The sequence below is a fragment of the Listeria sp. LM90SB2 genome (assembly GCF_028867355.1).
Classification (GTDB): domain Bacteria; phylum Bacillota; class Bacilli; order Lactobacillales; family Listeriaceae; genus Listeria; species Listeria monocytogenes_B.
Genome location: NZ_CP046449.1, coordinates 1,152,663 through 1,208,921, shown reverse-complemented (window position 1 = coordinate 1,208,921; position 56,259 = coordinate 1,152,663). Strand labels below are relative to the sequence as shown.

Annotated in this window: 67 protein-coding genes, 5 pseudogenes and 2 riboswitches (1 of these 74 cut by a window edge); of the genes and pseudogenes, 8 read left to right on the top strand and 64 right to left on the bottom strand. The window is 38.6% G+C overall.

The annotated features are described in order from the left end of the window. The 37 genes from GL301_RS06025 to pduA (GL301_RS05845) form a co-directional block, all read right to left on the bottom strand. Positions 1-258 carry the 5' portion of a cupin domain-containing protein gene (locus tag GL301_RS06025; protein ID WP_003724722.1) on the bottom strand. 186 nt of this gene lie to the left of the window's left edge, so only the first 258 of its 444 coding nucleotides appear in the window; its start codon is at positions 256-258; its stop codon lies beyond the left edge, outside the window. Continuing rightward, entirely contained in the window at positions 251-1,372 is a 1,122-nt protein-coding gene (gene eutH, locus GL301_RS06020; protein ID WP_003721584.1) for an ethanolamine utilization protein EutH, read from the bottom strand. Before eutH ends, GL301_RS06025 begins: the two co-directional genes overlap by 8 nt. Positions 1,373-1,387: 15 nt before the next feature. Beyond that, positions 1,388-1,933 carry an ethanolamine utilization microcompartment shell protein gene (locus GL301_RS06015; protein WP_003721583.1) on the bottom strand — a complete coding sequence of 182 codons (546 nt, stop codon included), beginning with the start codon at positions 1,931-1,933 and terminating at the stop codon, positions 1,388-1,390. Then, positions 1,926-2,195, bottom strand: coding sequence for a EutN/CcmL family microcompartment protein (locus GL301_RS06010; RefSeq protein ID WP_003721582.1), 270 nt, complete (start codon positions 2,193-2,195; stop codon positions 1,926-1,928). Before GL301_RS06010 ends, GL301_RS06015 begins: the two co-directional genes overlap by 8 nt. 14 nt (positions 2,196-2,209) lie before the next feature. Further along, positions 2,210-2,782, bottom strand: coding sequence for a TIGR02536 family ethanolamine utilization protein (locus tag GL301_RS06005; RefSeq protein WP_003740570.1), 573 nt, complete (start codon positions 2,780-2,782; stop codon positions 2,210-2,212). After that, a complete protein-coding gene (gene eutD, locus GL301_RS06000; protein WP_003721580.1) occupies positions 2,779-3,420 on the bottom strand; it encodes an ethanolamine utilization phosphate acetyltransferase EutD in 642 nt (213 codons plus the stop codon). Before eutD ends, GL301_RS06005 begins: the two co-directional genes overlap by 4 nt. A 12-nt stretch (positions 3,421-3,432) precedes the next feature. Beyond that, positions 3,433-4,188, bottom strand: coding sequence for a hypothetical protein (locus GL301_RS05995; protein WP_003724718.1), 756 nt, complete (start codon positions 4,186-4,188; stop codon positions 3,433-3,435). A 165-nt stretch (positions 4,189-4,353) separates the two neighbouring features. After that, positions 4,354-4,638: a BMC domain-containing protein gene (locus GL301_RS05990; RefSeq protein WP_003719393.1), complete on the bottom strand. Its 285-nt coding sequence runs from the start codon at positions 4,636-4,638 to the stop codon at positions 4,354-4,356. A 31-nt stretch (positions 4,639-4,669) separates the two neighbouring features. After that, on the bottom strand, positions 4,670-6,130 hold the full coding sequence (locus tag GL301_RS05985) for an acetaldehyde dehydrogenase (acetylating) (RefSeq protein WP_003721578.1): 1,461 nt from the start codon (positions 6,128-6,130) through the stop codon (positions 4,670-4,672). Further along, positions 6,130-6,651, bottom strand: coding sequence for a BMC domain-containing protein (locus GL301_RS05980; RefSeq protein WP_003724717.1), 522 nt, complete (start codon positions 6,649-6,651; stop codon positions 6,130-6,132). The genes GL301_RS05985 and GL301_RS05980 overlap by 1 nt, the downstream gene beginning before the upstream one ends. 14 nt (positions 6,652-6,665) lie before the next feature. Next, positions 6,666-7,319 (bottom strand): ethanolamine utilization microcompartment protein EutL, encoded by a 654-nt coding sequence (gene eutL / locus GL301_RS05975; protein WP_003724716.1) that lies wholly within the window; start codon positions 7,317-7,319, stop codon positions 6,666-6,668. 22 nt (positions 7,320-7,341) lie between these two features. After that, positions 7,342-8,223: an ethanolamine ammonia-lyase subunit EutC gene (eutC, locus tag GL301_RS05970; protein WP_003724715.1), complete on the bottom strand. Its 882-nt coding sequence runs from the start codon at positions 8,221-8,223 to the stop codon at positions 7,342-7,344. Positions 8,224-8,242: 19 nt separating this feature from the next. Continuing rightward, on the bottom strand, positions 8,243-9,607 hold the full coding sequence (locus GL301_RS05965; RefSeq protein ID WP_003721574.1) for an ethanolamine ammonia-lyase subunit EutB: 1,365 nt from the start codon (positions 9,605-9,607) through the stop codon (positions 8,243-8,245). A gap of 41 nt (positions 9,608-9,648) precedes the next feature. Next, on the bottom strand, positions 9,649-11,070 hold the full coding sequence (eutA, locus tag GL301_RS05960; protein ID WP_010958862.1) for an ethanolamine ammonia-lyase reactivating factor EutA: 1,422 nt from the start codon (positions 11,068-11,070) through the stop codon (positions 9,649-9,651). A gap of 89 nt (positions 11,071-11,159) precedes the next feature. Then, complete coding sequence (locus tag GL301_RS05955) at positions 11,160-12,617, bottom strand: sensor histidine kinase (protein WP_003724713.1); 1,458 nt, start codon at positions 12,615-12,617, stop codon at positions 11,160-11,162. Beyond that, the gene (locus tag GL301_RS05950) at positions 12,610-13,191 is read right to left on the bottom strand and encodes an ANTAR domain-containing response regulator (protein WP_003724712.1); all 582 of its coding nucleotides are present in this window, start codon (positions 13,189-13,191) and stop codon (positions 12,610-12,612) included. Before GL301_RS05950 ends, GL301_RS05955 begins: the two co-directional genes overlap by 8 nt. A 274-nt stretch (positions 13,192-13,465) precedes the next feature. Continuing rightward, entirely contained in the window at positions 13,466-14,605 is a 1,140-nt protein-coding gene (locus GL301_RS05945; protein WP_003724711.1) for a 1-propanol dehydrogenase PduQ, read from the bottom strand. Between the two features lie 384 nt (positions 14,606-14,989). Next, positions 14,990-15,139: riboswitch (adenosylcobalamin (AdoCbl) riboswitch) on the bottom strand. 55 nt (positions 15,140-15,194) lie between these two features. Next, entirely contained in the window at positions 15,195-16,070 is an 876-nt protein-coding gene (locus GL301_RS05940; RefSeq protein WP_003730966.1) for a GHMP family kinase ATP-binding protein, read from the bottom strand. Further along, entirely contained in the window at positions 16,060-17,145 is a 1,086-nt protein-coding gene (gene cobD, locus GL301_RS05935; RefSeq protein ID WP_003724708.1) for a threonine-phosphate decarboxylase CobD, read from the bottom strand. The genes GL301_RS05940 and cobD overlap by 11 nt, the downstream gene beginning before the upstream one ends. Positions 17,146-17,158: 13 nt before the next feature. Then, positions 17,159-18,352: an acetate/propionate family kinase gene (locus tag GL301_RS05930; protein ID WP_003724707.1), complete on the bottom strand. Its 1,194-nt coding sequence runs from the start codon at positions 18,350-18,352 to the stop codon at positions 17,159-17,161. 65 nt (positions 18,353-18,417) lie between these two features. Continuing rightward, a complete protein-coding gene (locus tag GL301_RS05925) occupies positions 18,418-19,122 on the bottom strand; it encodes an MIP/aquaporin family protein (protein WP_003721565.1) in 705 nt (234 codons plus the stop codon). A gap of 27 nt (positions 19,123-19,149) precedes the next feature. After that, complete coding sequence (locus GL301_RS05920; protein ID WP_003724706.1) at positions 19,150-20,268, bottom strand: 1-propanol dehydrogenase PduQ; 1,119 nt, start codon at positions 20,266-20,268, stop codon at positions 19,150-19,152. Positions 20,269-20,283: 15 nt separating this feature from the next. Next, positions 20,284-21,693 (bottom strand): aldehyde dehydrogenase family protein, encoded by a 1,410-nt coding sequence (locus GL301_RS05915; protein WP_070212534.1) that lies wholly within the window; start codon positions 21,691-21,693, stop codon positions 20,284-20,286. Between the two features lie 6 nt (positions 21,694-21,699). Then, complete coding sequence (locus tag GL301_RS05910) at positions 21,700-22,695, bottom strand: cob(I)yrinic acid a,c-diamide adenosyltransferase (RefSeq protein ID WP_070298286.1); 996 nt, start codon at positions 22,693-22,695, stop codon at positions 21,700-21,702. A 14-nt stretch (positions 22,696-22,709) separates the two neighbouring features. Beyond that, complete coding sequence (locus GL301_RS05905) at positions 22,710-22,973, bottom strand: EutN/CcmL family microcompartment protein (RefSeq protein WP_003736331.1); 264 nt, start codon at positions 22,971-22,973, stop codon at positions 22,710-22,712. A 4-nt stretch (positions 22,974-22,977) separates the two neighbouring features. Then, entirely contained in the window at positions 22,978-23,457 is a 480-nt protein-coding gene (gene pduM / locus GL301_RS05900; protein WP_070298287.1) for a PduM family microcompartment protein, read from the bottom strand. Further along, complete coding sequence (eutJ, locus tag GL301_RS05895) at positions 23,454-24,293, bottom strand: ethanolamine utilization protein EutJ (RefSeq protein WP_003726964.1); 840 nt, start codon at positions 24,291-24,293, stop codon at positions 23,454-23,456. The genes pduM and eutJ overlap by 4 nt, the downstream gene beginning before the upstream one ends. A 20-nt stretch (positions 24,294-24,313) precedes the next feature. Next, positions 24,314-24,949: a phosphate propanoyltransferase gene (locus tag GL301_RS05890; protein ID WP_003724700.1), complete on the bottom strand. Its 636-nt coding sequence runs from the start codon at positions 24,947-24,949 to the stop codon at positions 24,314-24,316. A 3-nt stretch (positions 24,950-24,952) separates the two neighbouring features. Beyond that, positions 24,953-25,228 (bottom strand): propanediol utilization microcompartment protein PduA, encoded by a 276-nt coding sequence (gene pduA, locus GL301_RS05885; protein WP_003719364.1) that lies wholly within the window; start codon positions 25,226-25,228, stop codon positions 24,953-24,955. A gap of 24 nt (positions 25,229-25,252) precedes the next feature. After that, complete coding sequence (locus GL301_RS05880; RefSeq protein WP_003724699.1) at positions 25,253-25,690, bottom strand: BMC domain-containing protein; 438 nt, start codon at positions 25,688-25,690, stop codon at positions 25,253-25,255. Positions 25,691-25,702: 12 nt separating this feature from the next. Beyond that, positions 25,703-26,050 (bottom strand): glycerol dehydratase reactivase beta/small subunit family protein, encoded by a 348-nt coding sequence (locus tag GL301_RS05875; protein WP_003724698.1) that lies wholly within the window; start codon positions 26,048-26,050, stop codon positions 25,703-25,705. Continuing rightward, a complete protein-coding gene (locus GL301_RS05870) occupies positions 26,047-27,867 on the bottom strand; it encodes a diol dehydratase reactivase subunit alpha (protein ID WP_003734694.1) in 1,821 nt (606 codons plus the stop codon). Before GL301_RS05870 ends, GL301_RS05875 begins: the two co-directional genes overlap by 4 nt. 45 nt (positions 27,868-27,912) lie before the next feature. Then, positions 27,913-28,425 (bottom strand): diol dehydratase small subunit, encoded by a 513-nt coding sequence (locus GL301_RS05865; protein WP_003724696.1) that lies wholly within the window; start codon positions 28,423-28,425, stop codon positions 27,913-27,915. Positions 28,426-28,441: 16 nt separating this feature from the next. Next, a complete protein-coding gene (locus GL301_RS05860) occupies positions 28,442-29,101 on the bottom strand; it encodes a propanediol/glycerol family dehydratase medium subunit (RefSeq protein ID WP_003724695.1) in 660 nt (219 codons plus the stop codon). Positions 29,102-29,138: 37 nt separating this feature from the next. Then, on the bottom strand, positions 29,139-30,803 hold the full coding sequence (locus tag GL301_RS05855) for a propanediol/glycerol family dehydratase large subunit (protein WP_070298288.1): 1,665 nt from the start codon (positions 30,801-30,803) through the stop codon (positions 29,139-29,141). Between the two features lie 18 nt (positions 30,804-30,821). After that, complete coding sequence (gene pduB, locus GL301_RS05850; RefSeq protein ID WP_003726968.1) at positions 30,822-31,625, bottom strand: propanediol utilization microcompartment protein PduB; 804 nt, start codon at positions 31,623-31,625, stop codon at positions 30,822-30,824. Continuing rightward, entirely contained in the window at positions 31,618-31,905 is a 288-nt protein-coding gene (gene pduA, locus GL301_RS05845; RefSeq protein WP_003719356.1) for a propanediol utilization microcompartment protein PduA, read from the bottom strand. Before pduA (GL301_RS05845) ends, pduB begins: the two co-directional genes overlap by 8 nt. 302 nt (positions 31,906-32,207) lie before the next feature. On the opposite strand from pduA (GL301_RS05845), the gene GL301_RS05840 reads away from it, so the two are divergent. Further along, positions 32,208-33,092, top strand: a complete 885-nt coding sequence (locus GL301_RS05840; RefSeq protein ID WP_003724692.1) for a PocR ligand-binding domain-containing protein — start codon at positions 32,208-32,210, stop codon at positions 33,090-33,092. Positions 33,093-33,246: 154 nt separating this feature from the next. Continuing rightward, a riboswitch (cobalamin riboswitch) is annotated at positions 33,247-33,437 on the bottom strand. A gap of 64 nt (positions 33,438-33,501) precedes the next feature. Here the strand turns inward: GL301_RS05840 and cobC are convergent. The 9 genes from cobC to GL301_RS05795 all read right to left on the bottom strand — a co-directional run bounded on the left by cobC (position 33,502) and on the right by GL301_RS05795 (position 39,592). Next, positions 33,502-34,077 carry an alpha-ribazole phosphatase gene (gene cobC / locus GL301_RS05835; protein WP_003724691.1) on the bottom strand — a complete coding sequence of 192 codons (576 nt, stop codon included), beginning with the start codon at positions 34,075-34,077 and terminating at the stop codon, positions 33,502-33,504. Then, positions 34,078-34,824 (bottom strand): adenosylcobinamide-GDP ribazoletransferase, encoded by a 747-nt coding sequence (cobS, locus tag GL301_RS05830; RefSeq protein WP_003724690.1) that lies wholly within the window; start codon positions 34,822-34,824, stop codon positions 34,078-34,080. A gap of 1 nt (position 34,825) precedes the next feature. Next, positions 34,826-35,383 carry a bifunctional adenosylcobinamide kinase/adenosylcobinamide-phosphate guanylyltransferase gene (gene cobU, locus GL301_RS05825; protein ID WP_003740563.1) on the bottom strand — a complete coding sequence of 186 codons (558 nt, stop codon included), beginning with the start codon at positions 35,381-35,383 and terminating at the stop codon, positions 34,826-34,828. Further along, complete coding sequence (locus GL301_RS05820) at positions 35,376-36,119, bottom strand: alpha-ribazole kinase (protein ID WP_003724688.1); 744 nt, start codon at positions 36,117-36,119, stop codon at positions 35,376-35,378. Before GL301_RS05820 ends, cobU begins: the two co-directional genes overlap by 8 nt. Positions 36,120-36,143: 24 nt before the next feature. Then, on the bottom strand, positions 36,144-36,575 hold the full coding sequence (locus tag GL301_RS05815) for a EutP/PduV family microcompartment system protein (RefSeq protein WP_003734696.1): 432 nt from the start codon (positions 36,573-36,575) through the stop codon (positions 36,144-36,146). Positions 36,576-36,580: 5 nt separating this feature from the next. After that, positions 36,581-36,931, bottom strand: a complete 351-nt coding sequence (eutS, locus tag GL301_RS05810) for an ethanolamine utilization microcompartment protein EutS (RefSeq protein WP_003724686.1) — start codon at positions 36,929-36,931, stop codon at positions 36,581-36,583. A 147-nt stretch (positions 36,932-37,078) separates the two neighbouring features. After that, positions 37,079-37,633 (bottom strand): BMC domain-containing protein, encoded by a 555-nt coding sequence (locus GL301_RS05805; RefSeq protein WP_003719346.1) that lies wholly within the window; start codon positions 37,631-37,633, stop codon positions 37,079-37,081. Then, positions 37,630-38,994, bottom strand: coding sequence for a 4Fe-4S dicluster domain-containing protein (locus GL301_RS05800; RefSeq protein ID WP_072217669.1), 1,365 nt, complete (start codon positions 38,992-38,994; stop codon positions 37,630-37,632). Before GL301_RS05800 ends, GL301_RS05805 begins: the two co-directional genes overlap by 4 nt. Before the next feature lie 118 nt (positions 38,995-39,112). Then, on the bottom strand, positions 39,113-39,592 hold the full coding sequence (locus GL301_RS05795; protein ID WP_003724684.1) for a precorrin-2 dehydrogenase/sirohydrochlorin ferrochelatase family protein: 480 nt from the start codon (positions 39,590-39,592) through the stop codon (positions 39,113-39,115). A gap of 91 nt (positions 39,593-39,683) precedes the next feature. On the opposite strand from GL301_RS05795, the gene GL301_RS05790 reads away from it, so the two are divergent. The 3 genes from GL301_RS05790 (at position 39,684) to GL301_RS05780 (ending at position 41,206) form a co-directional block, all read left to right on the top strand. Then, the gene (locus GL301_RS05790) at positions 39,684-40,091 is read left to right on the top strand and encodes a VOC family protein (RefSeq protein WP_003721540.1); all 408 of its coding nucleotides are present in this window, start codon (positions 39,684-39,686) and stop codon (positions 40,089-40,091) included. A gap of 130 nt (positions 40,092-40,221) precedes the next feature. After that, complete coding sequence (locus tag GL301_RS05785; RefSeq protein WP_003724683.1) at positions 40,222-40,794, top strand: ATP-dependent Clp protease proteolytic subunit; 573 nt, start codon at positions 40,222-40,224, stop codon at positions 40,792-40,794. 64 nt (positions 40,795-40,858) lie between these two features. Then, positions 40,859-41,206, top strand: a complete 348-nt coding sequence (locus GL301_RS05780; RefSeq protein ID WP_003724682.1) for a nuclear transport factor 2 family protein — start codon at positions 40,859-40,861, stop codon at positions 41,204-41,206. 34 nt (positions 41,207-41,240) lie between these two features. On the opposite strand, the gene GL301_RS05775 is transcribed toward GL301_RS05780, so the two are convergent. From GL301_RS05775 to GL301_RS05755, 5 genes are all read right to left on the bottom strand, one after another. Next, positions 41,241-42,866, bottom strand: a complete 1,626-nt coding sequence (locus GL301_RS05775; protein WP_274758849.1) for a leucine-rich repeat domain-containing protein — start codon at positions 42,864-42,866, stop codon at positions 41,241-41,243. A 279-nt stretch (positions 42,867-43,145) separates the two neighbouring features. Beyond that, entirely contained in the window at positions 43,146-43,436 is a 291-nt protein-coding gene (locus tag GL301_RS05770) for a CPCC family cysteine-rich protein (protein WP_003734769.1), read from the bottom strand. Continuing rightward, positions 43,433-43,903 carry a GNAT family N-acetyltransferase gene (locus GL301_RS05765; protein WP_003724679.1) on the bottom strand — a complete coding sequence of 157 codons (471 nt, stop codon included), beginning with the start codon at positions 43,901-43,903 and terminating at the stop codon, positions 43,433-43,435. Before GL301_RS05765 ends, GL301_RS05770 begins: the two co-directional genes overlap by 4 nt. Positions 43,904-44,021: 118 nt before the next feature. Continuing rightward, positions 44,022-45,161: an immunity 26/phosphotriesterase HocA family protein gene (locus tag GL301_RS05760; protein ID WP_010958857.1), complete on the bottom strand. Its 1,140-nt coding sequence runs from the start codon at positions 45,159-45,161 to the stop codon at positions 44,022-44,024. Positions 45,162-45,185: 24 nt separating this feature from the next. Then, a complete protein-coding gene (locus GL301_RS05755; protein WP_003734767.1) occupies positions 45,186-45,533 on the bottom strand; it encodes a MerR family transcriptional regulator in 348 nt (115 codons plus the stop codon). A 67-nt stretch (positions 45,534-45,600) separates the two neighbouring features. On the opposite strand from GL301_RS05755, the gene GL301_RS05750 reads away from it, so the two are divergent. After that, complete coding sequence (locus GL301_RS05750; protein ID WP_010958856.1) at positions 45,601-45,909, top strand: putative quinol monooxygenase; 309 nt, start codon at positions 45,601-45,603, stop codon at positions 45,907-45,909. Positions 45,910-45,947: 38 nt separating this feature from the next. Here GL301_RS05750 and GL301_RS05745 read toward each other — a convergent pair whose 3' ends face one another. Both GL301_RS05745 and GL301_RS05740 read right to left on the bottom strand, forming a co-directional pair. Then, entirely contained in the window at positions 45,948-47,594 is a 1,647-nt protein-coding gene (locus GL301_RS05745; RefSeq protein WP_070298290.1) for an amino acid ABC transporter ATP-binding/permease protein, read from the bottom strand. Position 47,595: 1 nt separating this feature from the next. After that, positions 47,596-49,311, bottom strand: coding sequence for an ABC transporter ATP-binding protein/permease (locus GL301_RS05740; protein ID WP_010958854.1), 1,716 nt, complete (start codon positions 49,309-49,311; stop codon positions 47,596-47,598). Between the two features lie 250 nt (positions 49,312-49,561). Here GL301_RS05740 and GL301_RS05735 point away from each other — a divergent pair, with 250 nt between their 5' ends. The 3 genes from GL301_RS05735 to GL301_RS05725 are packed head-to-tail and all read left to right on the top strand — an operon-like array spanning position 49,562 to position 51,869. Further along, on the top strand, positions 49,562-50,281 hold the full coding sequence (locus tag GL301_RS05735) for a MerR family transcriptional regulator (protein ID WP_010958853.1): 720 nt from the start codon (positions 49,562-49,564) through the stop codon (positions 50,279-50,281). Continuing rightward, complete coding sequence (locus tag GL301_RS05730) at positions 50,278-50,874, top strand: GNAT family N-acetyltransferase (protein ID WP_003734762.1); 597 nt, start codon at positions 50,278-50,280, stop codon at positions 50,872-50,874. Before GL301_RS05735 ends, GL301_RS05730 begins: the two co-directional genes overlap by 4 nt. After that, entirely contained in the window at positions 50,847-51,869 is a 1,023-nt protein-coding gene (locus GL301_RS05725; RefSeq protein ID WP_038329514.1) for an alpha/beta hydrolase family protein, read from the top strand. Before GL301_RS05730 ends, GL301_RS05725 begins: the two co-directional genes overlap by 28 nt. A gap of 13 nt (positions 51,870-51,882) precedes the next feature. Here GL301_RS05725 and GL301_RS05720 read toward each other — a convergent pair whose 3' ends face one another. From GL301_RS05720 to GL301_RS05675, 11 genes and pseudogenes are all read right to left on the bottom strand, one after another. Further along, a complete protein-coding gene (locus GL301_RS05720) occupies positions 51,883-52,338 on the bottom strand; it encodes a MepB family protein (RefSeq protein WP_003724669.1) in 456 nt (151 codons plus the stop codon). Continuing rightward, positions 52,328-52,781, bottom strand: a pseudogene (locus tag GL301_RS05715) (GNAT family N-acetyltransferase). The gene GL301_RS05720 and the pseudogene GL301_RS05715 overlap by 11 nt, the downstream one beginning before the upstream one ends. A gap of 17 nt (positions 52,782-52,798) precedes the next feature. Further along, entirely contained in the window at positions 52,799-53,137 is a 339-nt protein-coding gene (locus GL301_RS05710) for a hypothetical protein (RefSeq protein WP_003726988.1), read from the bottom strand. Positions 53,138-53,397: 260 nt separating this feature from the next. Further along, positions 53,398-53,498 (bottom strand): annotated as a pseudogene (locus GL301_RS14465) (hypothetical protein); the annotation flags it as partial. A 42-nt stretch (positions 53,499-53,540) separates the two neighbouring features. Then, on the bottom strand, positions 53,541-53,978 hold the full coding sequence (locus GL301_RS05705; RefSeq protein ID WP_003730951.1) for a hypothetical protein: 438 nt from the start codon (positions 53,976-53,978) through the stop codon (positions 53,541-53,543). After that, the gene (locus tag GL301_RS05700) at positions 53,968-54,441 is read right to left on the bottom strand and encodes a hypothetical protein (protein ID WP_010958851.1); all 474 of its coding nucleotides are present in this window, start codon (positions 54,439-54,441) and stop codon (positions 53,968-53,970) included. Before GL301_RS05700 ends, GL301_RS05705 begins: the two co-directional genes overlap by 11 nt. Before the next feature lie 85 nt (positions 54,442-54,526). After that, positions 54,527-54,946, bottom strand: a complete 420-nt coding sequence (locus GL301_RS05695; RefSeq protein ID WP_003730950.1) for a hypothetical protein — start codon at positions 54,944-54,946, stop codon at positions 54,527-54,529. Positions 54,947-54,982: 36 nt separating this feature from the next. Continuing rightward, entirely contained in the window at positions 54,983-55,351 is a 369-nt protein-coding gene (locus tag GL301_RS05690) for a hypothetical protein (protein WP_003726992.1), read from the bottom strand. Between the two features lie 11 nt (positions 55,352-55,362). Further along, positions 55,363-55,521: pseudogene (locus tag GL301_RS05685) on the bottom strand (T7SS effector LXG polymorphic toxin); the annotation flags it as partial. Beyond that, positions 55,506-55,857 (bottom strand): annotated as a pseudogene (locus GL301_RS05680) (hypothetical protein). The pseudogenes GL301_RS05685 and GL301_RS05680, both read right to left, overlap by 16 nt. Then, positions 55,858-56,141 (bottom strand): annotated as a pseudogene (locus GL301_RS05675) (DUF3130 family protein). Positions 56,142-56,259 lie beyond the last annotated feature (118 nt).

The window sequence follows — 56,259 nt, the reverse complement described above, 5'->3', positions numbered from 1 at the left end:
CCAATCGAAAGTTGTATCTTTCATTTCCATTAAACCAAAACCTAGACGTTTACTTTCTTCTAGTGTTACTAAGTCTTTTGTATAAACAACATCGCTAGGATTTCCTGTGTCTAATCGATCTTCCTCTGAAACTTTTACTACAGGAAGTTTCACCGATAGAATACCACTTGGATCAACGTGTTTGGAACTTTGGCCCATTTTTTCTAGGACAACTTGTTTTACTAGTTGCTCAATTAATTCTTTACTAATATCAGCCATTATCTTTCACCGCCGTTTGTTCTTTTGCTTTATTTTTCTTCATCATTCGGTTAGCCATATAGATACCGACAGCTACGGCAGTTACTCCTCCGACAAGTTTTCCAACAATCATCGGGAAAATCATATCTTGGGCAACCCCAGCTGTGAAACCTAGATGATCCCCTAAAACAAAGGCCGCAGATACGGCAAAAGCAACGTTAATAATTTTACCGCGCTCATCCATATCTTTTAGCATTTGGAACATTGGGATACTATTTGCAAGTGTCGCAACCATACCAGCCGCTGCAACTTCATTCATACCTAGCAATTTACCCATTTTCATAAGTGGTTTATTGAACACTTTTGTAATAACAAAAACTAAACAGAAAGCTCCTGCTAGAACTAGTGCGATACCACCAACGATTTCGATACCTTCGCCAATTGGTGCAATTCCTGGAATAATAGTTAATCCAGTAAGTTGTTGAATAGCTCCAGCAACTAGCCCAATAGTAGCAACGATTACTACCCCTTTTCCAAAAATCGTGAAGCCTTTAATCATGCCTTCTGGTTTGAACCAAAGGCCTAACATAATAAGGGCAGCTACAAGAATAATTGGTACTAAGTTTTTGAAAATCATGATTGGAGAGAATCCAGCTACAAGTCCACCGATTAAACAACCAATTGGAATCGTAATAATACCAGATAATACGCCAGTTGCTAAATATTTATGATCTTCTTTTTTAATAATTCCTAGTGCTACTGGAATCGTGAAAACAATAGTAGGTCCCATCATGGATCCTAGAATAGCTCCCGCAAATAGACCAGCGTCGGGAGTTAGCGCAAGTTCTTGAGCTAGCGCAAAACCACCCATGTCATTCGCAAGTAACGTTGTTGCAAACATTGCCGGGTCAGCCCCAAGCGCCGTATAAATTGGTACAACAATCGGGCTTAAAATTTTTGCTAAAACTGGCGCTAATGTAATGATACCGACCATTGCTAGCGTTAGCGATCCCATTGCCATAATACCTTCTTCAAATTGTGCACCTAAGCCAAATTTGTTGCCGATAATTTTGTCAATAGCTCCTAGAATCATAAAGATTACCATTAAATAAATAATAATTTCATTAATGCTCAAAAGTGTTCCTCCATTCTATAGATAGCGTTTTAAAAGTTCATCAGGAGAAGGAATGACCGTATGATGTATCACCTTTTTTGGTTCGGCGGTTTCGATTAGAATCCGCATCCCTTCTTGAATAGCACTAACTTCCCCTGTAAAAACAGCCACAAATTTCCCACCAATCGAAGCACCGAGCGTCATGCGTTTCAAATGAATAGCCGATTTTTTCAGCGCTTCATTTACTGCATTTAGTCCAGCGCCCAACTGACTGATTTCGATAATTCCTACTGCGTCAACTTCCACTTTAGGGTGTTTATTGTTTAGAAAAGCAAGTAATTCTTCGTGCGCCATATGCAAAATATAAGAAGAAACATGAAATTTGCCAGCTTCTTCTTTTGCATCTTGCATCGCACTAGTAAGTTCACCGGAAGCACCTTGCAAAATAATCAAAAATTTACCAGGACATGTCGGACGAAAAGTAAATAAAGTTACATTGCCTGCTTTCAAGAAAACATCGGCCATTTCGTACCCTTTACTTATACTCCTGAGTTCAAGAATACCTAAGGACTGTTCAGCCATAACGTTCTACCGAGTCGATAATGCCGACGATACATGCGTCCACTGGGATCGTGTTGTCCCCAGTGGATGCTCGTGCTGCGCTACCAGTTGTAACGAGCACAAGATCGCCGTTTCCTGCTCCGGCATTATCAGCTGCCACTATGGAATGTCTTACATCTTCCGTTTCATCGGTACAAATCTCTACTAGTAGTAGTTTTAAACCATTCAGTTTTTCGTCTTTTCTTGTTGCCCATAAACTCCCGGTAACTTTTCCAATTTGCATGCCGCTCTTCCTTCCTAACTTTCTTTAATGCTAATTCGTTTTTCCTGTAAGTAATCTTTTGCAAGTGGTGTTAAGAAACTTCCTTTAGGCAAAATGAATTCGCTTTTGTTCTTAGTAAGTTTTTCAACATCCTGTTCGGTGATGACTTTACTTTCTTTGGTCTCTTTTACCGGACTTTCGATAAATTCGACACCAAATCGGCTCAGTTTCTCCTCATATTCTTGAAAAAGTTGTCTGATACCATATTTAGCGGAACGTTTATAAGCATGCGCTTTGATACCACTCTTCATTATCCAAGTTGGCCGCCCTGCTAAAAGATGATCTGTAATAAATTGTTCTTTTTTATTCATCGGAGCAAACAAACTGATTCGAGCTAATTCAGCGATATCCAATTCTTCCAGTAGTAAAATGTCACAAGCGCGTTCCGAACGATCATAAAGCGAAACTTGATATTCTTTTAGATAACACTGTCTGAGAGTGTGTTCTGAATCTTGTCCCATGATAATCATTTTTTTCTCTGGAAGTTGTAATCGTCTCATGACTTCCTCAGTGACAGCTTTTATGAGTGCGTCTAGTTCCATACTCATTTAGCCTTTGTTTTCTTGATTATTTGACCTCGAATTCCCTTTTTAAAACCACATGCGTTGGCTTCGTCATAATCAATGTGCATATATGTAGCAAAATCAGGGCTAATCCGAACAACAACATCATCAAAAATTAGTGGTCTGTCACCGTTAATTTTCACTTGAACAATTTCACTTTGGGATACTTGTTGTTTTTCTGCATCAGCAGGCGTCATATGAATATGGCGTTTTGCAACAATAAGTCCTTCTGATAATTGAACACTGTTTTTTGCGGATAATAGTAAAATTCCTGGTGTCCCTGCTATGTCTCCACTTTCACGAACCGGTGCTTTAATTCCAAGCGCCGTACCATCTGTGGAGCTTATTTCTACTTGTGTTTTTTTACGGATTGGGCCTAAAATTACAACGTTATGAATAACGCTTTTTGGTCCAACGATGCTAATTCTTTCTTTACAAACATATTGACCTGGTTGAGATAGGTCACGGAAATGAGTAAGTTCATACCCAGGTCCAAATAGTGCATCGACTGTTTCACGATCTAAATGAACGTGGCGGCCGGATGCTTCTACTTCTACGCCAGTTTCAAGTAACGCACGGCGAGTGACTTCTTCAATAAGGCTTGTTATTAACTCATTATTCATGAATAAGCCTCCTTACTTTTTATATTCACCTGTTCTCACGCGGAACATCAGTATCCAGAATAAACTAGACAATCGGTTAAGCGCTTGAATGATGTCTGGTCGTTTAATGGAATAATCGGCTTCCTTAAATGCTAAAAAGGCAGCTAATTCCGTTTCGCGGACCATCGTTCTTATTTTGTTTAATCGAATGACCGCATTCCCCATCGTGTAATCAGGCATAAAATGTGTCATTTGATAGTATTTTTTCGGATTATGACTACGTTCCCGCAGTTCTTTTTCATCCATTCCAAGCAAATGAACTGATTCGATTTGCTCGTTTAAAACTTCCGATCGTACAATATTTCTTACAAAGGTGAGGATTTCTTGTAAATCTTCCGCAAGATCTTTAAACTCAGCTGCAACGGAACATTGGGTTTCCAGAATTTCAGCTTCCAGTGTATCTAATTTTCCGCGGAAAGCGATTTGTGGATGGTCTTTAAACACAAGCAGGTTACCACGTAAATGCGTCATATGTTCAGGCTTCTCATCTAATGCTCCACCATAAATCGTTTGGAATTTTGCTCTAGTAGTTTCTTTTTTCACTGGCTCCACTACTACTTTTGTTTCTGCAATTTCATCAATATAATGAAGGTCAATTTTCTTTTCAGACAAGAAACTCTTAGCTGAAGGTGTGATAATTGTGCCTTTTTTTATATCAAGTTTTTTGGTTGTTTTTAAATCGGTGTGTAAATAGGCTTTTCGTAACTCATCTTCTGTCAAAATAGCCAAAGAACCACATCCTTTTGTCCCATTTACAATTGGTGTTAGTAATGTTGGGAAGCTTTGTATTGCTTAAATCTGGTAAAAAGCGAAAGTTTCGGGCAATTTCCGAGTCTGATGGAACCCTTTTGCCTTACGCTCACGCTTTTTCCTGATTTATGTTAAAAGTTAGTCTTATTCAGCGCTTTTTGGTAGAATTGCGTCTACTTCGCTGTGTGGACGTGGGATTACGTGTACAGATAGTAATTCACCAACGCGTTCTGCTGCTGCTGCGCCTGCATCTGTTGCTGCTTTAACTGCGCCAACATCGCCGCGAACCATAACTGTTACTAGACCGCCACCAACTTGTTCTTTACCCATAAGTGTTACGTTAGCTGCTTTCACCATTGCGTCTGCTGCTTCTACTGCTCCTACTAAACCTTTAGTTTCGATCATACCTAATGCGTTTGCGTTTGCCATTTTAAAATTCCTCCAATTAGTGTTTTATTTTTTATTTTAATTCTGCTAAAACTTTTTCGACTAAACTTTGGATGAGTGCGTCTGCATCAACCGGAAGTTCAGATGTTGCTTGGTTTTCTTCTTTACGAATATCTTCTAACTCTAAAACGCCAGTAGCGATGCGACGAATGTTGAAAAGATTTTCAGGTCCGATATTATCAGATGATGAACTTCCTCCAACTGCCCCACAACCAAGTGTTAAAGCAGGTACAAGATTTGTTGTTGCGCCAATTCCACCAAGTGCTCCTGGTGTATTAACTAAGAGACGGGAAACTGGTTTTTTCAGTGCGAATTCGCGAATGATTTCTTTATCTTCAGAGTGGATGATTAAAGTATGTCCAGCTCCTTCATGATAAAGAATATCCATGCTAAGTTCACAAGCTTCTTGCCAAGTTTCGGCTGTATAGAACGCCAAGATTGGAGCTAATTTTTCTCTTGAATAAGGGATTTTAGCGCCAACTTTTGTTTCTTCAGCGATAAGTACTCTTGCGTCAGCTGGAACAGTTAGACCAGCAAGGTTAGCGATATGTTGCACGCTTTTACCTACGATTGCTGGATTCATCGAACCATTTGGACGTAAGATGAATTTACCAAGTTGAACAGCTTCTGCATCGGATAAGAAGTGTGCTCCTTGTTTTCTAAATTCAGCAATGACAGCTTCTTTATTCACACGTTCCACAACGACAGATTGCTCAGATGCGCAAATTGTTCCGTTATCGAATGTTTTGGAATCAAGAATATGTTTCACTGCGCGAGGAATGTTAGCACTGCGTTCGATAAATGCTGGGCCATTACCTGGACCAACTCCAATTGCTGGAGTACCAGATGAATAAGCCGCTTTTACCATTGCAGATCCACCTGTTGCAAGGATAACTGCTGTATCTTTGTGTTTCATCAGTTGATCTGTTCCTTGGATGGTTGGAACAGTCATACAGCTGATAGCGCCTTTTGGACAACCAGCTTTTTCTGCTGCTTCACTAATGATTCTTACTGTTTCAAGAATTGCTTTTAATGCGTTTGGATGTGGAGAAAATACGATACTATTTCCGGCTTTAATGGAAATAAGTGTTTTGTAAATAACAGTGGATGTAGGGTTTGTAGAAGGAATTAATCCTGCTACTACGCCAAGTGGAACTGCAACCTCCATTACTTTCTTTTCGTTATCTTCTTTTAACATACCAATGGTTTTCATATCTTTGATGTAATTGTAAACATGTTTCGACGCAAAGACGTTTTTGATTACTTTGTCTTGCCAAATTCCGAAACCAGTTTCTTCATGGGCCATTTTCGCAAGTTTTTCGCGAGCACCATAACCGGCATCAGCTATTGCTTTTACAATTGTATCAATTTGTTGTTGGCTCATTGCAGCAAGTTCTTTTTGTGCTTTGTTAGCTGATTCAATGAGGTTACGAACTTCTTGGATTGAGCGTAAATCTTTATCTTCTAGTGCCACTAGTTTTCACTCCTTCCATAAATGTCTTTTAGTGCGTGAACAAGTTTATCCTTGTTCGCATATTTAATCTTGCTTTTTGGGATAGGCACATTATTTAATGTGTAAGCAAGTTTCCTTAGATCAATAACTTTCATTGCGCGAAGTTTTTTCTCTGCACTTTTCGTGTTTGTGTTCACTTCTACGACTTGTTGAATAACTTCTTTTGGTTCTTCTTGTTCGACTTCTTTTGGTTGTGTTTTAACTTCTTCTTGAGGAACAAAAAGTGCTTTTGTATCTTCGCTCATTCTTGCGATAACATGGCTTGATACTAAACAACCTAAGTCTTCTGTTGCAGCTTTCCCTGCTTCGATAGCTGCATTTACTGCACCTACATCACCAGTTAATTCAACCGTAGTTAAACCACCACGAATGACTTCACATTGAATCAGTTCGACATTTGCTGCTTTTAAACAAGTATCGGCAGCAACAACAGCACCAAGAAAACCTGTGACTTCAATTAAACCAAGCGCTTCATTTGGCATTTTTTAGCACCACCTTAATATTGAAGTGGATTTTCAGCCACATTTTCTACTGCCATTTTGAACGCATCACAAGCTGCTTTACATGCAGATTGGCTACCAGTCAAAAGTGCTCCGCCGAAGTTTGTTTCGGATGGTGGGCCATAGAAAGCTCCGATTGTTACGTCTGCTGCTTTTAGTGCTGCATCTAACGCATACATAGCTTCAAGTGGAGGGGCGATTAAGTAAGCAATCGCTTCACCTTCTGCAACATTCGCTTCTTTGGAAAGGAATGTACCAGTTCTTGAAACACAGTGCGCGAAGTAAGGAACACTATCATCTTCATTTGCACTAACAAAGCTAGCGCCATTTTCGATGAAATCTACTGCTACAGAAAGACCACTTTTTACTTCCGCAGGGCTTGGTCCGGCGATAATACCGATAACTTCACCAGCGAATTTTGTGGATGCATTTCCAGCACCAGCATACATACTTTTCGCATAAACAACATCTACTTCTGCTGCTTTTGTTGCTTCGTCAAGCGCTGTATAAGTTACATCATCACAATCAGATGTAATAATACCAAGGCTTCTTTGATGCGGTTTTAAGTCTAATTGTTTAAATAGACCATTATCTACGTTAGATACAACTTTGACACTTAAAACGGATGCAGGTAATTTATCATTTTTCATGAAGTTTCCTCCTCTAACTAGCTTATTTTAAATCAATACCAGAACATTTTTTCTCAAGCATATTGTGAATTAATTCAGCAATGTATGCTCCTGCTTCAACTGGTGGAGTTCCGCCGCTATGGATGTTAGAAATAACAGTACGACGAGCTTCTGGCATACCAATTGTTGGTTTGTAAGCAATATAGGCACTCATGGATTCAGCAGTGACTAGGCCTGGACGTTCACCTACAAGTAAGCAAACTACGTCAGCGCCAGTGATTTCACCGATTTGGTCCATAGAAGGTACACGACAATGTTTAACGAAAATAATGTTATCAAAATCTAAGTTATACATTTTCAAACCTTGTTTAATGGATGGCAAGATATCTTTGATGTTAGCTTCAATTGCCGCTGAGCTAAGTCCATCACCAACAACGATTTGAAGTTTGGCGTTTTTTGTCGTATTCGCACGAATCACTTCTACCATTTCGTTGTCAAATTCACGACCTAAGTCTGGGCGAGTTAAGTATTCATCTTTATCTTGACATTTAGTGTTCACTGGGATGAAGTTCATTTCTTTTACTAAATCCTCAGAAACGTAAGAGAAAACGGAATCTTGTGCTACGGCATGGTCCGCACGGAAACGAAGAATTGTTTCTGTTTTGTAACGTGGACCAGCACGCCATAAACCAAGTCGAGCCGGTGTCATTTGTTTCATTTTCAAATAACCTTCACGATCAGCTGGTTCTGGTACTAGTAATTGTTTTTTGATATCTACTTCAGTAATATCCGGGATGCTACCTTCTGTTATAACTGTTTCAACTACAGATTTAGTTGGCGCAGCTGCTACTGTATCGGTTGTTTTACCACCGGACATTTCTGTTAAAATGCCTTCAATCATTTGTTTTAATTCTTGTTCGTTCATCGCTTAGTTCCTCCCTTCCTTATTTTAGGAAAATAGATGCATCTCCAGCACGGCTAGTTAATTTACCATTTTCGCTGAATCCCATTTTTTCCATCCACTGATCAAATTCTTTAATTGGTTTTAAGCCAAATAATTCACGTAAAGTGGCTGTTTCGTGGTAACCAGTTGTTTGGTAGTTAAGCATAACGTCATCACCATGAGGAATACCCATGATAAAGTTACATCCTGCTGCAGTTAGAAGTACGGACAAGTTTTCTACGTCGTTTTGGTCGGCTTTCATATGGTTGGTGTAACAAACATCACAACCCATAGAGATACCAGTTAATTTACCCATGAAGTGATCTTCAAGGCCAGCGCGAATTACTTGTTTGGAATCATATAAGTACTCAGGTCCGATAAATCCAACTACTGTATTTACTAGGAATGGATCAAATTTCTTCGCGAATCCATAACAACGAGCTTCCATTGTTACTTGGTCTACGCCGAAATGAGCGTCAGAAGAAAGTTCAGAACCTTGTCCTGTTTCAAAGTACATTACGTTTGGTCCAGTCGCAGCACCACTTTGAAGGGCTAATTGTCTAGCTTCTTCAATCGTTGCTCCGTCAAAACCGAAAGCTGTATTACCTTTTTCAGAACCTGCGATAGATTGGAATACAAGACCAGTTGGAGCGCCGCGACGCATTGCTTCCATTTGAGTCTTCACGTGTGCAAGTACACAAGTTTGTGTTGGCACATCCCATTTGCTGCGGAATTCTTCAAATTTATTAAGTAAACGAACAACGCTATCAGTAGAATCATCTACTGGGTTAAGTCCGATTACCGCATCCCCAATCCCGTAAGTTAATCCTTCCATTAAGGAAGCAAGGATACCATCAGGATCATCGGTTGGATGGTTTGGTTGTAGTCTAGCGGAGAAAGTTCCAGGAAGACCGATTGTTGTATTCGCATGTGCGATTACACGGATTTTTTTCGCGCCATAAATTAAATCTAGATTGGACATTAATTTTGTAACAGCAGCAATAATTTCTGATGTAAGGCCGCGTGCAACACGTTTAATGTCAGCATCTGTTGTTTTATGGTCTAAAATCCATTCCCGTAATTCTTCCACTGTCCAGTTTTTGATGGAATCATGGATACGGTCATTTACTTGGTCTTGAATAATACGCGTTACCTCATCTGTTTCATATGGGACAACCGGATTATTACGTAAATCTCCAAGCGTCATTTTAGAAAGCACCACTTTTGCAGCTACACGTTCTTCTGCAGATTCAGCAGCAACTCCGGCTAAACGGTCGCCTGATTTTTCTTCGTTTGCTTTTGCCAACACATCAGTGATGGATTTGAACTGGTATGTATGGCCGAATAAATTCGTTTTTAAAATCATTCGATAAATCCTCCTCTCAAAATTAAAGCTATTTATGTGGATCAGTTAAAGACTAAGGTTTTAACTACTACTGGTAGCACTTTCCCGTCAGCAACTGGTTTTCCTATATCAATATAATCACCATTATCGACTTTGACACTATCCAAGCAAATTAGTGGATGCCCGGCTGGTAAATGCCCGAAGATGCTTTGTCCGAGGGCTTTTGCCATGTCGTGCCATGTAATGATAATTAAGGGATGACCAAGTGCGATTGGTTCTTTCATTCCTTCGCAAATGGCTTTCGCATATTCTGTTACTTGCTGGAAACTTGGGCTATTTTCGCCTTCAATTGCAAGTGCAATATGTTCCATTTCATTCTCTATTTTGAACCAGCTAAGTTTTTCCTTGATGACTTCTGCCATATTTTCATCTTCTTCTTGTTTGGCAAGTTTCAAAATTGGAATGTTTTTTACTGGGAAAATTTTCTCGGTGTAAGTAATCGTACTACCGCTAATTTCAGCTGTGTGTGAACCGGCTCCGACCACTGTTGCCCGTATGGTTTCGACAGATTCGATATACTTTTTTTCAGTCATTAAACTAGATTCTGCAATCGCTTTTCCTAGCAATAACCCAATATCTCCATATCTAAAAGGATCACTTAGCGCACCCGTTGAGATGCAGTCTGCAACGCCTCCGGAAAAAGAGATACATTCAATCTCCGTTAAGAATTTCAATCCTTTATTCGTAATGATTGTTTTATAAAAATCATTTGGCGCCCCGAGGCCAACACTATTCTTAAGCAGCTCAACCATTTCACCTAAAACGGGTTGCAAGTTTTCTGGTGAAGTTGTTTCACCAAGTTTAACCGGATAACCTCGTTTTTCTATTAAAGCTTGAATTTTTGGAGCAATATAGGTGATTTTTCTTGTTTCACGGTCTACTTTAATTAACCGACCACCAATATCTAAGCAAGCAGTATCAATGAGTTCTCCGCGATCAAACAGCGATAAGTTCGTGGTTCCGCCGCCAATATCCAAATTCACAACAGAGGTATTATTCTCTTTGGCATAGGTATGAGCACCTGCTCCTTTTCCAGCAATGATGCTTTCTAAGTCAGGTCCTGCTGTTGCTACAACAAAATCCCCAGCAAAACCACTCATTGCATCTAATACATTGCTGGCGTTATCTTTACGAGCTGTTTCACCCGTGATAATAACTGCTCCCATGCCAATTTCTTCTTTTTTAATTCCTGCATTGGCATATTCTTTCGTTACAAAATCACGAATCGCCTCCACATCAATCAAATTATCAGCAAGAATCGGTGTGAACAGAATCTCACTTCTAAAAATAATCCGCTTATCTGAAATGACAATACGCGGCACGGTGAAACTTGATGCCATATTTTGAATTTCTAACTCGGATAAAATGAGTTGTGTTGTCGACGTACCAAGGTCAATCCCTACACTTAAAATTGTTTCCGTCAAAACCCTCACTCCTTTCTAGCAAAAAGAAAAAGCTTAAAGACAAATAACAGTATCGTTACTTGGCTTTAAGCTTCATCGCTTTTTCATAGCTACTTCTTTGTAGCATGGATAGAATTGTATTTAAAATCAAACATTGTTTTCGTTCCGTGTTCATTCGATTCAATGGTTACTTTGCCTCGAAGTTTATCTTTAATGTAACTTTTGACAATGGAAAGTCCTAGGCTTTTTTCGGACACTTTACGAACGTTGAACCCATGACCGTTGTCCGTTACTTCTGCGTGAATAATATTTTTCTCTTCTTTTATTTGTAGTAAAATTTCGCCTGATTCATTTGGATGAAATGCGTGATCATAGGAGTTTTGTAAGAGTTCGTTCATGACAAGCGCCAGTGCCACGGTTCGGTCACTGTCCAAATAAATGCGTTTATCAATATCCATTCTTACAGCTACTTTTGGACAATCTGTACAACATCTTTCAATATTGTAGGCGACTGTTTCGATGACCATATAAAGGTTAATGCCGTCTTCCATTTGCTTCGATAAAAGCTCGTGTGTCGCTGCAATGGCAAGGATTCGGCTGACACTTTCATTTAGAATCTTCTGTGCCTCCACACTTGTAGAACGTCTGCCTTGAATTCGCAATAAGGAAACAACAGATTGCAAATTGTTTTTGACACGGTGATGAATTTCACGAATAGCAACGGATTTAGAAACAATTTCTGCTTCTTTCACTTTAATATCCGTGATGTCATGCAAGATGAGAATAAAGCGGCATTCCTGCTCGTCTTCTTCTTTTACAAAAATCTGCTTCATAATAAAGTAATTCCCGGCGATAACCACTTCTTTTTTTAACTGAATCGGTTGTTTTCCAGTTTCAATTTGATACATGATTGCGTCAAACATCATCTGGTCGAGGGATAAATTATCATAATGCATGCCTTGGATGTCTTCCATATAACCAAGTCTTTCGTAATACTGATCCGCAGCGCAATTCTTTTGCTGCAAAATCCCGTTTCGGTCAAAAATCAAAATGGCATCATCTAGTTGATCAGTAATTGAATCCGTTAGTTTACTCATGGCAGACAGCGTGGTAGAAACATCTCGATAAGCCGTTTCTTCATTGTCAATTTCAAAATGAGCTTTAATTTCGGCGCTAATATCATTTTCTAGAATTAGCACGGCAATAACTCGCTGTTTATTACGAATCGGATAAACTTTTTGGCGAATTAATACGTTTTCTTGTGTTTTTGCAAGTAGATCGTTAGAGTTCATACCTGTTTCCAATGTTCTAAGTACACCTGGCTCATTAGACCTTAGGGCTGTTTCTCCGACTACTTTGTTTTTGTAAAGTGATTTGGTTGTTTTTGGTGGTGTATGATGAATAACAAGTGCTTCACTAGTTAGCTTATTGTATACATCAATAAATACATCTACATCTTGATACATGGCTGAAACACTTAACGACTTGGCTGTGTGAATTAATTCTTCAATATCGTGCTCCGATAAATCTGTGTAGCGTAAGCACATTTCTCGAATCGTTTTAGTCATCGCTCATCACAATCGTTTCTGCGATTTCCATCATCGGACAGCGTTTGTCCATGCTCAGGTTACGAATCATATTGTAAGCTTCTTCTTCTGTGATGTTGTTCTCAATCATAAGCACACCTTTTGCTTTTTCAATCACTTTTCGTTCTTCTAATTTTTTGGTGAGCTTTTCTAATTGCTGCTCTAATTTTCTTGTTTCTCGCCCTTTGGCAATACTCATTTCAACAGTTGGAATCAAACTTTTTTCATCAAGTGGCTTTACTAAATAACCTAATGCTCCAAACCCTTTTGCTTTCTCGGTGTTTTTCGGATCACTAAAAGCGGTAAGTAAGATAATTCCGCCAGCAAGGCCTTCTGAAATAATTCGTTTCCCTGCTTTTAAGCCGTCTAAGAGTGGCATTTGAATGTCCATGATAACAAGATCTGGCTGATGGCTTTTGCAAAGTTCGATTGCTTCAAAACCATCTGTCGCTTCCCCTACAACATTGTAGTTCGCTTCTTCTAAGATGTCTCGGATGTCCATTCTTGTAATAGGTTCATCATCGGCTATTACAATTCTTCCATTCATTCCTGTCACGTCCTCTTCTTCTGCTATTGATTGATTCGTCACAATAAAGGACAAAATCATTCTATAGAAGCATTTACTTGAGCGAAAGAGTAAAAGAGCTAGAGAAAAAATTCTCCAAGAAAATAGAAAGAGCCCCTTAAAAATATTGTGCAATATTTTTGAGGGAGCCCCGTTGCTCTGCTATATTTATAATTCCACACGTCTTTGTGCTCGGTTCTATTATAAAGTAGCATGAAAACGATGTCAATAGGTTATTTGATTCCAGTTGTGAAATAAATAACTTTTATGCCAACATTTTTTCAAGAATCGCACTAACATCTGTTTCTGTCGGTATTCTAGGATTGGTTGCAGTACATCCGTCATTTAGCGCGCCTTCCGCGATTTGAGCAATATTTTCATTTAAATCTGTGCGGCTAATACCACATTCTGTTAATGTAGTTGGCATATTGAGTTTCTTTTGAAGTTGTTTAATGGCATTAATTAAGCTACGAACACCAAGACGTGTATTCGATGCTGGCATTTTTAGTAATTTTGCAATCGCTGTATAACGTTCCGCTGCTCGGTTATCCGGATTGTTACCAAAATCACTTGTAATTCCAGCATTATAACTAATTACGTGCGGTAAAAGTAATGTATTCATACGACCATGTGGAATTTTAAATTTCGCACCGGCTGTATGCGCAATACCGTGATTTAAGCCAAGAGAAGTAATGTTAAATGCCATTCCTGCAAGACAAGACGCATTATGCATTTTTTCGCGAGCTTCTAAATCATTACCGTCTTTGTAAGCACGTTCTAAATAAGTGAAAACTAATTGGATAACTTTTTCCGCCATTGCATCCGAGTAATCATTCGCTTTTGTAGATACATAGGCTTCAAGCGCATGCGTTAACACATCCATACCAGTATCTGCTGTAATTGCTGGTGGAACAGATTTTACTAAGTCTGCATCTAAAATTGCTTCATCTGGCAAAATAGCATCTGTAATTAGTGGGTATTTAATGGCTTTTTCTTTGTTAGTAATAACAGAGAAACTAGTTACTTCGGAGCCCGTTCCACTAGTTGTTGGAATGACAATGAAAGGCATTGCGCGCACCGTACCAAGTTTTTGGCCGAAGAATTTCATCGCTTTCGCCGCATCAATCGCTGATCCGCCACCAATTGCAATCATCAAGTTAGCATCACATTCATTCAAAACTTCAATTCCTGCTACCACGTTTTCAATCGGTGGGTCTGGAATGATTTCGCTAAAAATCGTATATGTATTCGATGGATCAATTTTTTCTGTAATCGCATTAATCATTCCGGAACTAACCATAAATGGATCTGTTACGATAAAGATTTGTTTGTCTTTAAAATCGAGTAAACGATCTGTTGCTCCTTGGCCAATATAAAGATCTGTTTTAAAACTAACTTTTTGCATGAGATTACCTCCTAGTTTTTTTAAAATAAAAAAAGAAGCTTTGAGTAGAGAAATTTCCTCTTCCAACTCAAAGCTTCTTTGCTAAGTAAACAGTACGCCTTTGTACCGTAAAATATTTTATTTGTCCACTTTATTAAAAACCAAACCCGTGGAAATGTCAAATCTTTTTTTGTAAATAGGCAATGAAGATACATTCCTTGTATCACTCTTTTCGTCGTTGAAAAGATCATTGCCCACCATAAAACGAAGCGGTGCACATCTTTGTGCGTATGGTGCTTGATAAAACGTAGCTCGTTCAGCTTCTCGGCACCAAACCATTTACAGTGGGCTTATTTGTTTTAAAAACAAATAAAAAAGCCCCAGTGAGACAACTACACTGGAACCAAGAATTATACATGCTTTGCCTCGAAGCAGTATAACCAGTTAAAACAATTAGATAAAAGACCTGACTTAGAGTGTCTAACTCCTTACAGTGGCGGGACCGTGCTGGACTTTCACCAGACTTCCAGTATCTAACTGTTTGTATGAACGAATTCGTTTATCAAAGTTATTATAGCATAAAATAGACCGCTTGCAAGAAGAATTTGCTTTACGAGATAATTTGAACCCCACCACTGACAAACTCACGGAAATAATATCGACTGTAAAAAGTCGTGACATAGCGCCGTTCTAGCTCAAATAAAATTTCGAGTGGATCCGTTTTTTCGAGTTCATAAAGTATACCGACAACGGTACCACTATGCGAAACATTTAACCCCACTAAATCCAAGTTTTCCGTCACTTCCACAATCTCTCGCCAAAATGGTTTTGGCAAAATAGTTTGGTTGCAGGCTGCACTAACTGATGCGGCTTTACCAAGTAAGTGAATGGATTTTTGCGTGACAGCTTGTTGAAAATAGTCCATTCCTTTTGCTAGTTGTCCTTCGTTTTTCAGTAATTTCGCTTGGTGATTTTCTTGCCGATAAGTAGCTGTTTCTAAAATGGTAAGCGGTTCTAACACAACGACGCCTAGCTTTGGCATCCAATTGGAGCTTTGAATGATGTCCCCTCTTAAGTGATCGAACAAAGTTAGTGATTCAAAAATAGTGCTATCCGTTGGTTCTAGTTGTAAACATAGCTTGGCAATTTCAGCTTCTGAGATAGATTTATTCAGCCATTTTGCTGTAGCGCCAATTGTTGCGGCAATATCAGCGGTGGAACTTGCCATGCCTTTCGCGACCGGAATAGTTGACTTCACTTGTAAAGATACTTGCGGGAGGTCTCTTTTAGCCACACCAAAATACTCGCAAGTGGTTTGGAATGCGAGCCATGCTTTTGTATGCCCGGAGTTATTTAGTCCTACTTTATCAGATAAAGTGACTTCGGAATACCAGTTGATTGGGTATGAAATTAGCTTCTCTCCGCCTAAAATCCAGCCTTGCAAAAGTTCGCCACAAGATGCCGGACACCTCGCTTTAATTACCACTAAAAATCACCTCAAGTGCGGTTAAGAGTTGGCGATTATCTTCTCTACTTTTCACTGCCACTCGGTAATAATTCTCCGTGAGACCTCGGTAATTAGCGCAACTTCGGATAAAAATCCCTTTTAAAAGCAATTTTTTTCGTAAATCAAACGGTTTTTCGAGGTGGAAAAATATGTAATTTACACTTGGTCGGTACACGGTAAGCGCTGAAAATTTACTTAAGCCTCGGTATAAAAAGTCTCGTTCCGCATTAATCCAATCGAATGTTTGTCTAATATAGGCTTCATCCTCTAATAGCATTTGCCCTGCTAAGTCAGCAAATGTATTAATCGACCAGGGTTCGCGCATTTGCATGAGTGCTTCGGCTAATAAGTCATTTTTTGTCAGCAAATAACCGAGTCTTAAGCCTGGAATCGCGAAAAACTTCGTAAAGGCGCGAATAATTGCTAAATGCGGAAATTTTTCTAAATAGTTGATCATCGAAATTGTTTCATTTTCTTCTAAAAAGTCCATAAAAGCCTCATCGATAATTAAATATATGTTTCGCTTTTCACATAAATCAGCAATTTTTATCATTTCTTGTTGCGCGATGAGTTGTCCTGTTGGATTATTGGGGTTGCACAAACAAACAGCTTCGATATCCGTATCTTGTTCAAGCATTTCTAGTACGATTTGCGCCGCAGCAAAATTGGTTTCTTTCGTTAACTCAGCATAAACAATTTCGGCATCAAAAAAAGCACGTTCGTATTCCGCAAAAGTAGGCGCAAGTAAGAGTACTTTTTGCGCCTTTGTTACTTTTGCTATTCCGAAAATCAGCTCTGTCGCCCCGTTTCCAGGGATTACATTCGCTAGGTCGAGTTGATGAAACGAGGCAATTCGCGCACGGAGCGCCAAGTAATCTGGTTCTGGATATTCTACCAGTTTGTCCAAATTTGTTGTTATCGTTTGTTTCAAACTAGCTGGGACTCCTAATGGATTAATATTCGCACTGAAATCGAGCACCATTTCTTTCGTTAATCCGTGTTGTTTTGCTAGTTCATTATAGTTGCCACCGTGAGAAGCCGTCGTTATTTTCACATCAAATCGCTCCTTAACTTATCGTTTGTTTTGCATACTTTTCTACATCACGAGCAATCATTAGTTCTTCATTGGTTGGAATAATGCACACTTTGACCGCTTCATCATCATTGCTAATTATCATATCACCCGCATTATTTTTTGTCACATGGCATGTTACACCAAGATAACTTAGCTGTTCTGTTACCATTTGGCGGATTAATGGCGAATTTTCACCCACACCCGCTGTAAATAATAATGCGTCGCAACCGTTCATTGCGGAGGCATAAGCACCGATGTAGTTGCATATTTGGCCAGTAAACATACGAAGTGTTAATAGCGCGCGTGAATTACCTTCTTTGGCTGCAATTTCGATATCTCTGAAATCACTTGAAATTCCCGATACGCCAAGGACACCTGATTCACTAGACATCATATGCATCACTTCATCCAAGCTATAGCCTAATTCATCCACTAAATACGGGATGATTGTCGCGTCAATTGTACCAGAACGTGTTCCCATCATCAAGCCAGCATTTGGTGTAAAGCCCATGGAAGTATTCACTGATTTCCCAGCTTCAATCGCACAAACACTCGCTCCATTGCCTAAATGACAAGAAATAATTTTTAATTTTTCTAAAGGTTTTTCGAGAACTTCTGCTGCTTTTCCAGCCACATATTTATGACTCGTTCCATGAAAACCGTATTTTCGAATATGATGTTTTTCATAAAGTTCATAAGGAAGCGCATATAAAAAGTTTTCTTCTGGAATCGTTTGATGGAATGCGGTATCAAATACTGCAACAGAAACCGCATTTGGCAGCAATTCACGAAAAGTTTTGATTCCGATGATATTCGCTGGATTATGTAGCGGCGCAAGGTTTGTCACAGCTTCAATCCCTTTCACCACTTCATCTGTTACAACACAGGACGTAACAAAATCTTCTCCGCCATGCGCAACACGATGTCCGACCCCTGTAATTTCGCTCAGATCATTGATTACTTGATGCGCCTTCAGCTGCTCCAGTAAAATCTCGACTGCTTCCCCGTGGTTATTGATTGCTCGTATTTCTTTGATTTTTTCATTTTGAAAGGACATGTTGAAAATGGCGTCTGGTAGACCGATTCTTTCAATTAAGCCCTTAACTAAAACTTCTTCTCCTGGCATCGTAAAAATTTGGAATTTCAGTGAAGAACTCCCTGCGTTTATCGCCATAATTTTGTGCATATAGCTCAGTCCTTTCTCATTTTTAAAGGAGTAAACAAAGCCATTCTTGTTTACTCCATGCTTTTTTATAATAAAATGTTAAATAGTCCAATGGCTAAGAGACCACCAATGATTGGTCCGACAATTGGAATCCAAGCGTAACGCCAGTCTGACCCACTTTTATTTGGTACTGGTAGTAAAAAGTAAGCAAGTCTTGGTCCTAAATCACGAGCTGGGTTAATCGCATAACCTGTCGTTGGTCCAAAACTCATTCCGATGGCAACTACTAGAAAGCCAAGGATTAATGGATTTAAACCATCTGTAAAACTGTTCGCTCCAATCATAAGTAAACCAAAAATGAAAGCAAATGTTGCGATAATTTCACTGATTAAATTGAAAGGTGTATTTCTAATCGCTGGTCCTGTGGAAAAAATACCATGTGTATCAATTTCTGGGGGAGTCGCTTTAAAATGCGGATAGTAGTGTAAAATAACGATGGATGCTCCGACAAATGCTCCGGCGATTTGCGCGATAATATATGGCACCACATCTGCCCAAGGGAATGATCCTCCAACTGCAAGCGCAATAGTTACAGCTGGATTTAAATGCGCCCCACTATATGCTCCTGCTACATAAATACCGATCATTACCGCAAAGCCCCAACCAAATGTAACTACTACCCAGTTTGCTCCTTGAGATAATGATTTATTTAATGTCAATCCTGCTAAAAGGCCGTTCCCAAACATAATTAAAACCATCGTTCCAATAAATTCCGCCAAATATGCTGACATAGTTTATCCTCCTTTTTAATGTAAATTCTAAATTATTTGTTCTAAAATTTCTTTTAGTTCTTGATGTGAGGGTGTCGTAGGACTAGTTGGTAAGCAAGCGTCTTTCAGTGCATTCGTTGCAATTTCGTCCATTTTTGCATAGACTTTTTCTTTTGCTACACCGGCGTCTGTCAATGTGCGCGGCATTTGCATATGTTCCATCATCGCTACAATTCTTTCGCGAAGTAAGCGGACAGCTGTTTCGTTCGAGTCTGATCTGGAAGCAATGCCACAAATGCGTGCCATTTCTGCATATTTTTGTTCTGTTTCACGATTTTTAAAGGCGTTAAAACGAATCACTGCATCTAGTAAGATCGCATTGGCTAGCCCGTGTGGTACGTGGAACTGTGCACCAAGTTGATGCGCAATACTGTGATTCAAGCCTAAATTGGCGCAGTTAAAAGCCATTCCAGCCATAGTAGAAGCATTATGCATTTTTTCTCGATTCGCTAAATTACGACCATCATCATAACAGCTCGTTAAGAAACGTAACGTTAATTGCACACTTTTTTCACCAAGAGCATCGGTATAATCGCTTGCATCTTTAGAGACATAAGCTTCAATTGCGTGTGTTAAGACGTCCATCCCTGTGTTCGCTGTAATAGCTGGAGGTACCGTAACAACCAGTTGCGCATCCAAAATAGCCATATCCGGAATTAGTTCATCTAAGAAAAGCGGATATTTAATTTTCGTTGTTGGATCAGTGATAACGGTTGCGGCTGTAACTTCTGAACCCGTACCGCTGGTGGTTGGAATTGCAATAAAAGTACTGATATTGATTTTTTCCAAACGTTTGGCGAAATAGTAGATTCCTTTAGCCGTATCAATCGCTGAACCACCACCAAAAGCAATCATGACTTGCGGTTGGATTTTGCCTGCCTCACTAACCCCTCCAGCTACTTTGGAAATAGGTGGATCAGGTACGACATCGGTAAAAATATGCACATTATTGGATGTATCTAATTGTCCAATTAAACCTTGAAGCCCTTCCCCATCAGCCAAAAAACGGTCACAGATAATCCAGACATTTTTATTTTTAATTTCTTTTAAAACTTGTAAACTATTCGTACCAAAAGCTACTTTTGTTTTAATTTGAAAGCTGTTCATTCAGTTTGCCTCCTCTTAACGAATCGAAAAACCATCTGTTAAAACACAACGGCGACGTCTAGCAAAATGACGCGCTGTAGTGGTTCCTTCTCCGGTAGGCGTTGCAATAGTGAAAGTAGTGCTACCTTCTCCTCTAAAGCCTAATCCCGCAAATGAAGGACCATTTTTGACAAAGATGGATGTTTGCATATCTCGTGCAGCTTTGTTTAATCTAGAAATATTTTGTGAATGCATCGTAGCTGTGTGATGCAAGCCTTGCTCTAACTCAATAGCGACATCAAGCGCTTCGTCAAAATTAGGAACTCTTACAACAGGAACAATCGGCATCAATAATTCTACAGTTGCAAACGGATGTGTTTTTTCTGTTTCCACAATAATTAAACGTGGTGAAAAATCACAAACAATCCCCGCTTCTTTTAAAATTTCTGAAGCACTTTTTCCGACTAGTTTTTTGTTTGTTACTCCTTTATCTGTGACAGCTACTTTTTCTAGTTTTTGAATATCGCTTGGATTGGTCACATGTAGTGCACCATTTTTTTCCATTTGGAACATTAAGAAATCTGCGATGCTATCAACTGCAACAATACTTTTCTCCGCAATACATAGAATATTATGGTCAAAAGATGCGCCGTCTACGATATCAGCAGCTGCTTTTTCGATGTTTGCTGTCTCATCTACAATAGATGGCGGATTCCCGGCACCTGCGCCAATAACTTTTTTACCGGATTGCATGGCTTGAAGAACTACACCAGGGCCACCTGTAATAACAAGGAGCGGTACTTTCGGATGATTCATCATTTCTTGCGCGGCTTGAATAGATGGTTTTTCGACTGTAACAACTAAATTATCAATGCCGCAACTTTCACGGACAATCGTATTCAACTTTTCAATCAACCAAAGAGAAATATTTTTCGCACCTGGATGCGGGCTATAAAATACTGCATTCCCAGCTGCGAGCATGCCGATTGTATTGCAAATCAAGGTTTCCGTTGGGTTCGTACTTGGTGCAACAGCCCCGATTACGCCATATGGAGAAAGTTCGTAAAGCGTCATGCCATTATCACCAGTAGCAACTTCTGTATACAAATCTTCCACACCTGGCGTTTTTTCAATCGCTAACGTGTTTTTCAAAATTTTATCCGCTACATTTCCCATACCAGTTTCAGCCACTGCTCGCGCCGCAATGGATTCAATTTCTGGATAAAGTGCTTCACGAATAGCCTTCACCACATTGCGGCGTTCTTCTAGCGATTTTTCTTTATAGCTGTTTTGTGCTATAACGGCAGCTTGAACGGCTTCATCAACCGTATCAAAAACTCCACTTTTCGCACCTTTGACCGTTGTTTTTACTGGTATATCTTTTTGTTCTGCTAATTTTTCTAAGAGAACTTTTTTCACTAGTTTTTCGAGTTCTAATGATTCCATACAGAATTACCCCTTCTCTATCATTGATAATGCTTTTTTCGCAATGTGGATATCTTCCTCCACTGATCCGCCGCTAATCCCCATTCCACCAATAATAGCTCCATCTTTTCCGTAGATAGGAACACCCCCGCCAAAGGTTACAATCTCACCATTTGTCAGTGTTTCTAATTGATAAAGTGGGGCTCCTGGCTGAACTGCTTCTGTTAATTTTTCCGTGCTTGTTTTCATCGCTACGGCGGAATAGGCTTTTTTCGTTGCCAGTTCTGCACTTACTAAAAGAGCGTGCTCCATCCGGTAATTAAATCTGGCATTACCGTGCGCATCGACGATAGCAAGTGTGACTGGAACACCAATTTCTTCTGAAACGATGCAAACTTGGTGCATTAATTTTTCACAAAAGGAAAAAGACAAATCGCATGTAACTGACTTTTCTTGGCCAGTTTGCTCTAAGTATTTGGCAACAATGAGCTTGGTTGCTTTATCGAGCATTTGTCTGAAATCTTCTTCTCTAGCAAGAATATACAAGAAATCCGATAAGCGATTTACAAATTTTAATAACTCTTTTCGGATAGCTGTTTGTTCTGACAAACGAACTAATAATCGCTCACCGCGCCTAGCAACAGTCCTGGCGCTATGAAGAAATGCTCCGGCTGTGCTTGATCCAGGAAGAACAAAACTATCGACTTTTGGCAATTTTGCAGTATAATCATCAATGACTTTTTCAAGTTGATTGATGTCGTTTTCTGTAATAATAATTTTGCTAGCGAGGGATGCTTCGTGCTCTGTTGCAAGTTCTGCGCAAACGTAAAACAACTGCCGCTCCACGTTTCTAAGCAAAGTCTTATTCTCAGCTGAAGTCACGAATTTTTCTGCTACACTAATTTCTGCATTTAGCTCATCAAACGAGCCATACGTTTCGACACGGTCATCATATTTTTTCACACGATTTCCATCAAATAATGCAGTTGTTCCCTTATCGCCGGTTTTGGTATAAATACTCACGAGTTATTCACTCCTTACTTATCAAAACTATCGACAATTGCAATAATTGCCGAATCAATCGCACTATTTGGTTCCGCAAAAACACTTCTAGCTGCATTGCCACGAGCAACAAGCACATACTCCCCAATTCCTGCCCCAACAGAGTCACACGCTACTTCTTCTGAGCGCACATGCTCTCCATTTGCATCAACCGGTTGTACAATCATCAATTTTTTACCAGTAAGTGAGTCTTCTTTTTTTGTGGAAACTACACTTCCTGTTATTTTTGCCATAAACATAACGTCACTGCCTTTCCCGCACTGCAATATTATTTTTCGTTAAATATTCATTTGCAAGCGGTGTAATAAGCTGCTTTTTATATTTGCAAAGTGTACTTCCGCTTGGGATTACCGCGCTATCACCGTAACAAATCACTTGACCATTTGAATGAAAGAGTCTCTCACCTTTATTTGTAAAAACTGGGAACTCTAGCTGACTAAGCATTGTATAATCAAGCCAAGGTTCACCATTATCATATAGTTCAAGCTCAATGGTTACTCCATAATCTGTAGCTTTTTCGAACCAAGCAGTTAATGATTCTGCTCGGTTTCCACTGAGAATTCGCTCAAGAAAATGTTTGTTTACTTGTGTTAATCGAATCGTTCCACTTTCTATAAAAATCGCAACTGGATCGCGTGGAAGTTTGCTGATAGCGATAGAAGTTTTATTTGTCGCACGAAGCTTCAAGTGCTGGACAATGATTTTCACTAATTTTTCTATCATAGATTCTCGCTCCCTGAACTCATAGCAATACCAAGTGGCGTGACATACTGTGGATAATTCGGTTGAAAAACAGGCGTCTTCAAATAGCTTTCAAACGTATCTTTGAACTGGCTATATGCGGAAGCACCGCCAACAATGTAAAGTGGCTCTGAGGGAGATTTCTCGAGATGAACACGGGTAATTTCTGCCATTTTTTCCACTACTGGACGCATCACAGAAAAATGCTCACTAGAATCTTTTTGCTCGCGTTTATTCTGCTCGGCTTTTTCTACTGGAACACCGTAATATCCCGCAAGAACAAGCGTCATATGCGTTCCCCCAGTTGGTTCATCTGCGGTATAAATTACTTCACCATTTTCAAAAACGCTGATTCCAGTTGTCCCGCCACCAACATCTACAACTGCGCCATCTTGTAATCCTAGAACTGCTGCCGCTGCGGTCGGTTCATCAATGGTGTACAGTGCTTCCATTCCGGCGCTCTCAATAACATTGGCGACCACCTTTTTATTGTTTCCTACTGTACCTGGCGGGATGGCTCCAGAAGCATGTGTTAAAGTTATACCTAAACATTTTTCTGCGCGGTCTTTCAGTCGTGTCACAACCTCTACAGACTCGCGGTAATTGACAACGAGACCATCGCGAACAGCATCTGCGAATTCAAACGCTCCAAAAAGTGGCACATCATGTTCATCTAGAACAACAAACACGATGGAGGAAGTACCTAAATCGACGCCAACTTTCACTTTCTGATCAGCAGAAACTTTTTGTTTAATATCTTTATTCATTAGCGCTGCAAGCTGTTCCATTCGTTCATTTGCTGTTTGTAGAATATCCATTTCAGCACCTCCTTATCTCGTCACGACTTGATTATTTTTGCAAAGCACGTACCAGCAATATCTGCTGCATTTGCTTCATCCGTATCAATATGCATTTCTGGTATAAATTGATTGTTTACTCGAATCGTACAATGATTTAAAACAAGACTTCGCATTTCTGAACCTACTAGAACGGATACTTCATCGCCTTGTTTCACACCATATTCATGCGCCACACTTTCTGGTAAATGGATGTGGCGTTTCGCGACAATCGCTCCTTTTGGTAAGCAGATTTCGCTATGTTTCGAAACGAGTTTGATCCCAGGTGTCCCGTCAATATCTCCGGAAACGCGGATTGGAATCTTCATACCAAGCATTCTTGCATCCGTTTTAGAAAGCTCTACTTGCGAAAACTTCCGAAGTGGTCCTAAAATGCGGACACGATGCAGTTCCCCTTTTTCTGAAACAACAGTAAGTGTTTGTTCAGCGGCGAATTCACCTGGTTGTTTGAGCCATTTTTTCACTTGAATAGGTTCGTTTGGAAAAAGTTGGTTATAGTCATTTTCTGTTAGATGGATGTGGCGGTTAGAGACTCCAATAGGAATCTCTGTTTCCACACCACTAAGTTTATCTGTTACTATTTGCTTGATTATTGCTTTTAATTCTTCTCTTTCCACGACTTATAGACCTTTTGGTAGCAACGTTTCTACATCATTGTGTGGACGTGGGATAACGTGGATAGATTGTACTTCGCCAACGTTACGAGCTGCTGCTGCGCCTGCATCGGTTGCTGCTTTTACTGCACCAACATCACCGCGAACCATAACAGTTACAAGACCTGAACCGATTTTTTCATACCCTACTAGTGATACATTTGCTGCTTTTACCATTGCGTCAGCTGCTTCAATTGCGCCAACAAGACCTTTAGTTTCAATCATTCCAAGTGCATTATTCATTATTATTTCCTCCTCAAATTGGGTTTACTTCTCTTCTTCAAAATGGATACAATCTTGTCTTGGATCCCCTTTTACTCGTGGGCAAAGCGGGTCATGACATAGATTGCAAGTCGCTTCTGCCGGGACTTCGGTTTCTTCCACTTTTTCTGTTTCAACCATTACTTCCGGCTGTTCTGGCTCTATTTCTTCTTTTGGCCAAAATACTGTAAAAATCTCTTCCCCTGGTCGAGGAATGACTTTTTTCGCAATAAAACTGTCTGAGGCTATTGCGGTTTGTTCGCCTGCTTCAAGCGCCGCATTCACAGCAGCAACATCACCTTCCACTTTCACGGTAATCCAGCCAAAACCTTTTGCTTTTTCCGTGTCTACAAGTTGGATATTAGCTACTTTTGCCATTGTATCTGCTACGGTTATCGCTGAAGCAAGTCCTTTAATTTCAATCATTCCAATTGCTTGATGCATTCCTTCACCTCCTTATTTAAAAGGTACACCCTTGACAAGTCGCGCCGCATTCATTCCCATATTTCGCTGGTTTTCTAGTGTGGTTGCGCAAAAACGATACGCTGAAAATAGTGGTTTATCTGGGGGTAAATTACGATAATGAATCACTAAATGATCATTTTTCAGCGTAACCCCTACTAGAAGCGGAGAACTCGCAGATGCTCGAAATGCTGCTTGCACTTCGTCTTTCAAAGACATAATTTCTAATTCACATGGAATGCCTTCTTCTTCTATTCCAAATAAAACTTGTTTAATACTGTCTGGATTCGCGTCTACATCTGCATGAAAATAAATTGCTGGCTTACTAACAACTGGAATCATGCCTTAGCACCTCCAGCTAGAATTAAGCCTGTTGCAACTGCATTTCTAGGGCCTTCTTTACCACGAATATTCCCACGGCCAGCAACGAGTGAATAATGAGAAAGTGCATCGGTAATTAATTGTGGAATCTCAAAATCAAGGGCTGATCCTCCAACAATTACGACAAATGGAATATCTCGAATATTCCCAGTTGGGCTGACATATTTTAAAGCGCGGATGGTATTCGTTACAAAGACACGCTCCTTAGCTGAACGGCGAATTAACTTGATTTTTTCAATTGATACATCCCCAGGTATTGGCACAAAGCCATCTGGTTTTACAATCACCACTTTGGCAAAAACTGTTGGAGAAAGCGGCGTATCAAAAAATTGCACTGTGCCATCTTCATGCCGAATGTGGAAAATACTTTCAACTTTAGCAAGCGGATATTTTTTAATATCTTCGGCTAAATAACGGTCTTCAAGGCCAATTTCTGACTGGATAATCATCGTTACCATATCGCCAGCGCCGGCTAAATGAGTTGCGATAATTTCTCCTTTTCCGTTGATAATCGAGGCATCTGTGGATCCAGCACCTAAATCTAAAATGGCAAGTGGAGTATTAGTTCCCGGTGTAGTAAGCGCTCCGAGAATGGCAGCCTCTGCTTCTGCACCACCAATTTTGACGCTTACTTGCAGTTCTTGTTCGATTTCTGAGGCGATGGCTGCCATTTGCAAGTGATCACTTTTTACCATGGAGGCAATACCAACCGCTTGTTCCATGGAAAACTCACCTGCAAGCCCACCTTGAACGTCTACTGGAACAAATGTATCCACAGCTAGCAAATCTTGAATAAAAATATCAGCTGGTAATTTATCTGTTAGCCCAGCCATCGTTTGGCGCACTTTTTCTAGCATGCCACCGATATTTGTTCCTGGTTCTCCGCTAGCATTGTCGAGTTTTGGAAGTGACATAATGGCTTGCATGATTTTCTCAGAACCTTCTGCGACATTGACACGCTGCGTTCTGGATCCTGATTGAAGTTCGATATGCCCCGCTGGTATTGTTCGAGCTTTGACATCACCTTCTGGCGTTTTAATCACCACCGCCGAACGATTGCCAATTAAAGCTCGTGCCACAGGAATGATATTTTTCGTTTCATCTGAATTCAAATGAAATACTGTCGCAATACCATATGGGTTAGAAATGGTTTCAATGACTTTTCCGGGAGCTGCAACTTCGACAGCTGCTAACATATCGACCGGCACTTTATCAATAAAACCAACTTCATCGACAATCGGAATCTTATGGTTTAGTCGGTTATGCACGAGAACCCCATCATCTGCTTGAAGAATTGCAGCTGTGATTTGATAGCCATTTTCGACGTAAGTATTAATTTGCTTTGCTGCATCTTCAAAATCGACTGTTTTCGGGATAATCACAATGTAGTCCTCATCTTTTGATTTAGATGTAACGTCATCCAACAGCACCGTCACACCTGAACCCATACCAAGTCCCCCTGGTGTTTTAGGATTGTGACCAATCATTGTAGACTCAGTAATGATTGTTTCTGTAATAGTTTCCATTGCCACATCGCCAATCACTGGTGTCGCTTCATTGATACGGATTTCGGCTAAGTTCTCGGTTGTCGCATTTACTTTCTCTAAAGCAAGTCGCAACGCTTTAAAAATCCCGTGAAGATTTTGTTTTGTTCCTTTGATACCGGTTGTGTCCGTAATAGCACTAGCAACAAACGCTACTTCCTTCGAATAGTTTGCCATCGCAAGTGCCACTTCCGTTGTAGAATTCCCGATATCAATCCCTGCAATATACTTCATTCATTTCACCGCATTTCCTACATAATCGCGAGCAAAAGGAGAATTTTAATTATCGCCTTTTAATTTCTTACGCTCTTGATAAAGCTGTGCTGCTTCACGAACATAATTAGAACAGATAGTTGCATGATAAACACTCTCTAATTCATCCGCAATTGCAAGTAATTCTTCTCTTGAGGAACGATACGGACGCATTGCATTATAAATTTCTAAAATGCGTTCATCTGGAACGATCGTTAGCTCTGCTGCACGTTCGAAATTATTCGCGAGTGTTGCACGTCCGGCATCTCTTGCTACTTGTGCTTGCATTTTAAGCGTTTCCGCTGTTACACGAACATCTTCCGGTTTGATCGTGCCATCTAGAACACTTTTCAACGTAATGTCGTCTAATGATTTTGATGTCGATGTTTTTACAAGTTCTGGACGTTTTGTTCCGAGTGGATAATCTCGTACTGTCAGTGTATCTCCGCTCACTTTTTGGGAAGTTGTTGTGGAGACTGCGCCACTATTTACTTCTTGTAAAATATTTCTAACCATATTTTCTAGTGCTTCTTGATTCATCATTTTCACCTCACTATTAGTTTACTTGTAATTCGACTGCGTTTTTCCCTTGAACAACATGTTTTGTTTCTTTGATATGAAGTAAAGCTGCTTTGGCTTGGAATTTCGGACGAGCCATTTGATCATTGACCATTGGCACTGGATTTGGTGATTCACCTTTGGCATATTTCGCCGCGTTTTTACCAATTGCTCGGTATGTTTCTAGCGTAATTAATGGCGCTTGCGGGAATAGCTCTAAGTTAGAAAGTGGTTGTAAATCTTTTTGGTGGATTAATGCTGTACCGCGCGACTGAATGCCGATACAAATGCCAGAACCACTTAATTTGTCGCCTTCTACTGCAACGAAAGCTACGTCAGAAGAACGGAATACACGAACCACACGTGCTTTTAACCCTTCTTCTTCAATACCTGCAATCACTTCTCGTAAAATTTGTTTATGTGGAACACCGACAATATTTTTTGTTTGATATTTACCAAAAGCTGGCGCGACCGCAATAACAACTTCATCTTTTTGTCTACCCGGCTCCGCGTCCCCAACTTCTGTTAAAAAGCTTTCATCCGAAACTGCAACACTTGGCTGTTCTTTTTGGAAAGAAACTTTATCTTCTTTTAGCTGTAATTCATCTAGTACTTCCGAGATAATTCCGCGGAGTACTTTTTCGTTAATTTCAACCATGTCTCTTAATCCTCCTTTATAAAAAATGGGAAGTAGCTTATTCTAATTCGTTTGCATCAACTGCAACAGCGATATCTTTTAATTTTTCCCAGCGTTTGCCCTCTAAGCGATAACCAGTTCCAGGACCTGCATAATCATTTAAGTCATTGACGGAACTAATGACATTCCAGTCTTTATCAATGATGGCAGATGTATGAAGGAAGTCCCCAGATACACGTTGTTTCAACATATTTAGTACACTTTCAGCAACATCATCGAATCCGCCAGCAGATAACGCTTTAACAACATCCAGACCAGTAACACCACGGTCCATCATTTCAGCAGCTGCTTTAATATCTTCTACCATGTTACGTTCTGGCATATCTTTACTTCCACGTGCATACGTTGCTGCTTCTACTTCCGCATCGGTTACTTCTGGAAGACCTAATTTATCAAAGACAGCTTGAATTACACGTGCCGCTTTATTTCTAACTGCAACGACTTCTTCTTCGGTAACTGGCGTTAAACCACCGTCTACTTTTAAATCACGTTGCAAAATATTGTAATCATCAAAGTCATCTGCATCAAAATTGGAACCAGCAAACATATTGTCATAGTTAGGTGTTGCACTGTAACCAGAGGAAATATAATCTGTTCCTGGTAAAAATTGCATCAATAAACGAGCTGTACGACGAATATCCGAGTGCGAGAATGTTTGGTCGTTACCAGAAGCTACTTCTAGATCTAACATTACGGCAATTAAATTCTCTGCAAGAACCGCTCTAATACCACTTGGTACGGCTCCCGGAATTCCGATACAACTAATCGAACCATTTTGTAACCCTTGAACACCAGCCGCTTTCGTAATGAAAATACAGCGAGATTCAAGATAAAGCATCGATTTACCTTCTGCGTAACCCATTTGAACTTCAGAACCAGTTCCGGATGTGAAGCGCATTTTCAAACCGCGAGATGCATAAGCACTTGCCAAAATACCTTTGGACCAAGGTGTATCGTCTCCGTCTGTAAATACAGGTTCTGTACCATAAACAGAAATCGTTTCTGCATAACAAGTTAAACCACGCATACCGAGTTCTAATTCTGTTGCTTCTTCGAGAGAACATTGCGTTAATACGCCACCACGGCCAGTTTGCGAACCTACTAATAAACTAAGCGCGTTAAAAGGTGCATAACGAACTACCGCAACGGTTGTTTCTTGCTCGTCAAAACCACGAATTGCTGCTTCTGCCGCATCTGCAGCAATTTGAACAGGATTATCACGCAAGTTTGTTACGTGGGCCTGAGTTGTTGGTGTTCTGCGAGAGCGCATTTTTTGCATCGACATCATCATTTCGACAACGTTCATTTGTGAAACTACTTCTACTATTTTTGCCGGTGTCATAGCTGTTGTAAGTAAAACGATTTTTTCCCGTGGCACATTTGGGTCGCAAAGCATATTTGCGAGCTTCACAGAATCCATTTGCATAACTTCTTCCGCACGAGATAAATCGACGCCATATTTAGCGATGAAATGGTCAATTAAGTCAAAGTCAGCGAGTTTTTTGCTGTCCATTTCGACTACTTTTCCATTTTCTATTTTAATGCTTGGTTTCGGATCATTCGGGCTTTCCATTGCGATTAGGCCTTCTTCAATCCATTCTTTTACAAAACCATCTTGATTGACCGGGCGTTTTGCTAATTCTTCAAAGCGTTTTGATTTCATCAGTCGTTACCCTCCGTTCTAAATGTAGGATGGACGATCATTTTTCGGTTCATCCCCTAAAGCTCCAAGTAATTTTTTACCAATTTCACGTGCTGAAATAACAGCTTGACGGACTGCACCAGAATCTCCAGAAATACAAAGAATCACTTCATTGGAGAAACTTGTTCCATCTGCTGGCGAGGAATATGCAACGACATCTACGTTAGCGGATTTCACTGCAGTATCTGCCATAACAACGCCAATCCCAGCCGGTGCACCAACCATAAGACCGAATGCTTTTCCTACAGGTGCGCCGAATGCTGTATTAAGTGCATGACTTGCTCGCGCTGTATATTGAAGTTCGATGTGTCCAGCTTCGTTGCCGTAAACATCTCCGAAAGTTTTATCTAATTCATTCAGTGCAACTTCTACTGCACGTTTGACATCAGAAACATCATCACCACCAAAGATAATTAAAGAACCGTGACCCGCACCGCCTTTTGTATCACGTGGTAATTCGATTTTTACTACTTCTGTATTTGTTGCTTTTACAGCTTCATCTGCTGCCATAATATGTGGGCCTGCACCAGTACGGGCTCCTAAAATACCTATAGAACGGTAAGACTTTTCAAGCTTCATTGCTTCTAAAAGTTGTCCGTCTACATTCGCAATCACTAGGCCGATTGTATCTCCTATTGCTGTTCCTACAAATTCTGTTAATTGAACTGCTTTTTCACTCATTTGACGTGATCCTCCATCCTCTACTAGTTTTTCCGGGGCATCATTAACCGTTTCCATTACCTGTTTTAGAATTTCGTCAATTAGTTTATTTTGCTCACTCATCTGACTTCACCCTCACTGGTAAAATTTCTTCCACATCAGTATGCGGACGAGGAATAACATGTGTACTCATCACGGTACCTACATTTCTTGCTGCTGCCGCTCCTGCTTCTGTCGCTGCTTTCACCGCACCAACATCGCCACGAACCATTACAGTAACCAGTCCAGACCCGATTTTTTCGTACCCTGTTAATGTTACATTAGCTGATTTAACCATGGCGTCAGCGGCTTCAATGGCGCCGACTAGCCCTTTAGTTTCAACTAAGCCTAGTGCTTCTTGCATGGGTGTACCTCCTTCTCAAAATAAGTATTTTACTCTCTCAGTATAGGCAATCCGGAATATAAATAGTTGCCGCTTCCAAATAGAAAAAAAGAAGACGCCAATCGTGTTTTAACACAATTTTGCGCCTCCAAAAAAAATAACGACAAAAAGCCATCCAATAATGCATGGTTTGGGCTTTCTCTTATGAAATTACTCTTAGCAATATATTGTTATCTTCATGGCAAGAAAATGTAAGCGCATTATAAATATGCTATACTAAGAACGACAGAAACACGCCAAGTCTCGCCGAAAGGGGAATAGCTATGTTACTACAGTCCAAAAGCAACGAAATGCTCATTGAAAAAGTAATGGATGAGTTCTCAGCCGCAACCAGTTTAGCCTCCGTTGTTGTAGATATACACGGTACCGAAGTTTCTAGATTATGTAACTTTACTCCTTTTTGCCAACTTATTCGCTCCAATCCCAAATATCGCTCCCTTTGCCAAAAATGTGATATGTTTGGTGGACTGGAAGCCTCCAAAACCGGAAAGCCTTTAATTTATCGATGTCACGCCGGGTTAACAGATTTCTCAGTTCCCATCGTCGTCGAAAACCAACTTAGCGGATTTTTACTTAGTGGCCAGGTTATTTGTGAAGAAAGTAGCGAAGTTGGTAATATTCAAGCAGAAGAAACCGATTGGAAAAATGATAAAGAGCTCATCTCCGCATTTCGCTCTGTCCCTGTTTTCAGCTCCAAGAAAATTAATTCTTCTGCCGAAATGCTCACGATTATCTCCCAGTATTACTTGAAATCCGAAATGGAAAAAAGCCGGGAAGAGCAAAAGCAAAAAATTGTTTTTCATCATGCAAAAATAGCGCATCATGAAGAAAATAAAGAAATTCGGAAAGCACTTAAGTATATCGAGAAAAATCTCAACCGACCGATTACACTTGATGAAGTGGCAAGTCATGTGTACCTTAGCTCTTATTATTTTAGTAAGTTATTCAAAAAAGAAATGAATGTGAATTTCATCAATTATGTGAACCAAAAGAAAATGTCACTTGCCAAAGAAATGTTGAAAAATCCACGTTTGTCCATTGATAATATCGCACGGAACCTAGGCTTCACACAAACAAGCTATTTCTGTAAAGTCTTCCGGAAAGAGTTTGAAGTTACGCCAAAAGGCTACCGCGAAACATTAAAATAAGTTTTATCTAAAAGTCATGTTCTCTTCCCTTTAGGAATATGACTTTTTTGTTGCCTGAAAAACAAAAAAACTTTCATCCGTCATCGAATGAGAGTTTATGCACAGCAAATAAGCTATACGACCCGCATACGCTTTTTAGGACCCCGAAAAAGAGTTGCTTCCGGCTTATTTGGCGAGTATCCTGACTTGGCTTCATCCAACAATCGAACCTTCCCATACGCTAAAAACGTACAGTGGCTATCTCGATTCTTGTCCACCTTACAGTTGCGGGGGCAGTTTCGGCATCGCACCGAATTCCTCTTTCAGAAATGTACATACATTCCACCAACATAAGACCTATTTAACTACCTACATCTTACCACAAAGTATTTATAAAAAAAGCGTTTTCATCTGAAACAACAAAAATCTACTATTGATTAGAAATAAGAAAATGTTGAGATTTGTTGTCCCAGAGCGAATAACATCCTTGCTTAAAATCGATATCCCAATATTGTGCTATAGTTTGTTTTTGTAAAAAAAGCGCAATGACTCGTAAAACACCGAGATGACCCACGAGCAACACCGTATCAAGTTGCTGCCATTTTTCCATTTCTTCTTCTAATATCGCAACTACTCGCTCATAAAATATCGGAAAACTTTCCCCATTTGAAAATAGTGCCGTTTGCCAGTTATTACAGTATTCATTCCACGCCTTTGGAAACTTAGTGCTAATTTCCTGATATGTATAACCTTCAAAGTCACCGAAATTCATTTCATTCAAAGCCGGAAACCGAAGCGTCTTTGCGTTACTTAAAATATTTGCCGACTGCTTCACGCGCATAAGATCACTCGTAACAACTAAATCGATCGAGTAATTCTCCAGCTTTTCGCGGAGTTGCTCCATTTGTCGAATACCATTTTCATTTAACGCGACATCTAACTGACCACAATATTTTTTCGCTACATTCCAGTCCGTTTCTCCGTGTCGCACAAAAATAAGTTGCACTTAAATCAACCCCCAAAGCAGCACTAAACAAAATAAACAAATAAGTTGTCCCATTTGTCCACCCGCACCAAGCGTATCCCCATTCATACCACCAATCCGTTTATAAACAAATGCCCGGTAAATAATCGTAAACAGAATCACGCCAGCATAAGCAATGACGCCAATATAAGAGAAAAACGCCCCTAAAGCAACTAACACAATCACCTGCGCAATCACAACCGGCCACCAAGGAACTCCTAGAAAAATCGAACCTAGTCCTTCTTTCGATCCCGCATAGGTCATTTTTGCAAAAAGCAACATTGTCACTCCTTTAGCAACAATCGGTAAAACGAAAAATAACCAACCAATTTGTTGCGTATCTGGAACAGATAGGAATAAAGAGCCATAAAAAAGAAAATAAAAGCAAATCGCAATCACGCCATTCGCGCCTACACGACTATCTTTCATAATTTCCAGCATACGCTCTCTTTTCCGAGAAGAAAAAAGTCCATCCGCCGTATCCGCCAGTGCATCAACATGAAAACCGCCAGTAATGATAATTTCTGCAAAAAGCCCCGCAATAATCGCAACTGGTAAGGGCATCAAAAGAGCCACCAAAGTAAAAATGAGCCAATTCCAAGCGCCAATAATCACCCCGACAAACGGCAGCAAAGCACTCCCTTTTTTCAAGTTGATTTCATCCATATTTATTTGGACAGGTAACGGAATTCGCGTAAAGAATTGAATTAATAAAATCAATGTTTTCATATTACTTCCACCTTTTCGGAATGCCACTCACGACAAAATAGACTTCTTCTACTTCCGTTGCAATTTGCTGATTAATACGACCAATAATGTCTCGAAAGACGCGTGTTAACTTGTTTTCAGGTACAACCCCTAATCCGATTTCGTTCGTAACAAAAATAAATTTGGCTGAGGATTGCTCTCCTGCTTTTAAAATTGCGCGAACTTCCGATTGAATTCCCGCTTCTACTTCATCAGCAATCTCATTTGTCAACTCGCGCTCACCAAGCAACGAAAAAAACAAATTAGTTACTAACATCGTTACGCAATCAAGCATTATTACATCATATTTATTTCCATTTCGCTCCAAATAAGCAGCAATCCCTTTAAATGCTTCAAAAGTATCCCAGTGTTCTGGACGCGTTGCTTGATGTTTTTTTATCCTAGCTTGAAACTCTGTATCATTTTGAAATGCAATTCCGGTCGCCACATATAAAACACGATTATATTTGGTAGCTTCTTTTTCAGCAAAACTACTTTTACCACTTCTAGCGCCACCAGTTACAAGCATCATCTCACTCATGGTAATTCCTCAACTCTCCTAAACATTTAGCCGCTGGAAAGTTCTGCTCAAATGCTTTTACTTCACTTGCTTTAACTGCTACTAAAATAACAGAAGCAGGCCCCGCAGTTTTATTCATGGTCGCTTCATTAAAAACGTCACTGGCTTTGAAAGTACAATCATTAAGCCGTGCTAAAGTATTTGCCTCATAAGCCATTCCTTTCGACCCAACCGGCACAACTTCAAGCACATCGCTATGCTCCACCAATTTTTTCACTAAATGATAATCTGGCATCTCCGCCATCCTCTGCAAAACTTCTGCTCCAACAATCGGTTCGCCAAATGCAAATAAGACCGCAGCTTCGTGCACATTTATAAGCTTAAGTGCAGCTTTAGTCGCAAAACCAGTTACAAGAACGCCTACACTAGTTTGTGTTACGTTCATATTTTCTTCAGTACTTCCATTTAATTCAATATGACCTAAATCAGCCTTAATAAGTTCGTCTTTTAGCCCTGCGATAACACGTTTACCGGTCGGCTCCATTTCCGCTCCGATAACATCACTCACAGCCACTACTACAGCACCTGAAGCAAGCATTTCTAGTAGAGCGACTCTCAAGGTCAAACGAGCTGTGACTTCCGGCGCGACTCTTAAACCATCATGCACTTTCTCACCAAACCCAGCGCTAATATCACAGCTCGTCAAAACACAGCCACCAGGCACATCAATTACAGATAAATCCCTCACTTGAGGCATAAAATAACCCCCACTTAGTTAAAATTAATCTTCCAAATATGCCCGAAGCTCTTCTATTCCAGTTTCCTCTAACGAAGAAATATAAAAAATATGCTTCGCGCCAGCCATGCGTAATTCCCGCTCTGCTCGCTCGATGTCTTTTTCTGATTCCGCTAAATCCACTTTTGTAACAATCCCAATAACCGGTTTAGCAAAAATACTGGCAAACATCGGTGAAAACGTCTGCTTCTTCTCCGTTACACTCTGTAAAATTGCGATTACAGATGCATCAGCCGCAGTCACAGTGAGCGCGCTGTAGAGTTGTCTATGCTGTACAAATTCACCTGGCGTATCAATCATTTCTTGAAAATACTCCACAGCTTGTGTTTTTTTATATAAAATATCATATCCATGTAATTTCTGGCACAGCGTTGTTTTACCACAACCAACTGAACCCATTACCATCATTTTCTTCAAGTGACTCAGCTCCTAGTGATTTTTGGAATAGAAAAGTCCAAAATCTCATGTAATGAATAAACGACTTGTTGTAAAGCTGATTCAACAGAAGAAACATCACCTGTAAGTACAACGGACCCACTAAAACGATCAATAAAGCCAATTCGTACGTCACCTGATTTAGTTGCAATGTCACTCGCAATAATCGAAGCCTCACTTGGCGTAATCGTTAAAATTCCGATGGCACTTGCGCCTTCTTCTAATCCTAATTTTGTATAAATATCACGGTTTGGGTTGGCGATTAAATGCGCCAGCGTCACCTGTTTTCCCGGTACATATTCTTGTATTACACGCTCTTTATTATCATCAAAACTCATTTTCTTCACTCCTCATCTAGACAAACTATCTCAAAATAATCCTATCATATTTAAGCGCCACTATTTTGTCAGATTGTTCAAAAGGCACGCAACCTCAGTCAGTGCGTACCTTTCTCAAAAACTCTATGACAATATATTGTTATCTTTTTAATAGATTAAACTCTCAAAAACTTCTTTACGAGGTCTTGGTATAACTACTTTATTAATTAAAAGTGCTTCTTCTTTGGCTGCCGCAAGTCCAGCTTCCACAGCCGCTTCACATGCTGCTGTATCACCAGTTAGAACAACGAAAGATTTACCAGCAATCCCCGTTGCCAACCGAATATCCATTAACTGAACATCTGCAGCTTTTACTGCGGCATCTGCAGCAATAATTGATCCTGAACAGGAATAATACTCCATAACACCAACTGCATTCATCTCATCTGGCACTTCCGTTTTGTTAATTGCTTTAATTACTTGGTCGGACACGCGAGGAATGACTAAATTCCCGACGATATTTGCCGCACCAATCTTCGTTCCAGCTTCAATTGATTGAGCTACAGAATCTACTGTCCCTGCAATTAATATATAATACTTCCCAGGGCAGCTTGCTTTAGCATAAATCAATTCGGAGTTGGCCGCTTTTAGCATTGTGTCAACCGCCTCGATGCCTTTCGAAATACTATTTAATTCGAGAAATCCTAATGTATCCATTTTCATGACATCACCTTCTTAATATGAACTTGTTCTTCGGTTATACGAATAATTTGACCGTCAATACTTGCATGGATATTTGCCCCAAGAGCAGCATCAGGAATTTTCGCAATTAAATCACCTTTTTTCACGATGTCCCCTTCACTTACTACTGGAATAGACGGCGCGCCAATATGCATTTTCGTTGGGATAAATACTTCATCTACATCTAGATAATGCATTGTTTCTAAATGAACGTCTGCATATTGTTGTAAGCCCATTTTGATTAGAATATTTTTGGGAGCAATTGATTTATATTCACGCATCGGATCAGGCGTAAATTCTTTTTTATCAGTTTGATAACGAACGCCTTGTTTTAAAAGTTCTTTTTTCACATGAATATTTACTTGGCGCGGTGAGAGCCCCATCGGACAAGCAATTACCTCACAAATGCCACATTCACAGCAAATCATCGCTTCTTCCCAAATCGGATCTGGTTTAATATCCGTTATATCTTCTGCAACCGCGAAATGGCGCATAACTTTATGCGGATGAATATCGTGACCTAATTGTTTTCTTGGACATAAATCCGAACAAAGTGAACACTGAATACAAGCCGATTTTGTTTCATTAAAAATTTGTTCCACTGTTTGGTAATGTAGCTTGTGCAGATAACCAGTATCCTCTGCCACAATCAAACCCGAAGTTGTTTTCGTTACTACTTTTTCAGCAATGGTAGACTTGTCATTTAATTTCCCCATCATTGGTCCACCATCTAAAAATAAATACTCGTCTAAATTAGTTCCACCAGCTGCTGCTAAACAGACTTCAAATGGCGTTCCAACTGGGACATCTAAAAGTTTCGGCTCTCCAACTGCTCCAGTTACTGTCAGCTGTTTACGAACAACTGGTGCGTCATCTTGAATTGCATGAAAGACGTTCCACATTGTCGAGACATTCGATACAATACAGCCAACCATTAGTGGAATACCGCTTGGTGGCACAACGCGTCCAGTCACTTCAAAGACCATGACTTGCTCGTCACCAGTTGGATAGACATTATCCATCTCATGTATTGTCACACTTGCATCTAGTTCTGTAATTGCTGACCGTAAAGCCGCAATTTCCTCTGTGTAATACCGTTTTGTTGCAATAACGGCAAATTCTGCACCTACTTGGCTTTTAACCATTTCAATTGCTTTAATCGTTTCTACTGCATGGTTTCTCATGACAAAATGATCTGTTTTTAGGAGCGGTTCACATTCCGCTGCGTTAATAATTAAGTATTCCACTTCACCGCTAAATTTGGCATGGGTCGGAAAGCCCGCTCCACCACAACCAACAACTCCGGCATCTTTAATCTTTTCTAAAATGGACATTTGGCTCAACACCCTCTTAATAGTTTTTCAGTATACTTCAATGATAGAGCGTTTACATTCCAAAATCTATAGTAAAATTTTGCAACCTAAAAGAGAGCAATATAATAGAATAAAAAACCTACTAAAATTAGCAGGTTTTATCATTTTTATTACGCTTTCCGATTTCTTCTGTTTCTAAATTTTCTACTAACTGGCGTACTTCCCGTTTTACTTTCTTGGCGTATCCAGGATTCCCGCCTCCTGTTGAAATACCGACTAGCAACTCATTTTTTGATACAGTTGCCATATTGAAAAAATCGGAATTCTTTTGTTCAGTCGTATCATTCACTAGTTGTTCTGGCAAGCGATCTTTCAGTACCATTTGATTTACTTCTGGGTTATTCGTACAAATAAATATCAGAAAAGCACCAATTAGATGTTCTGCCCGGTAAGCTTCTTCTTTCACCTGCACTTGAAGCTCTTTAATCTCTGGCAAAACGTCTAACCCGACAATTAAAATATCAGCTCCGGTGTGAAGCAGCCCCTTTACTTTACGAAGCGCCACCTTCCCACCGCCAATTATGACAACCCGTTTCCCTGTAATATCAAGCATTATCGGATATTTCATCATCAAGCCCCCGCACATTTTTCTTCATTTTAACACATAATTGAACCATTTTTCGGGTATAGTTAAAATAATTCAAAAGGAGGTAAAATAAATGTTTAATCAAGCAAAACGAATCTCCACATTTTTCACGTTTAACGGCAATGGCGAGGAAGCATTTAATTTTTATTTAGACACTTTCCCCGATGCGAAAAAAATCGGACTAACTTACTTTACAAAACCAGAGCAAGGCGGCGATATTGGCAAGGTTCTCAATGCTACTTTTGAAATAAAAGGTGCATCATTCATGATTATGGACATGACTAACAACGCCTCCCCTGACTTTAGCTGGGCCACTACAACCCTTTATTTTGCAGATACGGAAGATGAATTTGACACTCTTTTTGAAAAACTGGCTAAAGAAGGTACAGTTATGATGGGGCCAGAAGCAGTGGAAGCGCTTCGAAAAGTGGCATGGGTTACGGATAAATATGGCATTACTTGGCAACTCGCATTCGTATAAAATTAAGAAGAGAAAACGCCGTCCTAAAGCGTTTTCTTTTTTATATTCAAAATGTTTGACCATTTTCGACCATTATGATAAGATACCTGTATTACAAATAAACTAAGGCTTTTTAAGGAGGAATTTTTTCATGGCAGAGAATACAAAGAATGAAAACATCACAAACATCCTTACCCAAAAATTGATTGATACACGCACAGTGTTAATTTACGGGGAAATCAATCAGGAGTTAGCCGAGGACGTTTCTAAGCAACTTTTACTACTTGAATCTATTAGCAATGATCCAATTACGATTTTTATTAATAGCCAAGGCGGACACGTCGAAGCTGGTGACACGATTCATGATATGATTAAATTTATTAAACCGACAGTAAAAGTCGTTGGAACTGGTTGGGTTGCAAGTGCCGGCATTACCATTTACTTAGCTGCCGAAAAAGAAAATCGCTTTAGCCTTCCAAATACGCGCTATATGATTCACCAACCTGCTGGCGGTGTCCAAGGTCAAAGCACAGAAATCGAAATCGAAGCAAAAGAAATTATCCGGATGCGCGAAAGAATTAATCGCCTAATCGCTGAAGCAACCGGTCAATCATACGAAAAAATCTCCAAAGATACAGACCGCAACTTCTGGCTTTCTGTAAATGAAGCAAAAGATTACGGCATCGTAAATGAAATCATCGAAAATCGCGATGGCTTAAAATAAAAACCAAAAGGTTCACTTACAAAATGAAGTGAACCTTTTTTATTCCCTTTATGGAGGACTTAAAATGAAATTAACGAAAGAAAATTTTCAAAAACTTGATCAAATTCATTTATCACTCGAAAACCGTCACTCCATGTCCGAAATTATCGCTATTTTAAGCGAATCTTATATTGAAATCACACAAAACGGTGTTGTTAAAGACTTTTCCTATTACAAATCGCTAACAACACTTGGCAATAGCAGTTTAGAAATCATGGATTATGACATAAAAATTTTAGACGAAACGAAGGTCTTATCCTATTATAAATTGAAAAACACAAGTGAAAATAGCTATACAATGCGAAGCAACGTCTGGATTATCGAAAATGGCTCGTGGAAACTCACCTTTCACCAAGGTACAAAAATCGTATAGAAAAGGAATTTGACTAAAAGCCAAATTCCTTTTTTTATTTTCGTTTTCGTAATAAAATCACGCTAGAAACAGCTAGCATTAAACCACTAACTAAACTAGAATGCATTCCACTATCCCCTGTTTTCGGTAAATTTCTATTATCTTTAGCTACTATCGTATTAACAGAAGTAGTCTGTTTCATTAAAGTTTCAGTAACTTGAAGAACTGATTTCACTGGATCAATTGGATTTACTTGATTTGACGGGTTTACTGGAGTGACTGGGTCTACCGGGTCTACTGGGTCTACCGGATCTACCGGATCTACCGGATCTACCGGATCTACCGGATCTACCGGATCTACCGGATCTACCGGATCTACCGGATCTACCGGATCTACCGGATCTACCGGATCTACCGGATCTACCGGATCTACCGGATCTACCGGATCTACCGGATCTACCGGATCTACCGGATCTACCGGATCTACCGGATCTACCGGGGTAATCGGATTAACAGGCTTCTCCAACAGTGGCTGCGTAATTTTACCAGAATACGTTGTTGTTAACGAACCAATTGCTACGGGTAAATTATACTCGTAATTTAGAATATAATTACTTTGCAACCCTTCCCATGTAATCTCGCCATTTGCATAAATACCCGCATGACTTACTTTTGTCGGTTGTACTCTGCTGCCATTTTCATCAATTACTGGAGCGGGTAAAATCAATGGATCATCTACCTCAACCGCATCTAATACACGCGTTTGATTCGCTAGTTCTAACCTAGTTAAATTGGTCAAATTTTTCAGGGACGAAATATCAATTATTTGGTTGAAACTAAGAGTTAATGTCTCGAGTGTAGTTGATGTTGCTAAACTACTAATATCGCTCACCTGATTCGCTTTTATATCGAAGTCTTCAAGGCTAGTAAGATTTTTAATTACACTCACATCCTTGATTTGATTCCCAAATAAACTTAAACCAAGCAGTTTGGACATATTTTTGAGTGGGGTAATATCACTAATATTATTTCTCCCCGCCCAAAACATCAGCATATTAGACAGATTTTCGACTGGCGATAAATCACTTACCTCACAGTCTCTTATAGTCAAAAATTCCAGTTGTGTCATGTTTTTAACGGCACTAATATCCGAAATAGGATTGGCGCTAACATTCAGTTCTAACATGTTCGTTAAATTTTTTATCGGTTCAATCGTTTGTAAGTTATTAAACTCAAAATCAAGTGACATTAATGCTGTCAAATTCGCAATTGGGGTTAAATCACTTATTTGATTTCTTGGCATCTGAATGATTTCTAGTTGCGTTAAATTACTTAATGGCCCTAGATCACTCACTTGGTTACCATAGCCAAATACTTGTGTGAGATTTTTTAAATATTCTACTCCTTCAAGACTTTGAACACCTTTTGAATCAAAGTGCAAAGATTTAACTGTATTCAATTGGTTTTGCGTAACTGGGCTAGTTGCAGAGGGAAGCTTTAACCAATTTGCTACAACTTGCGCGAGCTTTGGATCAGGAAAAATTTCATTAATCGGCTTTGAATCTGTAAGCGAATAGACTGTTTCTGCTTCGACTGTATGTGGCTTAGTAAAATCCCCAATACTAAATACACAAGCAAAGCTCAAAAGTAAACTGGTTGTAATCTTGATAGTTTTTTTCATAGTATCCTCCTTGATTGTCAACCAACATAATACTCTGTTTATATAATCAAATCAACAGAATAAGGAGGCAATTTTTCTTGTTTCAGGAAATTATTTTCCCTCCTTTTATTCGGAAGCTAATTCCCATTCACCCTTGGTAATATTGCTTTCACCGTACTTATCATACCCATTTATTTTTCATTAAAATATGTCTAAAAAATGAACCAATATAAGAAATCAGCTTTTTTAACTACTAAAAAAGTAAGTTAGGCTTTTAAATCTAACTTACTTGCTCATTTTTTATAATTCCTCTGCATTTGGCTCTCTTACATATTTTTTCATTGCCACCTCACAAGCACCAAACAGTTTGAAATTTTGTCGTGCGTCTAATAACGTTAAACCATTGTTAGCACTAGAGCGAATATTTAACAAATCTTCTATCGAGAAAATATCTTGATAGCGAGAATAAATCTCTTCCTTATCAAAGACAAAATAACCTTCATCTTCCCAGAAACATATCGGACAAATCTCAAACTCGCCTCTAACATCAATTGTTAAACAGTTACAACATGCACATCTTTCTTTACTCATTCAAAACCTCCTTCTGCTTGAGCACTCCATTTGAGCACCATCGTCCATTCTTTTTCTTCTATAACTTCGAAACCAGCTTTCACGAGAAACCCAATGCCTGCTTCATTTTTCCGTCTAACTTCATCCAACATAACTATTCCACCGCAATCAGTTTGAAAAAAATCCAAGAATAATTGCAAAGCTTTTTGAGCGATTCGCTGGCCCCGGTAACATGCAGCCACTTTAATATTTAAATGAGCTGTCCCTTTTTCAAAATCACGAAAGCTAACTTCACCAACAGATTCTATACCTTTTTTTATAATAAAATAAGCATTGCTCGCTTGAGATTTTGACTTGAGCCAGTCCATTCGCATTTCTTCAGGAAAAGAAAATGGCCCACCGAGTACTTCTGTCGTTGCCAAATCTCCCCATAACCATTCAATGAAGGAAAAGTCAGCTGAGGTAGGTTGTTGTAAAGTGATTTCCATGAAGATCCTCCTTGTTTACTTTATAACATAAGTTCAATAATAAACTTACTGATTGCATTTTACATTGTTATCATTTTGAGCAAATTAGGAAAGTTCTTGATTAGTATCGCTAAAGACGTCAAATTGATAAAATATTTTGTGCGGTAAGGCCGTTATAATTTTCATTAAAGTCATCAAACGACTTTTCCCCATTTATCTCTAAAATTTCATAAATTTGTTTTAGTTCTTCTGGAGTGAATATTGTTTTAGGAGAAACTAATTTTTTCGAATATCCAGCAATTGGGGTCATTCCTAATCCAGAATAAGGTAGAAATGACTCTTTCCCACTACTTCTCTTCAAAAATTCTTTCGCAGGCATCGTTTTGCTTCCAAATCCCCAATCAAATCTAACGGTAATTTCCTCCTCGTACTTTTTAATAATATCCCTATCTGGTTCACCTATTGCTTGATAACCGGCATACGTTGTAGACACTCCATTAAAAGAAAAATTCATTGGAAAGGAAATATCCGCTTCTTCCAAATCTACCCTACCAATAATCGGAAAATCCCCACGCAACACTAAATCATCCATAATAAATTCCGGATTTAAGAGCTCCTGTTTTTTCAAAAGTGATAAATCAACTGTATTTTGTTTACTTGTATAGTTAAAGCTACGAATAACAAGCGGAACTCCCATCATCAATCGGAGGTAATGCGAGCTATCTTGAGGCATTATTTTTTGTTTCCGAAACGCCTGAAAACAACCAATCACAAGCCCGAAACCATATTCATTTCCAATTGGATAAGAAAAAATGGAACCTTGCTGAATGGTTTGTCTCGTTTTCACTTTGAGCTTTGCTTTATCTAATATGCTCAACCAATCACTTCCATAATTTGCAGCAATTTTTTCTTGTACATTTTCTTTCGTGAAAAGCATCCCTTTCTCAAAATAGATATTTTCAAAATGCTGAACACCTAGTTTTAACTCTATTCGATGACTGATTTTATTTATTTTCAACCTTAATTCTTTGGTTTTAGCTTTTAAAATTGTTTTTGTCGTCAATGCTTTTGGTTTTGCATTTTTTCGGCCAACTAATTCATTTGTATCTGTAAGCTCTAGATTATAATCGATTTCTTTGTAGCAATCAGCTTGATTAAGAATCAATTTTATCAGCACATGATTTCTGATGATTACTTCTGCATTTTCCACAGTCAATTTCTGATCATTTTCATTAATTTGATGTAATCCGATCACTTCTCGTATCTCATTATTAATCATCTCTACTCGCCTTTCCTGTTGTATTTATAACTTCTCTCGATATCCATCCACTTTTTTAGCCACAAAGGAAATTGTTTCTGCCAAATCTTTCTGTTGCTCGTACAAGTTTTTCATATGATTATTTAAAATTTCTATCCGATTTGGAAGTGTCATGTCTCCTTGCTTTTGTAATGCAGCAAAATTTTTAATGTTTGTTATTGTCATCCCTGTTTGCTTCATTTTAAGTAAAAGCTGTACCCAGCAATAATCTTCTTCCGTATAAACACGATAATTTTTTTCATTTCTAGCAGGTATTAATAATTTTTCTTCCTCATAATATCGAAGCGTATCAATCGAAAGCCCCGTTTTAGTGGCAAAATCCTTAATATACATCTAGTTCCTCCTTGCTATCGGGTGTACTCCATACCTTAAGCTTAACATAGTCAAAGGAGGAGAAGAAATGTATTTAAAAGAAAACGCAAATTATTTATATTGCACAGCAGTTATTCAAACTACCGGGAAAGTTTCTTATGAACAGCTAGTCGAACATTTGGAGGCGTTACGCGCTAAAACGGTGAAAGAACCCGGTTGTGTTTTATTCGAGATTGTTCCTTTAGAAAGTGCACTCGGCAGATTTGCTTTGTGGGAAATTTGGCAGAATCAGGATGCCTTTTACTATCATCACGAACAGAACTATACAAAAGAATTTTTTGCAGCGAAACTTGACACGGTTGAATTTTTCGAAAGCTCAGAGATAGTAGATTTATAAATAAAAAACAGCTTGTAAACTATGCAAGCTGTTTTTATTTATTTTGCTACACTTTTCAATGCACCATTTTCTATAAATAATTGTTCTTCTGCCAAGTCTAATGTTGTTGCTCGGTGAGAAATTACGAGCACCGTTTTATCTTGAATTTCTGAACGGAGCGTGTTTAAAATCGCTTGTTCATTAATGTAATCCAAATTGCTTGTTGGTTCATCTAATAATAACAACGGGGCATCATGGAGAAATAGTCTAGCTAAGCCAATTCGCTGGCGTTCGCCGTCTGATAAATTTCGTGATTGCCCGCCAATAATCGTGTCATATCCTTCTGGCAAAGTCTCAATCCATGTATCGATAGCAGCTTTTCGGGCGGCCTCTTTAACTTCTTCCAAAGTAGCATCTTTTTTTCCTAAACGAATATTATTACCAAGTGTATCTTCAAACAAGAATGTACTTTGCTCCATTACACCTTCTAGTCGATAAAGCGAAGACTCTGTAATTTCAGGGAGTGCGTTATCATTTAATTTAATCCGACCTTTTGGATCCCAGTAACGCATCAGTAGTTTTACTAGGGTACTTTTCCCGCTGCCACTTTCCCCACCGATGCCGAGCCATTTCCTCTTAGGAAGCGCTAGCGAAATTTCGTTTAAAAGTGGTTGTTTTCCATCATGACTAAAACTCACTTTATCTAACTCCGCACTTTCAAAATCCGATAGTTCAAGCTGACCGTTAAATAATACCACAGGTTTTTCTTCTGTTAATGTATATAATCGCTTACCACTAGCAAAAGTAGTTAACAGCGCTGTTCCTAAAGCATTTAATGCCAATACCGATCCAAAAGAGCTCAGACTAAGCACAGTTCCAATTAATACTGTTTCAAGCGGTAATTGCCAAAGACTACCTAGCACTAAAATTAAAGTCGCCGTACCAATTAGCACCCATTCACCAAATATTTGGAGTTCGCTTCCTTGTTTTATTCTTTTTTTATACTGCTTATTGAGCTTTTCACCTTGTGTTTCTAATTTACTCAAACGCTCTTCGCCCAATTTAAACTGGAATATATCTTGTAAACTTGCAATGCTTTCCATTACCATTTGATTGAGCCCAACGAATTCTTGTTGATAAGCCGTTCCGATTTTTTTATTTCGTTTATAACTAATCACTGGCAAAACGACACCAACCAAGATTTGTCCTAACAAAAGTATCAGCGCTAAACCAACATCATAGCTTGCCAAAAAGCCAACAGTTACAATCGTCGTACCTAGTGCTATAAAAACTGGTGAAATAGTATGCGCGAAAAACACTTCCAAGGCCTCGACATCTGTTGTAATCGCAGCAACTAAATCACCACTTTTCTTTCCAGATAAACGAGCAGGTCCTAGTTTCCGCAAAGTCGCAAAAATACGTTCACGAATAATTGCAAGCAAACGAAAGGCAATATTATGATTTAAATACTGTTCCGAATATCGTGCCAAACCGCGAACCACCCCACAAGCAACCATTACAAATAGCCATTTATAAGGATTCAGATGCTGCTGTAAAATTACCGTGATAATGCCATACGTACCGATTAAAGAAATCATGATAACCGATAAATTACTAATAATACCAAGTAAAATCGCCAAAATCATCTTTCCTCGTAATGGCTTAACAAACTTTAACAACCAGCCAATAATTGTCCATTCTGACATGTCATGCTCCCCCTTTCAGCAATGCTTCTTCTTCTAAAAAGTAGTTTTTGAAGTAATTAGATTCTTGCTGTAATCGTTCTGGGCTCGCCACTTCCAGCAATTTCCCCGCATCAAAAACGAGTACCTGATCCGCATCCAAAACATTATATAAGCGATGCGAAATAAAGAGCACGATTTTTTCTTTAGCTAATTTCTGCAACACCAAAAGAATAATTTTTTCACTTTCCAAATCCACACCAGACGTAATTTCATCGAAAACATAGACTTCCGCTTGACATAGCAATGCTCTCGCCAGTAACAATCGCTGTCTTTGCCCACCAGATAAATTACTTCCATTCTCTTCTAAATTCTCATTTAATTGCTCGGGTAACTTCCGAACAAAATCAGCCAAACTAACCTGCTCCAAAACATTCCATAAATCGCTATCATTAGCAGCTGGATTACCAATTAATAAATTTTCCCGAATTCTATTTGCATAAAGATAACCATGATTATCTACTAACACAGCTTGTTTACGAATAGTTTCCCCGCTCAAACTAGCTAAAGGTACATCATTCCAAACAATTTCCCCTTGATAACCAGGTAATTGATTTAATAATACTCGGACAAACGTACTTTTTCCTGAACCAGACTTTCCGACAAGTGCTGAAAAACTTCCTTTATTGAAATTTACTGATATATCTTGCAGTGCTTTAGCTTTACCCTCTTCATATGTATATGTCAAATGACGAACTTCCATTTTTTCTAACGGTTTAGCTAATTCTACTGAGCCATAAACTTGTTCTTTTAACTCTAAATAAGCGAATAATTTACTACAAGCACTAATCCCATTCATCGCCACATGGAATAAAGATCCGAGTTGACGCATTGGAATAAAGAATTCGGCGCTTAGTAGTAAGAACATCAACATACCAGTCATGCTTATATTCCCATTTGTGAACATAATTAACGACATACCAATACCAAGTGCCGCTCCACTATACGAAATAATATCCATAATCGTAATTGAATTCAGTTGCATCGATAACAAACTCATCGTAGCTTTACGGAAACGTTCCGCATCAGAAACAATTTCCTCTTGCTTATATTTATCTTGTTCATAAGCCTTCAAAATACTCAACCCACTTAAATTTTCATGAAATTTGGTTCCTAAATTCGTATAATCCGACCAATAACCACTCAAAATCCGTTTAGCAATTTTCATCACTGCCATAATAACTATCGGAATCATCGGCATACAAATTAATAGCACAATCGCCGGCTGCCAAGCAAATCCAACTAAACTTCCAAAAATCATCAAAGAAGCGATGAGACAATAAAATAATTGCGGTAAAAAACGCGAATAATAAATTTCTAATTGTTCAATCCCATCTACCGCGAGCTGCGTTAAAGTTGATGCCGGTAGCTGTCCTTCGTTGTTGCCTAACCGAAAAGCTTTTTCCATCACAGCGCGCCTCATTGATAAACGCAATTCCGCCGATGCTTGGTAAATTTGTTTCTCCGCTAATTTTGTAAGTATCGCTTTGCCAACTAAAACGACTAAAACCGTTCCAATAAGCCATAACCAATCGACACTTTGGCCCTCTAAATAATGCGTTAATTGTTGAGCAAAAACAAACCAAAGACCAATCATCAGCCCTAAACTAAGCACACGAAAAAGAATTAATAACACTAAAGATTTCTTTTCAACCAGTTGAAACAAACGCTTATCAATCATTGTACTTCCCCCGAGTTACATTAAGGTTCGTTTCAAGATACCTTAATACTTTCTTTGATTTTTCGGCAGTATAAGCCATTTTCAATACTACTTTTCCCATTTGCTTGCTAACCCCCATTAATAAATCTTTGTTTATTATATCACAAAAATCAGCGTTTGATAATGATTCTCATTGTCATTTATTTTTTTTATTTGACCGCGTGGTAACCACATAGTTTATACTAAAACTAAATCACAAGGAGGTTTTCAGATGCATACTCTTTCCAGTGGCGAAATCGCGCAACTTTTTCAAATATCTAAATATAAAATCCGTCATTATATTGATGAAGGTATTCTAGTTCCTAAAAGAAATCCTGAAAATGGCTATTATTATTTTGAAGAAACGGATATTTACCGTTTATATCAAATTATTCTTTTTAGAAAAATTGGCTTTTCTATTCAAGAAATCAAAGAAAGTTTGCTTGGTGAAAAAGTGACTCCCATATTAGAGCAGGCTGAACAAGATTTGCAACAAAAAATAGAAGAGTTAGTAGGAATTCAGAAAACGATTCAGAAAATCATCCATTCGCAAAAAGAAATGCGTTTAAATGAAATCACTTTTGTAGCTAAAGACAATCGTTATTTTAAAAAAGTTCCTAACCAAATAATTGATCATAACACTATCAACTACTCCCAAGCTGCAAAACACAATTTACCAGATTTAGAGGAACCTTTTTACATTTTCTCCAAACAAGACACTGGTATAATCTGCCTTAAAAGCATAAAAAAAAGAAGTGATTATACTTTTCCGGCTGGCGAATACGCTTGTAAATCTTTTATTGCCAAAGATGAAGCAACTATTGAAACGCAAATCCAACTATTTTTGGAAGAATTAAAATATCCTAGAACAAGCATGATATTATACGAAAACATCTATCCTTCACTCGCCTATCCGGACGCAATGGTTTACACAATGGAAGTGCCGCTATGACCCTTTCTATTAAAAGCATCGATTCATTTGAAAAAGATTGCATCATTGAAGAAATAGCGTCTTTAGTTTTCGCAGGGTTCAAATCAAAGTTCACAAAAATGCTATTCAAAGAAACAGAAGCACATGACATTATATATGCTTTTTGCCATTACATTTATACAGAAAAAGGCGAAAACCTACTAATTGCAATACAAGATGAGCTAGTTTGCGGTTGCATGTTTGTAACGGGCAAGAGTGACTCACATCAAAAGCTATATCAAAACCTAAGAAAATTTTTACCATTTTCACAGTGCCTCAAATTAATTTTCTTACTCAGTCTTCTATCACACAAACCTGTTCAAAATGAACGATATATTGACTTTATAACCGTTTCGCCAAATTTTCGTGGTCAAGGTATTGGAAAAACGCTAATTTCTCATTGCCTAGAAACCTTTCATGATGAAAAGATTACTCTATACGTTGCCAAGAACAATAATCGTGCCTACAAGCTGTATAGAAATTTAGGCTTCCAAGTGATTCAAAAAGAAAATAGCACATTGATGGGAGTACTCACCGGTATCAAAGAATGGCGAAAAATGGAGTGGATACAATGAAACGTTGGAAAAAAATAACTATCGTAATGAGCGCAATCATCGTCATATTAGTAGCGATTCTTTTCATCGGAAATAATTTCGAAATGAACGAAACAAGAGTCACAATCCCAACTACTGGTGGAAAACTTTCTGCGGTCGTGACAACTCCAAAACACGAGAAACCAAAAGGCATTATTGTGTTTGTTCATGGTGACGGGGCACAAGAAGCAACTCAAAACGGTGGCTATAGACCGCTAATGGAACGCTTTGCCAAACAAGGATATATATCTGTTTCTTGGGATAAATTAGGCGTTGGTAACTCCTCAGGCAATTGGCTAAATCAGTCCATGGAAGACCGCGCAAACGAAGTCAACCAAGTTATTGAGTGGATGAAAGTGAAGTATCCTGATAGCACCACCAAAATCGGCTTATGGGGCGCTAGTCAAGCCGGCTGGGTGATCCCAAAAGCAATGAATGCAAATAATGAGATTGCTTTCTCAATCCTTGCCGCCCCTGCTATCAACTGGATGCGACAAGGAGAATATAACACCGGCTGGCAAGCGAAAGACGCTGGTAAAACAACGAAAGAAGTCAAGCAAGCACAACAAAATTTCCTCACCGACAGCACCCTTATTTCTAAAAATAAAACCTACGAAAGCTACAAACAAAATGGCGGTAAAGAAGAAATGACTCCGGATCGCTACAACTTCATTCGCAAAAACATGAACCAAGATGCCACCCTAGACCTTTCAAAAATAAAAGCAAAAATCTATCTCGTCTTAGCTGAAAAAGATAAAAATGTTGATTCAGCAGAAACAAAAGAAGTTTACACCCAACAAATCAAAAAAGAAAACCTAGAAACCCAAACCATCCCAAATGTCTCGCATCAAATGATTAATCCTGCCATCGCTAATTCAGAACTACTCATCAATATTGTTGGCTTAATGGTTCCAAAATATTTTCTAGTAGACGATGCTTACTTAGATTACTGCGTGCAAGTAGTTTCTAAACAATAAAAAGAAGACCCAATTAATGGTCTTCTTTTCTTATAGAATAATTTTTAAAATACGCCTGTTGCCAAGCTTGCGTTTTTCTCGCTGTTTTATTTAAATCCTGACACCACGTTGGATAAAATCTAGCAGCCATTTTTCCAATACCAGCTTCACTAGTTAAAATTCCCTTTTCAATTAAACACTGCCTTGGAAAAACAAATATACCGTTCAAATCATCATCAATAACAACAATACATAAAAAATCAGCGCTATCATTCTCATCAAAAGGACAATTCTTACCAAATTCATCTTTCTCCCAAAAAGCAACAAAGTACCCTGCCTTTTTATCCGTTTTCTTCGCCAAACGCGTACGAGTCATTGTCCCATCTTTAGCCGTTTTTACAATCATTCCTCGATATTCTTTGTTTTGTAGTTCTTCCCGAATTATTTCAAGTTCACCAAGTTCGCTTTGTAACAGCTGTTCATACTCCATTAACTCTCTCCCTTCAGTTGCAAATGAAGAATTGGATAAGGCTTCCCAAAACCGTCCGCGTCACTTCTAGAAGAAACCACAAATCCATGCTTCAAATAAAATCTCGTGGCATTTTCATTTTGTTCATTCACATCCACCAAATTTATCTGCTTATTTTCTATTAGCCAACTAAGAATTTGACTCCCATAACCATTACCCGTAGCTATCGGCTCTAAAAACAACATATCTAGTTCCCGCTCGCTCGTCCCACTAAAACCAACAACCTCTTCACCAGCGAACCATAAGAACAGTTCCACATTATCTAGAAACAAAGGAATTTGTTCTTTGTAAAACTGCCTATCTTCCGCAGCTAAAAAATCATGCGTTGCAATAACTGACTTTTCCCAAATCGCTAAAATTGTCTGGTAATCTTGTTTTTTCGCTCGTTTATTTATAAGTATCATATTTTTCAACTTCCTATTTATTTTTTAGGTTTGGGCACATGTGGCGGTTTCTTTTCCCCGCCGAGCAAGATTGCAAGTATTAAGAAAATATATGGATGTGTAGTAAAGAGCAATACACTGAGAAACCCAATAGGGCTCATGATTAATTCGTTTGTTTCTGAAGAAATCCCCCCCACCCATATATAAACAAATAATACGAACAGGGATATAAAGCACATCCCAATCAACGCTTTCCCCGCTATAGTAAACTTATATTTTTCAAGCGATAAAGCCAGTGTTGTAGAAAATATACCGATGATAACAAGTAAATAAATTGTCATAAACTCTGGTTCAAATACAACTGGAAATTCGTTCATAAAGTTACGCTCCTTTAAAATTATTGTGCTGGATTACACTGCTGTTTATACGTTGTTGTTCTAAATACAAAAATCCCTTGATGTTTTTTGAATTATTAAAGGTTAAAAGCATAAACACAAAGAAAGTGAAATCAATTTTACCCTTTTGTGTATGATTGATTTTCTTTTCTCCTCTCGTATTTGAATCTCCCATGTTTTCATAGTACATTATTATTTGTGAAATAAAAAGAGATTTTAGGGAGCTTTTCTAATTAATAAGTTGTGACATCCGTTATTTTTATTTCGATTAATTTAAAATTATTATGGAGTAGAAATTCACTTTTTTAAGGATTATTTCTTTTGAGTTACCGTCTATTTTCATGGTTGAACTCCTCTTTGCTGTTACATTCTCAACATTTCTTGGTTAAATATATAAACTCAAACTATCCTTTAAGTCCCCGATTACTTCTCTAGGAACACTGGCTAATTCATATCGCTCATAATCTTCCAACCACTTGTCATCTCCATTAAGCACACTACTCCAATGACGCGGAAGACCTCTTGCAAGTATTAAAAACGAAATATCAACCCGTTCCTGCACAGAATTATATTTTGGCAAATTCTCCCTATCTTTATCATCAAAGACATGCAAAAAATAAGACCATACATCATAACTGACAAGCGAATTATCTTTATCACGGCATACAAAATTCAAAGAAACTTCATCAAAATGAATCAAAAAAACAAGCGCAAAATTTGAACCAAAAAGTGCTAGCTCCTCTTCAGATATAACTTTATAATTTAACTGGAATTCTTCTATTAATGATTTGAATCTATTTATAAAATCAGCTTCATATTTCATTTTGAAATCCTTCAATTTTTTTGCCATTGATATTTTTTATAATAGTTTGATAGGCTGAATACTCGTCTTTGTTAATAGCTCTCGGCTCATTATAAAACTTATTCCCTTTAAACTCCTTTACCCAGTCATTTTGACCAGATAACAATTCATGGAAATATTTACTTAAACCTCTCGCATGAATAAGTAAGCTGTTAGAAATTTGGTCGGTCAAATTCTTTGCAGGAGTTATATTGGCTAACAAATCTTTTTCATAATTTGAAAATAAGAAATTGGTTATTTTCACTTTTTCTAAGCTATGAAGAAACAGGTAATAAATATCAATACCTTCTCTACTTTTCCAAATAGTTAGAGCATAATTAGGATGTAATAACATTATTTCGTCTTCATTTACTTTAATTAAGTTAAATTGATATTCTTGAATTATATCCGCAAAGTTATTTTCTACTTCGTGCTTAAACTCCATTAATTCCACCAACTTTGTTATTTTTGTATTAAGATTTTATGCAATCAAATTCATAGGAATAATGCGGTTCTCCTAATATGCATTATTATCGAGTCAATAGTTCACGTTCAATAATACTCTTCTCCAAATTCGAAACAAATTCTTTATTTCCATAGTCGCTTAATGTTTCACCCCGTAGCAATTCTTGAAAATGATTATTGAATACTCTTTCGCAGATTATTAATTCATTAATTATTTTCTTGTAAATTGTTTCACTTGGAAGTAACCCTTCTCTTTCGATTTGAGTTAGCTTTCTATTCAATAAATTATCCAAACTAAATTTACAGAGCACCGAATTATTTAGTTTGAAATAATGCAAATCTATCCCGTCCGCGCTCCATCCTATACCTAAAGCATAATTTTCTCCGATGAAAGCAACTTCATTATTATTTATTTTAGTTAGCTTCAATTGATAATTTTGCTCATATCCTTTGAATATTTTTTCAACTTCTTTGTGAAAATCCAATTGATTACAGTCCTTTTTTTACTATAATTCCAGTTATTACTCTTTCAAGAAGTCTTCTACCATTCCTCTACTTTCTTGGCAAAATTGTAAGTTAATAACTTTAGCATAATTTTTTTCAGCATAATCAAGTAACTCTAATATATTATCTAATTTATTCTGAGGGAGCGGTATCTGATTTCTTCTTACAAAAGCAATCCATCCAAGATTAAACATTTCATTTTCTTCCAAAAACTTTATATTAATATTACTTACATTATCATATCTTTCATAACCGATGACAAAAGCAATTTTCTTGTTTGAAAATGTGATAGTAGCATCCGTTATTTCTATTAATTTAAAATTGTTTTGGAGTAGAAATTCACTTTTTTTAAGGATTATTTCTTTTGCATTATCGTCTAATTTCATGCTTGAATTCCTCATTTCTTCAACTTCATTGTACTTGTTTTTACATCATAAGTATAACCATGTTGTAGTAAGTATTCATATTCACGCCCAAAACCCGTAAGTTGTTTAGTCCCAGCGATGTATAAGTTTTCTACAGTCGACTTCGTAGCCATAGCTACGTCATCTCCTTTTTAATATCCTGTTGTTTAGTTTCGAGCGCGTGGAGATTTTGTCGATGCTTTTTTTGCTCATTATTTAGTTCGGTATGAATATCGTTAGTCATGCAAGCAGTTCTCCGGTTGTAATGATTTACCTCGTCTTCTATTTGCCAAAAAGTATGCTCTGCATGTTCTCCTCGCCAAACTTCTTTCATATGGTAAAGGATGTCATCGATTTCGCGTCTAGCTTGATGAATATCTTCTTCCATATCCTCTAAATGTCTAATTTTATTTTTAATCGCGTATAGAGCGTCATCTTCTCGCTCCATTTTTTTTTATTTCACCTAATTCTTGGGTACGTTTATCCACTTAACGCAGCTCCAAATTCATCTTCTGGCTGATGGATTTATCTTGTTTTGCAAAAGCTTCCCCCATTTGCTTGATTCGAGTAGCATCATCTTGTGCAACAGTCCCTAAATTTTCGATGCTTCAAGTAGTTCAAGTAATGATTCTCGAAGAAGGTGGATAGAATTAGTTTGCGTATAACTCATGTTTTCATTTTTCAAAGGATAGTAATCTAATTTCCCCGCACTATCACCTAGGGTTGTGGCATGATTAATCATTTTTTCTTTATTAATACGAATTTTTGTCATGGTTGTTTTCCCTTTCTGTATGTGAAGGTTGTATCATGGTTCTATTATAATGACATTTTCTTGGATTGTCATTTAGTAGCATTGAAAATGGCATTGTAAATAATTGATGTCAAAGAAT

Excerpts from the sequence above, each read along its gene's own strand:
- GL301_RS06015 (WP_003721583.1), bottom strand. The coding sequence starts at position 1,933 with ATGGCTGAACAGTCCTTAGGTATTCTTGAACTCAGGAGTATAAGTAAA.
- GL301_RS06010 (WP_003721582.1), bottom strand. The coding sequence starts at position 2,195 with ATGCAAATTGGAAAAGTTACCGGGAGTTTATGGGCAACAAGAAAAGAC.
- GL301_RS06005 (WP_003740570.1), bottom strand. The coding sequence starts at position 2,782 with ATGAGTATGGAACTAGACGCACTCATAAAAGCTGTCACTGAGGAAGTC.
- eutD (WP_003721580.1), bottom strand. The coding sequence starts at position 3,420 with ATGAATAATGAGTTAATAACAAGCCTTATTGAAGAAGTCACTCGCCGT.
- GL301_RS05990 (WP_003719393.1), bottom strand. The coding sequence starts at position 4,638 with ATGGCAAACGCAAACGCATTAGGTATGATCGAAACTAAAGGTTTAGTA.
- GL301_RS05980 (WP_003724717.1), bottom strand. The coding sequence starts at position 6,651 with ATGCCAAATGAAGCGCTTGGTTTAATTGAAGTCACAGGTTTTCTTGGT.
- eutL (WP_003724716.1), bottom strand. The coding sequence starts at position 7,319 with ATGAAAAATGATAAATTACCTGCATCCGTTTTAAGTGTCAAAGTTGTA.
- eutC (WP_003724715.1), bottom strand. The coding sequence starts at position 8,223 with ATGAACGAACAAGAATTAAAACAAATGATTGAAGGCATTTTAACAGAA.
- GL301_RS05965 (WP_003721574.1), bottom strand. The coding sequence starts at position 9,607 with ATGATTTTAAAAACGAATTTATTCGGCCATACATACCAGTTCAAATCC.
- GL301_RS05955 (WP_003724713.1), bottom strand. The coding sequence starts at position 12,617 with ATGACTAAAACGATTCGAGAAATGTGCTTACGCTACACAGATTTATCG.
- GL301_RS05945 (WP_003724711.1), bottom strand. The coding sequence starts at position 14,605 with ATGCAAAAAGTTAGTTTTAAAACAGATCTTTATATTGGCCAAGGAGCA.
- GL301_RS05930 (WP_003724707.1), bottom strand. The coding sequence starts at position 18,352 with ATGCACAAAATTATGGCGATAAACGCAGGGAGTTCTTCACTGAAATTC.
- GL301_RS05925 (WP_003721565.1), bottom strand. The coding sequence starts at position 19,122 with ATGTCAGCATATTTGGCGGAATTTATTGGAACGATGGTTTTAATTATG.
- GL301_RS05920 (WP_003724706.1), bottom strand. The coding sequence starts at position 20,268 with ATGAACAGCTTTCAAATTAAAACAAAAGTAGCTTTTGGTACGAATAGT.
- GL301_RS05915 (WP_070212534.1), bottom strand. The coding sequence starts at position 21,693 with ATGGAATCATTAGAACTCGAAAAACTAGTGAAAAAAGTTCTCTTAGAA.
- GL301_RS05905 (WP_003736331.1), bottom strand. The coding sequence starts at position 22,973 with ATGTTTATGGCAAAAATAACAGGAAGTGTAGTTTCCACAAAAAAAGAA.
- pduM (WP_070298287.1), bottom strand. The coding sequence starts at position 23,457 with ATGATAGAAAAATTAGTGAAAATCATTGTCCAGCACTTGAAGCTTCGT.
- eutJ (WP_003726964.1), bottom strand. The coding sequence starts at position 24,293 with ATGGATATTCTACAAACAGCAAATGAACGAATGGAACAGCTTGCAGCG.
- pduA (WP_003719364.1), bottom strand. The coding sequence starts at position 25,228 with ATGAATAATGCACTTGGAATGATTGAAACTAAAGGTCTTGTTGGCGCA.
- GL301_RS05880 (WP_003724699.1), bottom strand. The coding sequence starts at position 25,690 with ATGCATCAAGCAATTGGAATGATTGAAATTAAAGGACTTGCTTCAGCG.
- GL301_RS05875 (WP_003724698.1), bottom strand. The coding sequence starts at position 26,050 with ATGATTCCAGTTGTTAGTAAGCCAGCAATTTATTTTCATGCAGATGTA.
- GL301_RS05870 (WP_003734694.1), bottom strand. The coding sequence starts at position 27,867 with ATGAAGTATATTGCAGGGATTGATATCGGGAATTCTACAACGGAAGTG.
- GL301_RS05865 (WP_003724696.1), bottom strand. The coding sequence starts at position 28,425 with ATGAATCAAGAAGCACTAGAAAATATGGTTAGAAATATTTTACAAGAA.
- GL301_RS05860 (WP_003724695.1), bottom strand. The coding sequence starts at position 29,101 with ATGGTTGAAATTAACGAAAAAGTACTCCGCGGAATTATCTCGGAAGTA.
- GL301_RS05855 (WP_070298288.1), bottom strand. The coding sequence starts at position 30,803 with ATGAAATCAAAACGCTTTGAAGAATTAGCAAAACGCCCGGTCAATCAA.
- pduB (WP_003726968.1), bottom strand. The coding sequence starts at position 31,625 with ATGAGTGAGCAAAATAAACTAATTGACGAAATTCTAAAACAGGTAATG.
- pduA (WP_003719356.1), bottom strand. The coding sequence starts at position 31,905 with ATGCAAGAAGCACTAGGCTTAGTTGAAACTAAAGGGCTAGTCGGCGCC.
- GL301_RS05840 (WP_003724692.1), top strand. The coding sequence starts at position 32,208 with ATGTTACTACAGTCCAAAAGCAACGAAATGCTCATTGAAAAAGTAATG.
- cobS (WP_003724690.1), bottom strand. The coding sequence starts at position 34,824 with ATGAAAACATTGATTTTATTAATTCAATTCTTTACGCGAATTCCGTTA.
- cobU (WP_003740563.1), bottom strand. The coding sequence starts at position 35,383 with ATGAGTGAGATGATGCTTGTAACTGGTGGCGCTAGAAGTGGTAAAAGT.
- GL301_RS05820 (WP_003724688.1), bottom strand. The coding sequence starts at position 36,119 with ATGCCTCAAGTGAGGGATTTATCTGTAATTGATGTGCCTGGTGGCTGT.
- eutS (WP_003724686.1), bottom strand. The coding sequence starts at position 36,931 with ATGAGTTTTGATGATAATAAAGAGCGTGTAATACAAGAATATGTACCG.
- GL301_RS05805 (WP_003719346.1), bottom strand. The coding sequence starts at position 37,633 with ATGAAAATGGATACATTAGGATTTCTCGAATTAAATAGTATTTCGAAA.
- GL301_RS05795 (WP_003724684.1), bottom strand. The coding sequence starts at position 39,592 with ATGAAATATCCGATAATGCTTGATATTACAGGGAAACGGGTTGTCATA.
- GL301_RS05790 (WP_003721540.1), top strand. The coding sequence starts at position 39,684 with ATGTTTAATCAAGCAAAACGAATCTCCACATTTTTCACGTTTAACGGC.
- GL301_RS05785 (WP_003724683.1), top strand. The coding sequence starts at position 40,222 with ATGGCAGAGAATACAAAGAATGAAAACATCACAAACATCCTTACCCAA.
- GL301_RS05780 (WP_003724682.1), top strand. The coding sequence starts at position 40,859 with ATGAAATTAACGAAAGAAAATTTTCAAAAACTTGATCAAATTCATTTA.
- GL301_RS05775 (WP_274758849.1), bottom strand. The coding sequence starts at position 42,866 with ATGAAAAAAACTATCAAGATTACAACCAGTTTACTTTTGAGCTTTGCT.
- GL301_RS05770 (WP_003734769.1), bottom strand. The coding sequence starts at position 43,436 with ATGAGTAAAGAAAGATGTGCATGTTGTAACTGTTTAACAATTGATGTT.
- GL301_RS05765 (WP_003724679.1), bottom strand. The coding sequence starts at position 43,903 with ATGGAAATCACTTTACAACAACCTACCTCAGCTGACTTTTCCTTCATT.
- GL301_RS05760 (WP_010958857.1), bottom strand. The coding sequence starts at position 45,161 with ATGATTAATAATGAGATACGAGAAGTGATCGGATTACATCAAATTAAT.
- GL301_RS05755 (WP_003734767.1), bottom strand. The coding sequence starts at position 45,533 with ATGTATATTAAGGATTTTGCCACTAAAACGGGGCTTTCGATTGATACG.
- GL301_RS05750 (WP_010958856.1), top strand. The coding sequence starts at position 45,601 with ATGTATTTAAAAGAAAACGCAAATTATTTATATTGCACAGCAGTTATT.
- GL301_RS05745 (WP_070298290.1), bottom strand. The coding sequence starts at position 47,594 with ATGTCAGAATGGACAATTATTGGCTGGTTGTTAAAGTTTGTTAAGCCA.
- GL301_RS05740 (WP_010958854.1), bottom strand. The coding sequence starts at position 49,311 with ATGATTGATAAGCGTTTGTTTCAACTGGTTGAAAAGAAATCTTTAGTG.
- GL301_RS05735 (WP_010958853.1), top strand. The coding sequence starts at position 49,562 with ATGCATACTCTTTCCAGTGGCGAAATCGCGCAACTTTTTCAAATATCT.
- GL301_RS05730 (WP_003734762.1), top strand. The coding sequence starts at position 50,278 with ATGACCCTTTCTATTAAAAGCATCGATTCATTTGAAAAAGATTGCATC.
- GL301_RS05725 (WP_038329514.1), top strand. The coding sequence starts at position 50,847 with ATGGCGAAAAATGGAGTGGATACAATGAAACGTTGGAAAAAAATAACT.
- GL301_RS05720 (WP_003724669.1), bottom strand. The coding sequence starts at position 52,338 with ATGGAGTATGAACAGCTGTTACAAAGCGAACTTGGTGAACTTGAAATA.
- GL301_RS05710 (WP_003726988.1), bottom strand. The coding sequence starts at position 53,137 with ATGAACGAATTTCCAGTTGTATTTGAACCAGAGTTTATGACAATTTAT.
- GL301_RS05705 (WP_003730951.1), bottom strand. The coding sequence starts at position 53,978 with ATGAAATATGAAGCTGATTTTATAAATAGATTCAAATCATTAATAGAA.
- GL301_RS05700 (WP_010958851.1), bottom strand. The coding sequence starts at position 54,441 with ATGGAGTTTAAGCACGAAGTAGAAAATAACTTTGCGGATATAATTCAA.
- GL301_RS05690 (WP_003726992.1), bottom strand. The coding sequence starts at position 55,351 with ATGAAATTAGACGATAATGCAAAAGAAATAATCCTTAAAAAAAGTGAA.